This is a genomic window from Marinobacterium aestuarii (genome assembly GCF_001651805.1).
Taxonomy (GTDB): domain Bacteria; phylum Pseudomonadota; class Gammaproteobacteria; order Pseudomonadales; family Balneatricaceae; genus Marinobacterium_A; species Marinobacterium_A aestuarii.
The window spans coordinates 4363693-4421082 of the sequence record NZ_CP015839.1 but is presented as its reverse complement, the minus strand read 5'-3'; the positions used below and the strand labels follow the sequence as shown (position 1 = coordinate 4421082).

The following is a 57390-nucleotide window of genomic DNA, read 5'->3' as shown; positions in this document are numbered from 1 at the left end:
GGAGGAGATCACCAGACCGAGCGCCAGGTTACAGGTCCAGAACTTGCGGGACGCCATGCCTTCCTTAAAGCTCATGCCCTGCAGCGCCGGCAGTTTGTTGCCCCGGTGTTGCTGATTTGACATGTCGCTTCCCGGTACCTTGAACCAGAGCAGCGTCAACGGCAGTAACAGCAGCAGGTTGAGCAGGGCAAGAATGACGAAGGCTGCACGCCAGTCCCATTGCTCAATGCCCCAGGCCAGCAAGCGCGGAATAGTGGCTGCGGTGAGGCCGGTACCCGAGAGGCCGATTGCCAGCGCCAGGCCGCGATTGCGTTCATACCAGAGGCTGAGCAACTGGGTCCAGGTTACGGCCAGCGCTCCCATGCCGACGATCGGTAGCAATGCAAAGGCCAGGTAGAGGGACCAGATCGATGGGGTTAGCTGCGTGGTTAAAAGGTAACCCAGCGACAGCAATATTAGCGAGATCACGGTGACCCGCTTCATGCCGTGACGCAGATTGAACCATCCGACCAGTTGCAGGGAAATTACGGCGCCACCGAAGAGGAAGGTGATCGAGACCTGCAGCTCGCTCTTGCTCCAGCCGAAGGCCTGCTCCAGCGGGAGCACCAGGGTGCCAAAACCGTACAGTAGTGCAGCGTTGATGCTAACCGCCACCCCGGCGACCGCGAGAATAAGCATTCTCCAGCCTTGCCGAAACTCAGTGAAATCAATGGCAGCGTCGCTAGTTGGATGGGACATCGGGCAGGCACCTGTTATGGGTCTTATTTTTGCCGAGCAGCTGGGCATTATCTCTTGGTTGCGCAGCTGATAGATATTCTGATATAAGAATAAAATCTCGTATGCAGAATATATCAGTGTGAGTCGCCTGTCTAGTCATGCTGCTCCGGTCTGCTTCAGAGTAAAAAAACAACTATAAAGGGGATGCGCCTGTGCTCTGGCGCGTACTGCAGGAGCAGGTTGCGGAGGGCGGGTAGCTGTGACGCGTCGCGTTGCACGCCTATGGCTGTCGACGGCAATGGGGTTTTTGTATGATCATAATTTTAAAAAATGTTCATATTATGTTCTTTTGTGAGCCTTTTAGCCCTTTTCCTGGCGATTTAATGCCAGTCCAGGCTGCGTCAAGTAACCCAGGGCTCCAGCTTGGCGCTCTATACTAGCGGTATCAGCTAGAACTTCCTGGTTGGATCGAAATATTTACAAATGAGTTAAAAGTGTTCATTATCTTGTTTGGTGGTACCTGATAAGGAGAATAATATGAGTTCCGAGAAAGCGCGATTTCAAGTAGTGGCCGACCGCAGCCGGTGCTGTGGTTACGGCTTGTGTGCCGCCATCTGCCCCAGCATTTACAAGCTGGATGCTGATGGTTTGGTCTACCTGGACGACAATATAGTCCCGCCCGAGCTTGAGGAAGAGGCTCGAGAAGGTGCGGCAGCCTGTCCCGCCGAGGCGATCTGGCTCGAAGACATCACACCTGAGACTGGCAAAGCCTGAGTTTTTTGTGAAACAGCGGTCGCAATCACAGATGAATGATGGAGGGGCGGATGACAGGTCGTTTGGAAGGTAAGGTTGCCCTGATTACGGGTACAGGCGGTGGTCAGGGCAGGGTTGCCGCACTGCAGTTCGCCCGTGAAGGCGCCATTGTGGTGGGGTGTGATTTCAATGCGGATGGGCATGAGGAAACGTCCGCCTTGCTACAGGCCGAAGGCTTGCAGCTGCATGGCTATGCCCCTGTTGATCTCGGCGATCATGAACAGGCCCAGGCATGGGTCGAGTCAGCCGCGGCCGAGCATGGGCGCATCGATATTCTTTACAATAACGCTTCGGCGGCGCGCTTTGGCCCCGTCAGCGAGTTTAGCGTCGAGGATTGGCGCTACACCATGCGCAATGAAATCGATCTGCTGTTCTACACCACCAAATACGCATGGGATTACCTCGCCGAGCAACGCGGGGTGATTATCAATGTGTCATCGACGGCTGCCTGGGGTGGCTCCAAGGTCGCCGGTATCGCGGCCCATGCCGCTGCCAAAGGGGCGGTGGTTTCCTTTACTCGTCAGCTGGCGGTGGAGGGTGCGCCTGTGGGAATTCGCGCGGTCAGCCTGAGCCCGGGGTTCATCGCCACGCCAGGCACAGCGGCATTTCTCGAGAACCCCGCGGCCCGTGCAGCCTTGCTTGATGGCGTGCTTATGGATCGCCCCGGCGAGCCGGAGGAAGTGGTCGCCATGGCAGTGTTTGTGGCCTCCAGTGAAGCCTCGTTTATCACGGGCTCCGATTTCGTTATCGACGGTGGCCTGTTGGCCGTTTAATAGATCTGGGCAGTGCTGCTGTGCAGATGTGCCAAATTACTACCGTCCGCGCAGGCATCAGCCTAAGCCCGGTACGAAAAAAATCGAATAAGAACAGGTGAACCGTCATGGACATCATTGGCATTGGCTACATGGGTTTCGAAACTGCGGACATCGAAGCCTGGCGTGAGTATGGCCCGCAGGTGATGGGGTTCGGTATTGGCCGCTCGCCCCAGAGCGATCCTGATTCCCTCTACTTCCGCATCGACGACCGGCGTCATCGCTTCGCCTTCCATCCTGGCAAGATCGACCGTATCGCCTACATCGGCTGGGAGGCTGTCGGGCGCATGGCGTTCGAGGATGCCTTGAAGAAGTTCACCGCCGCCGGTGTCGAATTTACCCGTGGTGATGCCGAACTCTGTGAGAAACGCGGGGTGCGCGAGCTGATTCGCTTCCGTGATCCGGTGGGCTATCAGCATGAACTGTTCTATGCGCAGAAATGGACACCGCGCTCCTTTCAGCCAGGCCGCCCCCACGGCGGCTTCCTGGCGGACGAGCGCGGTGCCGGTCATGTGGTGTTGATCACGCCCGAATACACGCCTGAGCTGGAGCATTTTCTCCTGGAAGTGATGGGATTTCACTGGTACGGCGCCGGTGCGGGTAAAGGGCGTACCGGATTCTTCCGCTCCAAGCTCAACACTCACACCAGCCATGATATAGCCTATGGACACGGGCCCGGTCGCATGGGGGTTCAGCATGTGGGCATCGTTGTGAACAGTATCCGCGATGTTGGCGAGACCTACGACATCGTCAGGAAACGCGAATTGCCGATGATGATGACCCTGGGGCAGCATTGCCAGGATCCGCATGTGTCCTTCTATCATTTCAATCCGTCGGGCTTTGCGTTCGAGACCATTGCCGAGATCGAACCCTGGCAGGGCGACCCCTATGAACTCAATCCCGAAGTGCTGAGCGTCTGGGGGCACGAGATGGTCGGGCCCATCCTCGGTCCGAGTGTACGTACGCCCGAGGAAGTGCTGGATCCCGAGTACCTGGTCAGCAAGCGCTAAGCATGCGTCTGGCGCGCGTTGACATTAGTGGCGAGGCATTCTGGGCTCTGCTGGAGTCGCCATCCGGTCCGCTGAGACGCATTCGTGCGCCTTTTGCTGAGTGGCTGGGCGTGCTGGCGCAGCGGGGGATTGCAGCGCTGGATCTGGCCGAGGAGCCTATCGAGCTGGCTCGCTGCCGGCTCTTGCCTCCGCTGCAGCCCGGTGCCCGGGTTTTTGGCGTTGGCTTGAACTACCTGAGTCATCTGCAGCGCCTGGGCACTGAGGCTCCGGCGCACACCTTGGCCTATATGAAGCCGGAGTCGGCGTTGCTGGGTGCGCTGGATGATATCCAGTACCCGGTACTGACGGCCGAGCTGGATTACGAAGTCGAACTGGTGGCGATGCTTGCCCGGCCTTTGCTGGATGAGCCACAGGCGAGCAGTTGCCTGCTCGGTTATACGGTGGGCAATGATATTAGTGCCCGCGACGCCGGCCGCCAGATCGGTCGCCTTGACCTGCTCACCCAGAAGGCAATGGATCGCACCACACCCCTGGGCCCCTGGATCACCACCCTTGATGAACTGGGCGGCAGCGGGCAACCAGCGCTGGAGATGAGTCTGAGCGTCAACGGCGAGCGCCGCCAGCAGGACAATACCCGCAACATGATCTTTCCCGTCGATGAATTGCTCAATTACCTCGATGCACGCATCGAACTGCGCCCCGGCGACCTGCTGTTCACCGGCTCGACCCATGGCGTAGGCCTGGAAAACGGGCGCTTCCTGAAGCCTGGAGACAGGGTCGAGGCGCACATCCAGGGCATAGGTGCGCTACGCAACCGCGTCGGCGCGTCACGTCGCCTGCATCCGGCGCGGGAGGTCGGGCGGCTGGGGCGGCCCGCATGAGCCTGAACAGGCAAGGCGCTCCGGTGAGCGTAACGAGACCCGAGTATGCCCCGTTCTGGGCGCCGCTGCGCCACAAGTTGTTTGTGGGGCTGTGGCTTGCCTGTGCGGTGGCCAATATGGCGATCTGGATGCAGACGGTCGGCGCAGCCTGGATTATGACCCTGTTGTCGGCCTCACCCTTGATGGTCTCGCTGGTGCAGACCGCGATCACCCTGCCGGTGTTCCTGTTCGGCCTGCCGGGCGGGGTGCTCGCTGATCGCATGGACCCGCGCCGCCTGCTGTTGCTCACCCAGTCGGCGATTCTCGGTGCTGCCGCGGTGCTCTGTCTGCTGGCCTGGTTCGACCTGCTGCAGGCCTGGTCGCTGCTGCTGTTCACCTTCGTCCTTGGCAGCGGCAGTGCGCTGGGCATGACGGCCTGGATGACCACGCTGGTCGGCGTGATCCCGCGCGAGCAGGTTCCGGCGGCGGTATCCCTCAGCGGCATCTCGATCAATGCCACCCGCGCCCTGGGTCCGGCTCTGGCCGGCGCACTGATTGCCTGGTGGAACAGCGCCTCGGTGTTCCTGGTCATCGCCCTGTGCATGGCCGCGGTCATTGTTTTCATCATTTTCCAGCTACCAGCCAAAACCCGTGTAGATGATCTGCCGCCGGAGACCCTGGTCGGCGGCATGCGCAGCGGCCTGCGCTATATCCGCCACTCGGATGTGTTGTCCAGCGCGCTCAAACAGGTGTTCGTCTTCACCAGTTGTGCCAGTGCGCTCTGGGCGCTGATGCCGCTGGTGGCCAAGCACGAGCTGGGCATGGGCGCAGGTGGTTATGGCCTGCTGATGGCTTTCATGGGGGCAGGTGCAGTGCTGGCCGCTCTCAGCCTGACCAGTGTCTATCGTCGTTTTCCGCTGCGCCGGCTAATCGTCGCCGGCGCTTTCGCGTTCGCGGCGGCAACGTTCGCGGCGGCACTGTCGAACAGCAAGCTGGTGGTCTGTGCGATGCTGCTGCTCGCCGGCATGGGCTGGATGGCGGTAAACGCGACTATCTCCACTGTGGTGCAGACTTATGCGGCGAACTGGGTGCGTGCCCGCGTCGCCTCGGTGTACCTGCTGGTGCTGATGGGCTCAATGGCTGTGGGTGGCGTCCTGTGGGGGGCGCTGGCGCAGTATCTAGGGCTGGAAAACAGCCTGCTGCTGTCGGCCACGAGCATTCTGCTGGGGGTGCTGTTGACCCGCGGCGGGACCATTGCCATGGGTCGGGAAGCTGATTTCGCCGACGCGCAGCAGACCGACAAGCCGGTGCTGGTGCTGGCGGGCGACGTGTCCCATGACGATGGGCCGGTCTGCGTGGAAATCAGTTATCAGGTAGGCGCTGAGGAGCGTGACGACTTCCTGCGCATCGTCTATGCCGTCGGCCAGTCGCGGCGGCGCAACGGCGCGCAGAACTGGCGACTTTATCGTGACCTCGCGCAAACCGATCATTACGTCGAGCGCTTTATTGTCGAATCCTGGCTGGACTACCTGCGTCAGCAGGAGCGGGTGACCCTGGCCGATGAAGTGCTTGAACGTAGCTTGTCTCGGTTTCGTTTCGAGCCATTGGCACCCAGGCGATATATCTATCAATCGCCGGTGGATGTGGTTTGAGTCGCACGCGCGGCTGGATATAAGATTTCCGTATTAAATTCGTGTGACTATTTTATTCTCGATATAGAATGATGCTTTGTCTTCAAGCCACATTACCCGAGAAACTCCTATGGACAGCACAGATGTCGACGCTCCCAATGATAACAACAAGGCCGCATCCGTCGTCACGGTGAAGCCGGTCGTCAATGCGGTGCGCATTCTCCGTCACCTGAGCCAGGTTGGTTCGCCGGAGCGTTCGGTCGACATTGCCCGGCAGTTGTCGATCAATCCGAGTACCTGCTTCAATATTCTGCGCACACTGGTGGTGGAGGATGTCGTCGATTTCAATCCCATGTCCAAGCGTTATTCGGCGGGTGCAGGGCTTGCCCGTCTGGTCGAGCAGTTGGTGACCCAGGGCCAGCGCGTGCAACTGGCCAAGCCGCTGTTGCAAAACCTGGCGGCCCAGCAGCGGGTGACGGTTACGCTGTGGCGACGGGTGGGACCTGACCGAATTGTTATCGTCAGTTCTGCCGCCAGCCCTGCGGATGTGCGTATTGATATGGCTGAAGGCCAGCGCTTGCCGATGCTGATGGGCGCCAGTGGCAGATTGTTCGCGACCCAGGTAAATCTCGACGATCCGGATATTCAGGCGAACTTCGAGCGCATTCGCTGGGCGCGGCCGCTGAGCTTCACAGCCTATCGCGAGGAGGTTCGCCTGGCCGCCGAGCGTGGCTGGGCGATGGACGATGGGCATTTCTCGATCGGTATTCTGGCCGTGGCTGCCCCGGTTTACTCCGCCTCCGGTTCCATCGACTTCACGGTGTCGGCAGTCATGTTTCGCGGGCAGCGAGACCCCGAGGGAATTGAAGAGCTCGGGGCCGCGCTTATCGAGTTCTGCGCTGAAGTGGCGACAGTGCTGTCCTGAAGGCTCAGCTCAGTCCCTGACCAGCAGCAAGCTGCCCCCCAGTGGTCCACCGCCCGCGGCGACCGCTGCAACATGCTGATTGGCGGCCTGGCGGCCATCAGCCCGGCCCCACAGTTGTAAACAGGCTTCATGAACATAACCCAGGCCATGGGTGCGCCCGCCGGACAGTTGGCCGCCGTTGGTGTTGATGGGCAGTTCTCCGTCCAGCGCAATGCGCTTGCCACCGGCGACGAATTCACCACTGTGCCCGACCGGGCAGAGCCCGAGGGCTTCCAGCCAGATCATGGTGAGTATCGAGAAGCCATCGTACAACTGTGCCGAGTCGACATCTTTAGGACCATAGTCAGTGCGTGACCACATCATCTTGGCGACATCGAAGGCGGCCATTTCGGTCAGTGATATCTGATCCCAGGACCAGGGCTGGTTGAGTGCCGCGCCCATTGCCTCGATACGAATGGGGGGCTGGCGTGTGTCGCGCGCCGCATCACGGCGCGACAGCACAATGGCCGTGGAGGCATCGCAATGCACGTCGCAATCGAACATGCGCAGCGGTGTGGAGATCATCCGTGATTGCATGTAGTCATCCATCGTCATCGGTGAGCGATAGATGGCCTTGGGGTTGCGCTGGGCGTTCTGCCGGCAGGTCAGGGCGATCTGCGCGAGTTGTTCCGGCTGAGTGCCATATTCATGAAAATGGCGCTGTGCATACAGGGCCATCAGGTTGATGCCGGACATGACATTGAAGGGCGTAAACCATTGCCAGGAAAAGCTGCTGTCGCGCCCCTGGGTCTTGTTGCTGAGTGCCCCCGCCTGCTTGTTATGTACACGTGCCGACGCCTCGGTAATGGTGCGAAAGACCAGCACGTGCTTGCACATGCCCGCCGCAATGGCCATGGCGCCGTTGATCACCCCGGCCAGAGGCCCGGGGCCTTCGTAGCCACCGCCAAACCAGTTGACGTTTAGCCCCAGGGCGTTTTTCAGTGCGCCGGGGCCGACCGGCGAGAAGGGGTCACCATTGTTGTTGTCACCCGGCCAGCAGGCCACGCCGTCGATGTCACTGCGCTCGAGCCCGGCATCGCTTATGGCTTCCAGGCAGGCATCCACGGTCAGGCGCATGGCGGACTTCGATGACGGCCGACCCACTTCTGACTGGCCGATACCGGTGATAGCGACGTCTTTCTCGTAGCGATGATCGAACATTATTGATCCCTCTCGAACAGTGGTAGCCAAACATCCTCGACGTTAAGAAAGCGCACCTTCACCGGCATGCCAATGTGCACCTCCATTGGGTCCATGTTAACGACATTGCTGATGAAGCGAAGCGACGGTTGGTCGGCCAGCTCGATAATCGCAACCACATAGGGAACCTCGAGCTCGGGGATCCACGGCTGATAGTTCAGTGTATAGCTCAGCACCGTGCCCTTGCCGGATACGGCTCTGGCATCGACCTCCAGGCTGGCGCAATCGGGGCAGATCGGCCCCGGCGGATGAAAGAAGCGCGCACAGCCACTGCAATAGTGGATCAGTAATTCACCCCGCTCGCCGCCCTGCCAGAAGGCGCGATTGTCGTCATTGAGGGCGGGCAGTTTTCTTGTCATTGGAGAACCCCGGGGTCTGGTTTTGACTCAGGTTTAACATTATCATTTGTACATATTTTTGAAAAGTGTCATATTTCTAGCGTCTGACTGGCCATGCTTGGCTATGGTCGAACTGAAAACAACAAGAGGATCTGTACCTATGTCCCAGTCTCTGCAAGGCAAGAATGTCATCGTAACCGGCGGTTTCGGCGTATTGGGCCGCGCTCTTGGGCAATCGTTGCTGGAGCGCGGCGCGCGCGTGGCGTTGCTCGACCGTGCCGAAGCCCCGAAATCCTTGCTCGATATGCAGAACCTACTGTCATTGGGAGGCGTTGATCTGACCTCTGCCGAGTCGGCCAAGGCTGCACTGGCACAGGTTGCCGAGCACTTCGGTCGCATTGATGGGCTGGTGAACGTCGCCGGTGGCTTTGCCTGGGAAACCCTGGAAGCCGGTAGCCTGGAAACCTGGGACCGGATGTACCAGATGAACGTGAAGACGGCAGTGGTCAGCTGTCAGGCAGCACTGCCGCACCTGCTGGCCTCACCTGCAGGGCGCATTGTGAACATCGGTGCCCTGGCGTCACTGAAGGCGGGTCAGGGTATGGGCGCGTACGCGGCCTCCAAGGCCGGCGTGGCGCGTTTAACCGAAGCCTTGGCCGAAGAAGTCAAGGATCAGGGCGTGACGGTCAATGCAGTAATGCCCAGCATCATCGACACCCCTTCCAATCGCGCCGACATGCCGGAAGCCGATGCCAGCCGTTGGGTATCGCCGGCGGCTTTGGCCGGCGTTATTGCCTTCCTGCTGTCGGACGAGGCCGCGGTGATCACGGGGGCCTGCCTGCCTGTGAGTGGGCGCGTATGAAGCGCGTATCCAGGTCCTGCTCGCTCGTTTTTATGGGAGTCGATAGCTGATGCGACTCGTAACCTTTGCTGATGACACCGGTTTCGAGCGAGCCGGTGTACTGATCGACAGCGACCAGGCCGTGCTTGACCTGCAGCAGGCCTACCGTACTTTGAAAGGCGGCGATAGCCCCCAGCTCGCTAGCGTTCTGGCGTTGGTGGAGTCCGGTGATGCGGCGCTCGATCTGGCCCGCTCCCTGGTGGCCCGGGCGCCGGCTGATGCCGTGCTGGAGCGTTCGGCGGTCAAGCTGCGGGCGCCGATTCAGCCTCCGCCGCAGATGCGGGACTGTTCGTGCTTCGAGTTGCATTTGCGCCAGAGCTTCGCCGCTGCACGCCGCGCCCGTGCGCTGCAGACGCCCGACCCGGAAGCGACCCTGAGGGCGATGAATACCCGGGCCGACGATCGCGTTATCGATACCTTCAATCGCCAGCCAATTTATTACAAATGCAATCGCTTCGCCGTTATCGGCGCTGATGATGAATTCCAGTGGCCAAGTTTCAGCAAGGCGATGGATTTCGAGTTGGAGTTCGGTTGCTACATCGGCAAGCGTGGCAAGGATATCCGTCGGGAGGACGCGCGCTCGCATATTGTCGGCTACACCATTTTCAATGACATGAGTGCCCGGGATGCTCAAGCCAGGGAGATGCCAGGGATGCTCGGTCCTGCGAAAAGCAAGGATTTCGACACCGGCAATATCATGGGGCCCTGTCTGGTGACAGCGGATGAGCTGGGTGACCCCTACGACCTGAATATGGTGGCGCGGGTTAACGGTGAGGAGTGGGGGCGCGGCAACACCCGTGACATGCGCTGGCAGTTTGAGGATGTCATTGCCCATGTCTCGCGCTCCGAAACCCTCTATCCCGGTGAGTTCCTGGGGTCGGGTACGGTTGGTAATGGCTGTGGCCTGGAACAGCTGCGCTACCTGAGACCCGGTGATCTGGTGGAGCTGGAAATCGACGGTATCGGCGTGTTGCGTACCCGCGTCTGATGACCCGAGCGCTCCCTGCTCTGGAATGCCCGCCGGGGCAGGCAGAGCAGGGGCCCAGGTGTGAGATCGCAAAGGTTCTCGCAGATGAAAAGCTATAAAGATATACATTATTGGTAAAAGTGTCTTATATTTACCCTGGCTTCATACACTCTGTGCCATTAACAGGAGACAATTATGCTAACAAAAAGCCCTGTGTTGTCCGACGGAACCAAGGTTTCGGATTTGATTTACCCCTCGACCCGAGAAGTGCAGATGCGTGTGCTGTCCGATCGGGAAATCTATGAGCTGGAGATGGAAAAAATCTTCGGCAAGTCCTGGATTCTGCTCGGACATGAGTCGGAGATCCCCAATTCAGGGGACTTCATCGTGCGCGATCTGGGCTCGGACTCGGTCATCGTCGCCCGAGGCAAAGAGGGCGAAGTCTTCGTATCCCTCAACGTCTGCCCGCACCGCGGCATGCGTATTAGCACTGCCGATTGCGGCAACACTCAGATCCACAAGTGCATCTATCACGGCTGGGCCTTCCGTACCAATGGCGACTTCATCGGTTCGCCAATCGAGCGCGAGTGCATGCACGGCAAGATGACGCCCAAGGAAGAACTGGGTCTGCGAAAGGCGCGCACGACGCTCTACGGAGGTCTTATTTTCGCCACCTGGAATATCGAGGGGCCATCCTTCGAGGAGTTCCTCGGTGACGCCAAATGGTATTACGACATGCTGTTCTGTCGCAGCGACAAGGGCATGGAAGTGCTCGGTCCGCCGCAGCGCTTTATTGTCAATGCCAACTGGAAAACTGCCGGAGAGCAGTCGGCTGCCGACGGCTTCCACACACTGACCTTGCACCGCTGGCTCGGCGAAGTGGGCAACTATGCCAAGAAAGGCGAGGGCGAGGGCGAGGGGACTGACCTGAGTCCGGAAATGATCGGTGTGGAAATCAGCTCGCCCCATGGTCATGCGTTACGTTGCATCGACCTGGCCCGCAAGATCAAGCGTCTCACCGGGCTTGACCCGGCCGAACTGTCGGTCCAGGAAAAGCTCGATGCCCTGCCTCCGGCCGGCATGACCGGTGAAATGGTCGAGCAGCTGGCACGCAATCTTAGTGATGAGCAACTACAGGTATTGACCACCATGCCACCGCAGGTTGGCGGTATGTTCCCCAACATACTCTTTGGTTTTGTCTATATCCCGCAGCCCGATGGTTCGGTGGTCGGTTCCATGACGCTGCACGCCTATGTGCCGCATGGGCCGGACAAGCTGGAATTCGTTAACTGGATATTTGCCGAGAAGGATGCGCCGGCCGAACTGCGCGAGAAGATGCTCAAGCAGACCATCCAGTTGTTTGGCACCTCGGGTATGGTTGAGCAGGACGACTCCGATACCTGGCCGCACATGACTTTGTCCGCCAAGGGCGCTATGGGGCGTAAGAGCACCTTGAAATATCAAGCCTGCTTTGAAACCGGTGCACCTGAGGGTTGGCCGGGACCAGGTATTGTCAACGAAGGCTTCACCAAAGACGATACCCAGTGGCACTGGTGGTTGTACTGGCATGAGCTGATGATGGCGGAAGATTGATCGCTCATTCCCCCCTTGTTTCTCTGTCATAACAATTAGCTTCAGGGAGTTTTCTTATGGCTCAAGTTCAAGAACGAGATTCCACGCAGATCCAGCCGGGTTCACCGGTTGGCATCAAGCGTGTCCCCGTGGGTTCGGATATCTACAACCAGGTCGTGACTTTTCTGTATGAGGAAGCCACGCTGCTGGATCAGATTCGGCTACAGGAATGGAGCGAGCGTCTGGCCACTGATCTGGTTTATACAGTACCGCTGCGGCATACCCGTGTGCAGGCGGAGCAGTCGGCCAGTATCGTGCGTAGCGTGCAGCATTATCATGACGACTATCGCTCAATCATGGGGCGCATACTTCGCCTGTCTGGCAAGAGCGCCTGGGCCGAGGATCCGCCGTCGCGCACGCGTCGTCTTGTGACCAATGTCTTTGTCGAGGAAACCGCCAAGGCTGACGAGTTTGTGGTGACCAGCTATCTGCTGCTGACCCGCAACCGCTTCAAGGATCACCACGTCGACATCATCAGTGGCGAGCGCCGGGATCTGTTGCGGGTCTGCGAGGACGGCTTCAAGTTGGCGCGGCGGGAGGTCATCATCGACCAGGCCGTATTGGGCACACCTAACCTGGCGGTATTCCTTTAACAGGAACGGCCTGCGCGCACTGCCGGAGCCGCCTTCAGGCGGAACCGGCAGGGCTCAGGGTCAACTGGCTGAGCCAGAGCTGGTCGTCGGCACAGAGTGTTGGCTGCCGCTCACTGAAGTTCCAGGTTGACCCTATTATTCTTGCTGCGATGGCGGCCCGATCGGGCTGTTGGCTGTAGCAGAGTCCGGTGCTGGACGCGTGTACCTGGGCGTCGAGATTTTTCTCCAGACCCAGGGATATGAGCGTGCAGCGTCGCAGCAACAATGCGGCTTCCGCCTCTTCATGAGGCAGAGTGTCCAGTGCCCATCGCGCCATGCCCTGGCGCAAGTTGATGTTGCAATAGGGATCGGGGGCCTGGACGACTGAATCCTTCAGCTCCCAGGTGAGCAGCTCGCAGCCATCTCGCAGCAACCTGGCGCTGGTGTGTCCGTCGACCCGCTGAGGAATCTGGATGTCGTACCGGCGCCGGGTTGTCTGCCTGGCGGCATTTGCGATAGCCAGCCCCGCCAGATCGAGCAGGTGAGTGCATTGGTGTTGTGCATCGACCTGTCGTGTTACCGAATGGGCAATTGCATCAAGTGGCATGCCGACCAGCTGTTGCAGCTGATCGGTGGCCTCTGGGCAGGCGGAGTAGGGGTAGCGCAAGGCTTCGCCGCCGATGGCGGTGAGCACTCGATCATAGTGGCGTACCCAGACACGAAAATGGTGGAAGTTGTCTTCCAGCGCGGCGCGCACTGTACCTGCAGTCTGATGCTGTAACGAGGTGATGTCCACTCGGCGGTGAAAGGTGCTCATTTCTAGTTACCCTTACAGTTTTCTATGCATACCTGGAACCTTAGGCTAGAGTGTATTTAAACATAAAAACAGAAACTGTATACATAAAACAAGAGGAAGTTCCCTATGGGACTGCTGAACGAGCAGGTGGCGCTGATCACGGGCGCCGGTGGTGGTATTGGACGGGGCGTAGCACTTAGCTTCGCCAAGGCGGGGGCGGCCGTGGTCGTTGCCGAACTTGATGTGGAAAGTGGCAGGGCTGTGGCCGCAGAGCTACAGGCACTGGGTGCCCGGGCGCTGTTCATAAAAACCGACGTTTCCAGCAAGCGTGATATAGATGCGGCGATCCAGGCGGCGGTCGATCAGTTTGGTGGTTTGGATATTCTGGTTAACAATGCCTTCGCGCCGACACCGAACGTACTGCTGGAGGACAAGACCGATGCCATGCTCGAGAAAACCCTGAACTCCACTGTCTGGGCGGCCTGGTGGACGATGAAGGCAGCATTGCCGCACATGCGGGCGCGCGGTGGTGGCAAGATCATCAACTTCTATTCGATCGATACCGAGGTGGGGGCCTGGTTGCATGGCGACTATAACGCTGCCAAGTCGGCCGTGGTGGGTTTAACGCGCAGCGCCGCGTCAGAGTGGGGGCGCTTCAATATCCGGGTAAACGCTATAGCCCCGACAGCCATGGGCGCGACCTTTCACAAGCTGGCCGCGGAGAATCCCGGGTTCGCTGAGCACTCGGCGGCGTTGCGGCCCCTGGGGCGTTGTGGTGAGCCGGAAGAGGATATCGGGCCGGTGGTGGTGTTCCTTGCGTCCGAGATGTCGCGTTTCGTGACCGGAGAAACCATCCATGTGGACGGTGGCTTGCATCTGCCGGGTTATAACTCGCGTCCTGCAGACGTTCCTGCCAGGGAGTACTGATCCACAGTTGTAGTGCGCGGGTAGAACCAAGCAGAACAGAAAAGGGTTGCACGCTAGCGTGCAACCCTTTTTGCGTATCCAGCGTCCTTACGGATCCAGCATCACATTTGCCGCGAGCTGCGTGCTCGCGGCATGGATACTGTCTTAGGTCTTCGCCACCTTGATGTCAGTATCTTCCAGGTCCCAGGTGTCGGCGGTTTTTCCTTCATCGCGCAACTGGTATTTCAATATGCGGCCCTGGGGATTTTTTGGCAGGCTGGTACGGAACTCGATGTATCGGGGCAGGGCATAGTAAGGCACCGAGTCGGTCGCCCAATGGAACAGCTCGTCCGGCGCGAGCTCTGCTCCATCGTGCAGTATGGCTGTGACCTTGACATCGTCTTCGCCTTTGTCCGAGGGCACTGCATGCACCGCAACTTCGGCCAGGGCGGGGTGCACAGCGAAGGCTGCTTCCATCTCGAAGCTGGAAATATTTTCGCCGCGTCTGCGCAGGTAGTCCTTCTTGCGGTCGACAAAGTAGAAGAAGCCCTCATCATCGAACTTGCCGATATCGCCGGTGTGGAACCACATGTTGCGCATCAGTTTCATTGTGTCTTGCGGGCGCTTCCAGTAGCCCTGGAACATGATGTCAGGGCGCAGCGGGCGAACTACGATTTCCCCGGGCGTGTTAGCCGGCAGCTCATGGTCGTTGTCATCGATGATGCGCACGTCGAAGTCAGGAATGCGCTTGCCTGACGAGCCTGGCGCGGCGTACTCACCCGCTGCCAGGGATGTTATGACACAGGCTTCGGTGAGGCCGTAGCCATTTCCGCCAACCAGCGGCGTACCGAAACGCTCGCGCCAGATCTTCTTGGTTTCCTCGGTATAGGGGTTGCCTCGGGCGGTGTGGATCTGGCCGACGCAGCGTTTCATGGCATCGTTGTCCGGCGCCTGGGCCAGAAGGCCACCCATGCCGCCGAGAATAGAGGCAATGGTGGCGCCGGATCGTTCGACCTCCGGCCAGAAGCCGGACACCGAGAAGCGCGGCAGTATCGCTGCTCGAGCGCCCACCATAATGCTGGCGATGATGCTGACGCACAGGGCATTCATGTGAAACAGGGGCAGCGGCGTGATGGTTACGTCGTCTTCGGTGGCCGGGCCAGCACGAAGCTGCAGGCGAGCCAGATTACACATGAAGTTGTAGCTAATCATGCAGCCTTTTGAAGGCCCGGTCGTTCCGGATGTGTAGATCAGGCAGGCGAGGTCCGACGGCTGCGGCTTGCTGGAGAGAGGCGTTGCATCGGTGCCGCGGTAGGCATCGAGGGCGGCGATCGGAATGCTGCAAGCAGCGGGCTGCTCCAGTGCGCCGCGGTGAAGTATCTGAGTCACTTCACTGAGCTGATCGGCGAGGGGGGTCATGCGTGTCAGGTAGCCTGCCTCGCATATGACTAGGTGCGTCCCTGTATCGGCGATCTGGTGGCGCAGGAACTCGCCTTTGAGCGCAGTGTTTATCGGCACGCTGACGGCGCATAGCTTGTTGATTGCCAGCCAGCAGATGACAGCATCGATGTTGTTGTCCAGCATGGTTAGCACAGTATGGTTCGGCTTAACCCCGAGGCTGGCCAGGGAGTGCGCCATTTTGGTCGATAGTGAGTCAACATCTGAATATGTGTACAGTTTTCCGCTAAAGTCCAGCAGGACTCTCTCTGGATGCCGCGCTACTGCACGATCTAATGCTGCGATAACCGTGTCATTTTCACCGACTGCCCATGTCTCCGGATTCCCGATACCATTCATGACTTGCCTCCTTTGGTGGCTCTCCCATCAATGGGATGCGAATATTATTTTGATGTTGGAATGCAATTCTAAATAGAAATTAGTCGAATGTCTTTAGGAAAAAGTTGAACAGAAAGTGAAAGATAGCCTCAAGTCATGTGATAGTCTGTTTTTTATTTAACTCTAGGGATTGCAATCGATGCCAAAATCCGCCGCCAGACCTGAAGAAACCGGGGCTGCTGCGCCTGTCAGCAAAAAGTCATCCAGGGCCGTAAAGGCGCTGCCAGCCGGCAAGAAAGTCGCGAAAAAAAATGCTGTGACATCGAGGAACGGCGGTCAGGTGAAACCGAATCGGCGCTCGGAAGAGACCATTGCCAATATTCTGGCGGCCACTGAAGAGGTGGTGCTGCGCTCCGGAGCTGACCGCATTTCGATCCTTGACCTTTGCCAGGTGGCCGGGGTTTCACGCGGAACTTTTTACCGTTATTTCTCTTCTCAGGACGACTTGCTGGATACCTTTTCCCGGCACAAGCGCGACAGCTTCCACAGCGCTCTGACAGAGGTTCTCGGTGATATCACCGATCCTGAGGCGCGACTGAACGCATTGATCGCCTATCTGGACACTTATCTTGAGCAAAGCCGAGCCCGGCGCCTTCTGGTGGTGGCGCCCGATTATGCACTGAGCTTCTTTAGACGCATCTTTCACGATTCAATTGTGCGCTTTCAGGATCAGCTCGACATCGTTTTCGACGAGTGGGATGCCCGTCTTGGCGCCAAGCTCGATCGTGAATTGATTTGTGAAATGATTATCCGCTATGTGTTGAGCGAATTGCTCGTGCCGGAAGGCGGTAGCCGGCGCCTTTTGCCGGTGAGGGTCAAAAAGTTGATCGTTGCTCTGACTGCAGGTTCCTCCTCCCGCTCGCGTCGCTGACGCTTTCTCCCGAGTGCGCAGGGCCTTCAGACACTGAGGGCCTCAAGTGCATTCCCGCTACACCTTTCCAGTCCTAAGCACGTTTTGATGGCAAAAAGCATCCCGGCCCCGCTGTGCCTGCGAGAAGGCTCAGGCATGTGATTTTGAGCATTCCACGAAATAAAATGAACAGAATTTTGATTTCTGATCAAATTGATTTTATGCTCTGGGTTAGATGCGGGTTTGGCAGGCGCATATTCAGTTGCTCTGGCCGTGTCTGCCGGGCCACAAAACCAGCATCCCATAATCACAAAAAGTGCCACTTTCCGAGGTTCTGAACATGCTTATCGACCTGCACGCCCATGCTCCCCATCCTGATTACTATGACCAGCATCCCTATTGGGGGCCGGCCTTTGAAGCCCAGCCCGATGGCGACATCAAGCTGCGTGTGGGTGACTGGATTTTGTCGCTTGGTGCCCCGGAGCGAAAAAAGGCGCTGCGCGAGGCGCATGCGCGCGGTGAGACACTGAACGTTGAAGAATACATGGCCAAGTGGCGTGACCCGAGCAACCGTCTGGCAGCGATGGATGCCGCGGGCCAGGATGCCCAGGTGCTGTCGGTCCCGAGCCACTGCTACATGTACTGGGCCGAGGCTGAATTTGCCGTTCCCTTTGCCCGCACGGTCAATGATGTACTGGCCGACTATTGCTCCAAGGCGCCCAATCGCCTGATGTTCTGGGCCCATGCGCCGTTGAACGTACCGCATGAAGCGGCCAAGGAAATTCGTCGCGCCGTTACGGAACTTGGCGCCAAAGGTCTGGTTGCCGGTGGCTCCAATTTCGGTGGCATGGAATACGACTCGCCTGAGCTGGATCCTGTATGGCAGGCGCTCTGCGATCTTGATGTGCCCATCTTCGTACATGGTTATAACCAGTCGGTGACCTGGGGCAAGGAGGCCAATACCGATCGTTACGAGACCACTGCTATAGTCGGCATGAACTACGATGAGACCAAGTGCTTCTGGTACCTGATCAATGGTGGTGTGCTGGATCGTTTCCCGAATCTGAAGGTGTACATTACCCACGGGGGCGGTTTCGTGCCTTACCAGCTGGGGCGCATGGCTCAGACCAACCCGAATCTGGACCTGTACAACAACAAGAAGCCATTCTTGGAGTATATGTCCAACTTCTACTTTGACGTGGAGCTGCACGAGCTGCCGATGCGCCAGGCAATGGTTGATGTAATCGGCGCCGACCGGGTGCTTTACGGGTCCAACTTTGGCGGCAGCGATGCCGTTCGCCATGACCTTACCGACGGCCTGCACCTGTCGGATGAAGATCTGCAGAAGATCCGCTGGAAAAATGCCTGCGAGCTGCTGCATCTGGATCCGGCAAAAGTAGGCAAGGTGGATGTCTGATGAAGCTTGCGCGTTGCTCATACAATCAGACCGACCCGTTCTGGGCGGTGGTCGATCCAGACAGAGATGAAGTGCACCCTATAGAGGGTGAGTTCTCTAGCTGGGCGCCCGCGGTTGCCGGCGGTGCTGGAATAAGCGCGTTATGCCTTTCCGATGTAACCCTGGCGCTGTCCAAGGTGCGGCTGTTGCCACCCATAGCGCCGGTGAACAGGGTGGTCGTGGCGGGCGCGAACTATGCCAAGCATCTGGCGGAAGATTTTGGCCTGTCTGCGCCGTCGCAACCGGTGGCCTTTCTCAAGGCCTACGGTGCCTTGATTGGCGCGAATGATCCGATTCGCTATCCACCGCTGACCGCAGAGCTTGATCATGAGGTTGAGCTGGTGGCGGTGATCGGTAATTCCGATGTGGATCTGGAAGATCCCCTTGCCTGCGTGCTGGGCTATACCGTGGGCAACGACGTCAGCGCCCGCGATTTGCAGCGCAGCGGCCCTGCGGGTATCGGCATGGATCTGTTCGCCGCCAAGAGCCAGGACAGAACTACCGGTGTGGGCCCCTGGGTTGTTACCAAGGACGAATTTCCGGCGGGTTCACCCGGCTTGCGCCTGACCCTCAAGGTGAATGGCGACATCCGTCAGGATGGTTCAACCACTGAGATGACCTGGGATGTGGGTCAACTGGTCAGCTTTGTCCAGCAGCGCTCCAGTTTCGCCTGCGGCGACATCCTCTTCACCGGCTCACCTGCGGGTGTGGGAATGGGCACAGGTCTGTTCCTCAACCCAGGGGATGTCGTCGAAGCCACAATCGAGGGCATCGGAACCTTGCGTAATGTCGTGAGCGAAAAGTCCAGCAGCCAACAGGGGGCGAAACATGACCACTAACAAACAAGAAAAAATTGTAGTCGTCGGTGCCGGTTTGATGGGCACCGGTATCGCACATGGCTTTGCCAGTGCAGGGTTTGATACGGTGCTGGTCGATACCAACGTCGAGTCCCTGGCGCGCGCCAGGGACGGCATTGAAAAAATTCTCAATGATGGCGTCAGGCTTGGCAAGATGAGCGCCGAGTCAGCCGGGGCTGCTCTGGCGCGCCTGGCCACCTGCAGCTACCTCGGCGAAGCGGCAACCGGCGCCAACTGCCTGGTCGAAACCGTGTCCGAACAGCTTGCCGTGAAAAAGGCGGTTGTGGTTCAGGCCGAGCCGCTGCTTGCGCCAGACGCAATCATCGCCACCAACACCTCGGCATTGAGCGTGACCGAGATTGCTGCGGCATTGAAGTGCCCCGAGCGGGTGATTGGCATGCACTTCTTTAACCCCGTGCACAAGATGAAGCTGATAGAAATGGTTCGCGGATTGGCCACCAGCGATGAGACCGTGGTGCGCACGCGAGCCTTGTGCGATGCCATGGGCAAGACATCTATTGTGGTCAATGAATCCCCCGGCCTGACCACCAGTCGCATGTCTGCGCTGCTGGGCAACGAAGCCATGTACATGCTGCAGGAAGGAACCGCCAGCGCCGAGGATATCGACACTGCTTTGCGCCTGGGCTTTAACCACCCTATGGGGCCGCTGGAGCTGGGCGATCTGACGGGCTGGGACACGCGTCTGTCAGTGCTGAAATATCTGCATCAGTCGCTGGGTGAAAAATTTCGCCCCTGTCCGCTGATCATCAAAATGGTCGCCGCCGGTCGCCTGGGTCGCAAATCCGGACACGGGGTTTACCGTTACGAGGACGGAAAGCAGGTGCCTGATTCCGGCCTCAAGGCGAGTGCGCTATGACGGGCGTCGTTATTGTTGATGCCGTCCGCACGCCTGTCGGCCGTTTTCGAGGCAGTCTCGCCGGGGTGCGTGCCGATCACTTGGGTGCCCTGGTGCTCCAGGCGCTGGTCGAACGCGTTGGCCTGGCGCCTGAAAAGGTTGACGATGTGATCTTTGGCTGCGTGACACAGATCGGTGAGCAGTCTGCCAACATCGCTCGCACGGCGTTGCTGGGCGCCGGTTGGCCGGTCACGGTTCCGGGGCTGACGCTGGACCGCAAGTGCGGCTCCGGTGAAGTGGCGGTACATGTGGCGGCCGGGGTCATCGCTGCGGGTGCGGCAGATATTGTCGTGGCCGGCGGTGCCGAGAACATGAGCCGGGTGCCCATGGGCAGCAATCGCGAAATCCATGGCGACGCTTTTGGCTGGATGGCCGCGGATAGGTACGAGCTTACCAGCCAGGGTGAGGCTGCCGAGCGCATTGCCGACAAGTGGTCCATCAGCCGCGATGAGCTGGACGATTACGCCTTCACCAGTCACCAGCGCGCGGCCCGGGCGGCAGACGCCGGCTACTTCGCCAATGAACTGGTACCCGTTCCCGTCGAGGCACTGCGGGAGAAAGCGCTGACTGAACCTGTGGCCGACTTGCTGGCGGACGAGACGATTCGCCGCGACAGTTCGCGGGAAAAGCTGTCGACCCTGAAGACCAGTTTTCGCCCTGAAACGGGGCGGATCACGGCGGGCAACTCGTCGCAGATATCCGACGGTGCCGCGGCCTTGCTGTTGATGTCGGCCGAGACGGCGCAGCGTCTGGGGTTCAAGGCCCGGGCGCGTATCCGTGCCTTTACCACTGTAGGCGCCGATCCGACGCTGATGCTTACCGGGCCCATCGCGGCGACCCACAAGGTGTTGGCCCGCGCCGGGCTTCGGCTGGATGACATTGATCTGTTCGAGGTCAACGAGGCCTTCGCATCCGTGCCCCTGGCCTGGATGCGCGAGACCGGCGTTTCGCACGAGCGGCTGAACGTGAACGGCGGGGCCATTGCCCTTGGTCACCCGCTCGGCGCCAGCGGCGCCCGCCTGCTGACGAGCCTGTTGAACGAGATGGAGCGCCGGGGTGCCCGCTATGGTCTGCAGGCAATCTGCTGTGCCGGCGGCATGGGCACGGCGACCATTATTGAACGGATCGACTGATAATGTCGGCGGGAGAGTATTGAGCATGGCCCGGGTTCCCCTGATACCGCTGGATGCAATACCACCGGAACTGCGTGGGGCAATCGAGCGTGGCCTTGGAAGCCAGATGCTGAGTTCACCCAGGCCGGTTCAGGCCTGGGCGAATCGCCCGCCCATCGCCTTGGCATGGCTGGAGCTGCTGGAGCGCTTCTATCAGGACAGCTTGTTGAGCGAGCGCCTGCGGGAACTGCTGCGGCTGAAGGTTGCCAGCATCACTACATGCCAGGCGTGTCAGCTGGCCCGCAAGTCTGACACTGTCAGTGAAGAGGACATCGCCTGCCTGTCGCTGGATAGCGATCGCTTCACGCCGGCAGAACAGGCGGCGCTGGTTTTCGCCGAACTTTTTGCCGGTAATTACCAGGCGATCGATGACCAGCACTATGCCCGTCTGGCGGAGTGTTTTACCCCCGCAGAGGTCGCTGAGATCAGCATGTTCTGTGGGCTGATGCTGGCTGGTGGGCGCCTGACCTATGTCCTGCAGGCCTATTGAGGCCGTGGCTTCTAAGCACTAGTTCCTTGGTTTTTCAGTTAAATGAGCATAGTTCTACAAAGTGTTCATAATCTTAAGGCCGGTGCTATGCCTTCTAGCACAGCGCAGGGCTCCGTGGGGCCGAGAGTGCGACCCCGTATAACAATAAGGAGACGACTATGTCCGCCCCAACTGATGATAATTTGGAGCAGGTGTTCGCCAACGTGGCGAGTAACTACCGTGGCAGCGATATTGATCTGCATGCCGTGTATCGCGAGATGCGAGAGAAGAGTCCGGTGCTTGAAGGTAATTTCATGGCGAGCATGGGGGTGCCGTCAATCGCGGGGCTTGATCCCAATAGGCCGACCTTCACGCTGTTCAAGTACGACGACGTCATGGCTGTTATGCGTGACGCCACCAATTTCACCAGCGGCTTTATTGCTGAGGGGTTGGGCTCGTTCTTTGACGGGCTGATTCTCACTGCGATGGACGGTGAAGCGCACAAGAGTATCCGTAACCTGTTGCAGCCCGTCTTCATGCCCGAGACCGTCAACCGCTGGAAGGAAACCAAGATTGACCGGGTTATTCGCGAGGAATACCTGACACCCATGGTCGAGAGTAAGGCTGCGGACCTTATGGAATTTGCCCTGCATTTTCCGATTCGGGTGATTTATTCGCTGATCGGCTTCCCGGAAGATCGACCGGAGGAAATTGAGAAGTATGCCGCCTGGGCTCTGGCGATTCTGGCGGGCCCGCAGGTGGATCCGCAGAAGGCCGCCGCCGCGCGTGGTGCGGCGATGGAGGCTGCCCAGGCGCTTTATGATGTGGTCAAGGTGGTGGTTGAGGAACGTCGCGCTGAGGGCGCTACGGGTGATGACCTGATCTGCCGGTTAATTCGGGCGGAACACGAGGGGCGATCACTCGATGATCATGAGATTGCCACTTTCGTAAGGTCCTTGCTGCCCGCCGCCAGTGAAACCACAACCCGAACCTTTGGCACCCTGATGACGCTGCTGCTGCAGAATCCAGCGGTGCTCGAGCGTGTGCGCAACGATCGTAGCCTGGTGTCCAAGGCCATCGACGAAGCGGTGCGCTACGAGCCGGTAGCGACCTTCAAGGTACGCCAGGCGGCCAGGGACACCGAGATTCGCGGGGTGGCCATACCCAAGGGGGCCATGGTTTCGTGCATCGTCACCTCGGCCAATAGGGACGAAGATGCGTTTGATAAGGCCGATGTATTCGATATCGACCGACGCGCTCGGCCCTCCTTCGGTTTTGGCTTCGGTCCGCACATGTGTATTGGCCAGTTCGTGGCCAAGACGGAAATTCAGTGCGCGCTTAACGCCATTTTGGATCTGATGCCCAATATCCGTCTCGACCCAGCCAAGCCTGCGCCTGAGATTGTAGGCGCGCAACTGCGCGGCCCACACCAGGTACATGTGATCTGGGACTGAGCCAGCGTCCGGGGCCTGTGGGGCTTTCTCAGTCTGCACGCGGGCTTGGTGCCGCCCGTCAGGGGCGGTTTGGGCTGGTGATATCCAAGCTCTCCGGATGCTTATTGAACATAAATTAAAAATGTGTTTATATTAAGTCTGATCGTGCTCTATGATCGAAGCACTTAAAGAAAACCCGTTAGCGGAGCGAATAATAATGAAGGTTGAAGATCTGATCCTGGTCAGCGTTGATGATCACGCGATTGAGCCACCAAATGCTTTTGCTCGTCATATGCCTGAGCGTTTCAAGGGGCGGGAGCCCCATGTCGTTAAGAGCGGCGAACGTGATGTGTGGGTTTTCGAGGAGCAGGCCACCGGTTACATGGGCCTGAACTCGGTCGTGGGTCGGCCCAAGGAAGAGTACGGCATGGAGCCGCTGGGCTATGACCAGATGCGCCGTGGTACCTGGAGCATCAAGGACCGCGTTGACGACATGAATGCCAACGGTGTGCTCGGCTCCATGTGCTTCCCGACTTTTCCCGGCTTTGCCGGTCAGCGCTTCCAGGTACACAGTGATCGTGATGTTTCGCTGGCTGCCATCCGTGCCTATAACGACTGGCACCTGTATGACTGGTGCAATGCAGCCCCTGGTCGATTCATTCCTCTGATGCTGGTGCCCTGGTGGGACATGCAGGCCGCCGCCGCTGAAGTCAATCGCCTCGCGAAGCTGGGCGTGCATGCTGTGTCCTTGTCGGACAATCCGGCTGTGCATGGCTATCCGTCGATCCACAGCGACTACTGGGATCCTTTGTGGAAAGCCTGCTCGGACAACAATGTTGTGATTTGCTGCCACATCGGCACCGGGGTTAAGGCAACTCATGCCTCAGACCTGTCGCCGATCGACGCCTGGATCACTACCATGCCGATCTCTATCGCTAACTCTGCGGCTGACTGGATCTGGGCGCCGATGTGGAAGAAATTCCCCAATCTGCGCATGGCCCTGTCCGAGGGCAGCATTGGCTGGATTCCTTACCTGCTTGAGCGTGCCGACTTCACTCACCGTCACCACAATGCCTGGACCAACTCCAACTTCGATGGGCAGATGCCCAGCGATATTTTCAAGAAGCACTTCGTCACCTGCTTCATCGAAGATAAGTTTGGCCTGCAAAACCTGAGCTTTATGAACGAAGACATGGTTACCTGGGAGAGCGACTACCCGCATTCCGACTGCACCTGGCCACACTCGCCTGAAACGGCCTGGGAAGGGCTGCAGCACCTGTCGAAGGAAACCGTCGACAAGGTGACCCACCTCAATGCGATGCGAGAGTTCTCCTTCGATCCGTTCGCCATTCATGGTCGCGAGAATTGCACCGTAGGTGCCCTGAGAGCACAGGCTGCCCACGTCAAGACCGAGCCTGCGCTGGGTCTGGGCGGTGCCGATCACGGACGCAATGACGGCAAGGCGGTCACCTCGGGCGACATCAATGCGATGTTCGAACAGGCAGACGCCGGTACTGCGCTTTAAGGCCTAATCCCCCCCGCTGTTTTGTGGCGGGAGAGCAGGTAGCCGCGTGCCCGGTCGCCCATGGTGACCGGGCTTCGTGCCCAGTTTAGAGAGCACTCATGTCTATCACTCAATTTACTTACAGCACAATTCCCGTCGAGGCAGAGTCACTTCGCCACGAGGTGCGGGCGTTCCTTCAGGACCATCTCGGCGAATACCCGGCCACCTCCAGGGCACAGTCCTGGATGGGCTTTGATGCAGCCTTCAGCCGCCAGCTCGGTGCACGCGGCTGGGTCGGCATGGCGTTGCCTCGGCAGTACGGTGGCGCGGCCGCCGGGCCCTTTGCCCGCTATGTGATCATAGAGGAGCTGCTGGCGGCGGGTGCACCGGTATCGGCGCACTGGATCGCGGACCGTCAGAGTGGTCCTTTGATTAACCGTTTTGGCACTGAAGCTCAGCGCGAGCGCTATTTGCCGCCGATCTGTCGTGGCGAAAGCTACTTCTGTATCGGCATGAGCGAACCCAATTCCGGTTCCGACCTCGCCTCGATCAAGACGTCGGCTAGCCGTAATTACGGCGGCTGGCTGCTTAACGGGCAGAAGGTATGGACCACCAATGCCCAGCATGCGCAGTTCATGATTGCCCTGGTGCGTACCGGCGAAAAACAGGCCGCACGCCACGAGGGCATGTCGCAGTTTATCGTCGATCTGAGCCTGCCGGGAATCACCATCCGGCCGATCCGGGATCTGGCGGGCGGTGAGCATTTCAATGAAGTGTTCTTTGACAATGTCCAGCTTGATGCCGATGCCTTGGTTGGCACTGAAGGCAAGGGCTGGGATCAGGTAACGGCGGAACTGGCCTTTGAACGCAGCGGTCCTGAGCGCTTCCTCAGTTGTATCGAGCTGCTCAAGACCCTGATCAGTGCCATTGGGCGCCATCCCGACGCTTTGCAGGGCCGTGAAATCGGCCGTCTCAGCGCCAAATTGCTGACCCTGCGTAATATGTCGCTGTCGGTGACGGCACAGTTGGCGGCGGGTGAACATCCGGCCTGGGCTGCCTCCTGCGTTAAGGACCTGGGTAACCTGTTTGAACAGGAAATTCCCGAGGTTGCGCAGCTGTTGCTGGAGGCCGAGCCTCGTCAGCAGGGCGGTACTGAGCATGCTCAGGTGCTGGCTTATCTGACCCAGATGGCACCGTCTTTTTCATTGCGCGGAGGCACCCGCGAAATCCTGCGCGGCATCATCGCGCGCGGAATGGGGTTGCGATAATTATGCGAGAAATATTCGAATCGACCATTGAACGTCTGTTGACCGACCTTGCCACGCCGGAAACCGTGCTCAGCTGTGAAGGCGGCGACTGGCCGGCCGAACTTTGGGCAGCTATTGAAGAATCCGGCTTCACGCTGGCTGCAGCGCCGGAATCCCTGGGAGGGGCCGAGATTGGCTGGGCTGATCTCTACGTGCTGGCCCGTGCGTTGGGCCGTTTTGCCGCACCTGTCCCGCTGGGCGAGGCCATGCTGGGAAACTGGCTGCTTGGCAAGGCTGGGATTGAGGCCCAGACCGGTATTCTTAGTTTCGCAGCTGAGGCCAACCTGAGCCTGCGTGATGGCGCCGTGGATGGGAGTCTGCATGACGTGCCCTGGGGCCGGCATGCAGCAACTCTGGTGACCATTGCCGATCGCAACAGCGCGACGCCGACCGTGGTGCTGCTTGCGACTGAAACTGCTGCCAGCCAGACATTGAGCCTCAATGTGGCCGGTGAGCCGCGCGACAGTCTGCACTTTAGTGGTGCCAAGGTTCTGGCCTGTGCGCCTCTGCCCGGGTCACTCTCGGTGGAGGTGTTGCAGTTGGGCGGTGCACTGCTGCGTTCGGCGCAGATCGCGGGTGCTCTGCATGCCCTGTTGGACATGACCTCCGGATACGCCAGTGAGCGCACCCAGTTCGGTCGCCCGATCGGGGCCTTCCAGGCGATTCAGCAGCAGCTGGCGGTGTTTGCCGAACAAGCGGCAGCGGCCAGTATCGCTGCAGAAGCCGCCTTTGCAGAATCGGATACGGACTTTGCTAGCTTCACCATCGCCGCCGCCAAGGTCAGCACGGCGGAAGCCGCCAGTGCTGGCGCGGCTATAGCCCACTCGGTGCACGGTGCCATCGGTTTTACCCAGGAATACCCGCTGCATCTGCTGTCCCGGCGCCTTTGGGCCTGGCGCAGTGAATATGGCTCGGCGAGCCTGTGGAGTCAGCGCATTGGTCAGATGGTCTGTGACGGCGGTGGCGAAGGCTACTGGGCGCTGCTGACCGGTCATGCGTGTCAGCAGCTGTCTGCTCCAGAGAGGAAATCAGCATGAGTTCCTTCCTGCAGATAGAGCGCGATGGCGGCATCGTCACCGTGCGCATGAACCACCCGCATACGCGTAACGCACTGACTTCTCCTGAGCAGATTCAAGAGTTCGTAGATCTCTGTGCCGAGCTGCGCCGTGATCACTCGGTGCGGGTGATGGTGCTCACGGGCAATGGCAGTGCCTTTTGTGCCGGTGGCAACGTCAAGGATATGCGCGAGCGCGGCGGTATCTTCGAAGGCTCCCCCTATGAACTGCGCAATAACTACCGCGACGGCATCCAGCGCATTCCACTGGCGCTGTACGAGCTGGATATCCCGGTCATTGCAGCGGTCAATGGTCCGGCAATGGGTGCAGGTCTTGACCTGGCTTGCATGTGTGATATCCGTCTGGCATCCAGCTCGGCGTTGTTCGCAGAAAGTTTCGTTCGCCTGGGTATCGTGCCTGGCGACGGTGGTGCCTGGCTGTTGCCGCGCATCATAGGTATTCCCAAGGCCAGCCTCATGGCCTTCACCGGTGACACCATTGATGCCACCAAGGCCCTGGACTGGGGACTGGTGGAGCAGGTTTGTAGTCAAGAAACCCTGCTGGACGAGGCACAGACTCTGGCCCAGCGTATCGCCAGCAACCCCGGCCACGCCCTGCGCCTGTGCAAGCGCCTGTTGCGCGAAGGCCAGCACATGCGTCTGGATTCGCTGCTGGAGCTGTCAGCCGCCTATCAGTCGCTGGCCCATCATGCGGAAGACCACCATGAGGCCGTCGTCGCCTTCATGGACAAGCGTAAGCCTGACTACCAGGACCGTTGAGTTAACCAACCGAATTTGGAGTGATAGCTATGCGTGCTGTTTTCCGAGAAGACCACAATATGTTCCGCGACATGGCGCGGCGTTTCGTAGATCGCGAAATTGTTCCGCATCTGGAAGAGTGGGAAAAAAATGGCATAGTGCCCAAAGACGTCTGGCTCAAGGCCGGCGAACTTGGGCTCCTGTGTTCGAGTGTGCCAGAGGAGTACGGTGGTTCAGGTGGTGACTTCGGCCACTCGGCGGTGATGATTGAGGAACTGGCCAGGGCTAACGCTACCGCTGTGGGTTTCACCACCCATTCGGAGATAGTCGCGCCCTACCTTGTGGCCTACGGCAGCGAAGAGCAAAAACTCAAGTGGTTGCCGCGCATGGTCAGTGGCGAGCTGATCGGGGTGATTGCGATGAGCGAACCAGGCATTGGCAGCGATTTGCGCTCGATGCGTACCCTGGCCCGCCGTGACGGTGATGATTACATTGTCTCAGGACAAAAGACCTTTATCACCAACGGTGGCAACGCCGGGCTTATGGTGACCGCGACCAAGATTGATCCGGCGGCGAAGGAACTGACCCTGATCTGCATCGAGGAGGAACGCGAAGGCTTTTCCAAGGGGCGTCTGCTGGAAAAGATCGGCTTGAAGGGCCAGGACACCGCCGAGCTGTTCTTCGACGAAGTGCGGGTGCCGGCGAGCAATCGTCTGGGAGAGGAGGGGAAGGGCTTCAAGTACCTTACACACCAGTTGGCCTGGGAGCGCCTGATCATTGCCATTCGTGCGGCGCAGTCGATCCATACCCTGCTGGACGAAACCATCGAGTACACCCGTGAACGCAAGGTATTCGGCAAGCCGGTGCTGGACTTCCAGAACACCCGGTTCAAGCTCGCCGAGGCCAAGGCACAAGCGACCATGTTGCGCGTGTTTGTCGACGACTGTCTGGACAAGGTAATGCGCGGCGAGCTGCCGGCAGATACCGCGGCCATGGCCAAACTGCTAGGCTCGGAAATGCAGGGCAAGTTGCTTGACGAGTTTCTCCAGTTGCATGGCGGCTATGGTTTCATGAGCGAGTACAAGATCAGCCGTGCCTGGGTGGACGCGCGGGTCGCCCGCATCTACGGCGGGACCTCGGAAATCATGAAGGAAATCATCGGTCGTAACCTTTAAAACACTATTCGCCGGCCCTGAACACAACGCCACAGGCAAGGTGAGCACTTGAGGACATATTATGTCGCTTGTTTTTCGCAATGCTTTACTACTGCTTGTGGGGCTGTTTTTTCTGCCGTCAGTTTTTGCCCAGGATGCGCCTGCAGAGGGCTACGCGGTTGAGGCTGAGCGGGCCAATCAGCTGTTGCACAAGGCCGTTGAGTTTTATAAGCAAAATGGCGATGCGGCTTTGGCTGCATTCAGTCGCCAGGGCGAGTTCATTGACGGCGAGCTGTACGTCTATGTTGTGGATACCGCGGGGGTGATGCTGGCCAGCGGTGGGCCCTCAGTTAATCTGGTCGGGCGCAATATCAGCAGCGCACTCAACGATGAGCTGAATACGGCTTTTCAGGAGGCGTTGAACCTGCCGGACAGCGATGCGGTGCACAGCGCCGAATACCGCTGGATGAACTGGCAGGACGGTAAGGTCGAACGCAAGCATGTGTTCTTTCGGCGCCTGGGAGAACGCGTCTTTGCCGTTGGTTATTACCTGCCGCGCGCCAGTCCGCAAGAGGCACAGCTTCTGCTGGATCGGGCTGCCGCTGCCGTGGCCGAGAATCCTAAGCAAGCCTTCAAACGTATCAACAGCCTGGATGCGCAGTTCGTTCGTGATGATCTGTATGTATTCGTCGCCGACCTGCGAACAGAACGCTATGTTGCGCATGGTTATAATTTGAGAATGGTTGGCACGGATTTTCGAGCTGTGCAGTCGGTCGACCATGCGCCTATAGGCGAACAGATGCTCGAGATCGTCAACGGCAAAGGCGAAGGTGAACTCACCTACCTGTGGGGGAACCCGATGACTGGGCGTAGCGAGACAAAGAACACCCTGATACGCAAGGTCGGTGATTATGCGGTTGCGGTGGGCTATTACCAAAAGCCGCGCTGAGCTGCGGCTGTCGTCCATCCGCTTACCCGTGCAGGCGCAACGCCTGCCGGATAAGGATTCAGTTTTCCAGTGAGCCATATCTCTCTGTGTTGACCTCGCTTGTTCGGGCTGACAGCAGCGTACTTAATCCCCTGGCGGTCGGCGGTTATGGTGCCTTGGCTATTTTCTCTGGCGCTGCTCGTTATTTTTCTGATTATCCCACTGTTGTTCTCATGCCCTCGCGTTTTTGACGCCGCGAAAATTCCCGTTACCGTCTGGTTATATCCTCCCTAAATGCCGCTGTTTTGCCTGTTTCTGTCTCATTGAGCCACTACTGCATATGCTTTCAGTAACCGCCTGATGGTAAAAGTTGCTATCGGCTGAGCAGAGGGCTTTGACTGCCAAGAGGCGCTTTTATTAACCCGGCGGGTTAATAACATGAAGCAGGGATGCTTCATCATTGGCCGCAGGCCAATGCGAACGCCAGAAAAACCAGCAAGTCCATGCACTTGCGCCCGTTTTCCTGGCGTGACGGACAAATAAGGAGGGAACCTATTTGTCCACCGAGTTAATAGTTGTGCCAGGTCGTCTCGCGCCTGAGGTGTTTAGCCGTGGGCGGTACTGTAGAGGTTTTCCCCTAGGAAGAGTGCATAACTGACGCTGATATCTGCGATTGTTAAGGGGTTTGCGCATAGACCATTGTGCTTGTCCTGACGGCTATCAAGCTTGCGAAGATAGGCCAGATATTGGCGATAGTCTTCAACGGCCTCAGGCTGCTCGGCGCTCCTCGGGGTTGCCTGCAGTGCAGCAGCAGTGTCCGGGGAAAGGTCAGGGTGGCCTCGCAGTGATCGAGCCCGTTGAAGTATTCACCCTGCTCGGTATCAGTGGATCGCAGGCCCCGGCCGGAGTCTTGATATTGGTCGAACCGCTAATGCGGGATCGCACCGGATGGGGTGAGAGTCGGTCGCCGTCGCGAAAGCAAAGCGGGATGCAGCAGAGGCTCAGCCGTAAAAAAGGGAAAAAAAAGCAGACTCTGGGGATCCATACAGTCTGCGCAAAGGGGTGTTTCAAGTAACCGAACCAAATGGTGCGACTGCCAAGGGGTCGGTCAGCGCCGCACTGTTTTCACGCGCTGCTTTATTGCAGCTGACGCGCGGGGATTTTTGTCGCTTGCAGCAGTGCTTTCAGCCGTTTCTGTTCCTGTCTGGCTGTAACAATGGCTTTTTCCTTGACGTGTCCAAAGCCGCGGATCTGTTCTGGCAGGCGGGCGAGGGTTACGGCGATATCGTGATTGTCACTGCTGTTGCGGCTGATCAGTTCAGTCATCAGCTGCTCGTAGTCGCTCACCAGTGCGCGTTCTGCACGGCGCTCGTCGGTATAGCCAAAGATGTCGAAAGGCGTACCGCGCAGGGCCTTGAGTTTGGCCAGCAGGCCGAAGGCCTTGAGCATCCAGGGACCGAACTGGCGCTTGCGAGGAACGCCTGTATGGGGATCCCGCTTGCTCAGGATCGGCGGCGCCAGATGGAATTCCAGCTGGTAGTTGCCCTCGAACTGGCTTTCGAGCTGGGCCAGGAAGGCGCCGTCGGTATAGAGTCGGGCCACTTCATACTCATCCTTGCAGGCCAGCAGCTTGAAGTAGTTTTCGGCCACGGCGCGCGTCAGCGGGAGCTCGGCATCGACGAAACTCAGGCTTTCTTCGTGGCGACGCACCCGCTGTACGGCCTGGCGGTAGCGGTTGGCATAGGCGCGATCCTGATAATTCACCAGGAAATCGGCCCGCCAGTCGATCAGTTCATCCAGGGTGCGGCTTTTGGGGGCGGGGGCCTGGCGCCGATTGACCAGATCCTCGACACTGGCCTGTTTCCAGGCGGCACGCCGGCCCCAGAGAAAGGCGGCCTTGTTCATCTGGATGGCGACGCCGTTGGTCTCGATAGCCTGCTCGATGGCGCTGGCCGACAGTGGCACCAGACCGCGCTGATAGGCAAAGCCGAGCATAAAGAGGTTGGTGGCCAGGCTGTCGCCCAGCAGGCTGCTGGCCAGATGCGTAGCATCGACAAAATTGCACTTGTCGCTGCCCGTGGCTATTTGCACGGCGTCGCGCATGGATTCACCGGGGAAGCTGAAGTCCCGGTTGCGGGTAAACTCGGCGGTGGGCGATTCGTGGCTGTTGATCACTGCATGGCTTAGATCGGTGCTGAGTTTGCCCAGCACCTCGTCACTGGCCGAGACCACCAGGTCGAAGCCCAGCAGCAAATTGGCCTCGCCGGCGGCGATGCGCACGGCATGGATGTCATCCTGGCGTGCGGCGATCCGCACGTGGGTGGTCACAGGGCCGAACTTCTGGGCCAGGCCCGCCTGATCCAGCACAGTGGCGCCCTTGCCATCAAGGAAGGCCGCCGTGCCCAGCAGGGCGCCCACGGTGGTCACGCCTGTGCCGCCAATGCCGGGCAGCAGTATATTGAAGGGGCGTGTGAGACCTGGCTGTACAGGCTCTGGCAGGCCGGCAAAGGCGCTGCCTTCTAAGGCCTGGGGGCCGGGTTTTCGCAGGGAGCCGCCCTTTACGGTCACAAAACTTGGGCAGAAGCCCTCGACGCAGCTGAAATCCTTGTTACAGGCGTTCTGGTCGATCTGGCGCTTGCGCCCCAGTTCCGTTTCCAGCGGCAGTATGGATAGGCAGTTGGACTGCACACCGCAGTCGCCGCAGCCTTCGCAGACCGCGTCGTTGATCATCACCCGTTTGGCCGGGTCGACCAGCTTGCCACGTTTGCGCCGGCGGCGTTTTTCGGTGGCGCAGGTCTGATCGTAGATGATTGCCGATACGCCCTTGTATTCGCGCAGCTCCCGCTGCAGGCCGTCGAGTTCGCGGCGGTGATGGAAGCGCGTGCCGGGGGCAAAGTCGGCCCGGGTCGGGTACTTGTCAGGCTCATCGGACACCAGCAGGATACAGCGAATGCCTTCGCCATATAATTGTTGGCTTAACTGCTGCACCGTCAGGGTGCCGTCGATAGGCTGGCCGCCGGTCATGGCCACCGCATCGTTGTACAGCAGTTTGTAGGTGATATTGACGTCGGCGGCGACGGCCGCACGAATCGCCAGTATGCCGGAATGAAAATAGGTGCCATCGCCCAGGTTCTGGAACACATGGGGCGTATCGGTGAACGGCGCCTGGCCGATCCAGGTGGCGCCTTCGCCGCCCATCTGGGTAAAGGTCTCGGTGCTGCGGTCCATCCACATGGCCATGTAGTGACAGCCGATACCGGCCAGGGCACGGCTGCCTTCAGGTACCTTGGTGGAGGTATTGTGCGGGCAGCCCGAGCAGAAGTGCGGCGGGCGCTGTATCACTTCGCCACGGTGGCTGAGGTAGTCTTCCTTGTCGGCGAGGAACTTGAGACGCTGCTCTACCTTGGGGCCTGAATACAAAGGGGCTATGCGCTTGGCGATGACCCTGGCAATCATGGCGGGGGTCAACTCACTGAGGTTGGGCAGCAAGGAGGTGCCGGCTTCATCGAATTCGCCCACCACCCGTGGGCGTTCATCCACCGGCCAGTTGTACAGCTGGCCAGTAACCTGGTCTTCGATAATGCTGCGCTTTTCCTCGACCACCAGGATTTCATCAAGGCCCTTGGCGAATTCGTGTACCGCACCGGGCTCCAGCGGCCAGCTCATACCGATCTTGAGTACCCGCAGGCCGATGCTGGCGCAGGTGCTTTCGTCCAGACCCAGATATTCCAGTGCCTGAAGCACATCGAGGTAGGACTTGCCGGTGGTGATGATGCCGATGCGCGGGTTGGGGCTGTCGAGCACAACGCGGTTCAGATTGTTGGCGCGAGCAAAGGCGAGGGCCGCGTAGATTTTGTAGGTGTTAAGGCGCTTTTCCTGTACCAGGGGCGGATCGGGCCAGCGAATATGAACGCCATCTGCGGGCAACTCGAAATCGGTTGGATAGCGCACCTGCACCCGCAGCGGGTTGACCTCCACCACGGCGGAGGAGTCCACGGTTTCGGCGATAGTTTTAAGCGCGACCCAGCAGCCGCTGTAGCGGGAAAGTGACCAGCCGAGTACGCCGTAATCGAGGATTTCCTGCACGTTACAGGGGTTCAGTACCGGCACCATGGCACCGATAAAGGCATGTTCGCTCTGGTGGGCAATGCTGGAGGATTTGCAGGCATGGTCGTCACCGGCCAGCAGCAGCACACCGCCATGGGGCGACACGCCGGCGGAGTTGCCGTGCTTGATCACATCACCGCTGCGATCCACCCCGGGGCCCTTGCCGTACCAGAGCCCGAAAACACCGTCGTAGCGGGCGCCTTCGAACATATTAACCTGCTGACTACCCCAGACGGCGGTGGCGGCAAGGTCTTCGTTTACACCGGGCTGAAAGTGAATGTGGTTGTCCTTCAACTGTGCGCGCTGTTGCCACAGTATCTTGTCCAGATTGCCCAGTGGCGAGCCACGATAGCCGGAAATAAAGCCCGCGGTATTGAGGCCGGCGGCTTGGTCGCGTTGGTGCTGCAGTAGTGGCAGCTGCGCCAGCGCCTGGGTACCTGTGAGGTATTGCTGCCGTGTATCGGCCTTGGCTACCTGGTTTGCGTAGTCGATAGACACCTTGTCACCTCTTTTATTCTTGCTTGTATGCCATTGGCATGCGTAGTCAGGCGGGTATTGGTTAACTATGGTACTGAGTTGGGGTCGCATTTTTTTGTCTATTCATGCAACATCTTGTGTGTTTAGTGCATGATATTTTCAATATATTGTTATTTTTTGAATAAATAATCTTATCCGTGTCTTTCTCTGCTTATGGTCAGTCCACTGGAGTCCATTGCAATGAGTGCTACCCTGAGTTCCCTGGATCGCCAGATACTGGCGTTGTTGCAAAGCAATGCGGACCTTTCGGCCGCCGAGATTGCGGAGCGGGTGGGGCTGTCGCAGTCACCCTGCTGGCGCCGTATCAATCGCATGCAGGAAGAGGGCGTGATCAAGGGCAAGTTCGCGGTGCTGGATCGCAAACAGCTGAATCTGGGGGTAGTGGTGTTTGCCGATGTGCGTTTGTCGAGCCACGGCTGGGAAAATCTCGCCGAGTTCGAGCAGGCCATGGAAACCTATCCCCAGGTGGTGGAGTGCTACACCATGGCCGGCGCCACCGATTATTTGCTGAAGATAGTGATGCCGGATATCCAGCAGTACGAAGTCTTTGTGCGGGAGAACATACTGCGCCTGCCCCATATCAAGGAGCTGCATTCCAATATCAGCATGTCGGAGATCAAGTGCACCACCGAACTGCCGCTGGAGTACTCGGTGTGAGGCTGGGGCATCTGAGTTAGCGCGACGAATAGGTATAAAAGCAACATGAGAGAAGCTCTTTTCAGCTGACCTGATTTCGCGGTGTGCGGCGTTTTACCGTATTCTTGCAGTATCTACCATGTGTCAATAAAACTCACATAGCCCTTCAGATTTTGCGGCTTTTAGCCTGTATTGCACAGCTTTGTGTACTTGACTACCTGTTCGACGATGGTGTCCGCAAACTGATGGTCGTTGATGTGGAAGTCGAACTCGCGCAGATCAAGGTTGGAAGGGCGGAGGGATTGCAAGTGTGCCGCGAATACAGGTGGTAGCGATGGGTCGTGCAAATGGCCGCGGGGGCTATCGTGCTCTGAGAAGCCCCGCAGCGGGATGAAGAAGGACACGGGGCCCGTTGCGTCGGGGATCAAGCGAGTCATGTGCTCTGCCAACGCCAGGAGTTCGCGGCGTTCGGTACGTACCGCCGTGAGCGCCGTGTTGTGCATGTGGCAGCGTTTGCCGGGAAAGAGGTGGCGGGCTTCAGCAATGGGGCCTGTGGAAATGAAGTCAGCGTTGCCTGTTCCCGGCCCGTATCGGCATCGTCCACTTCTTGGCGATAAGATGTAAGGCAGGCTAGAGCACCTTCATCACGGATGTCTCGGTCGGGAACGAGCGGCGGGGCTTGGTGGCCTCGCAGTCGCGATGATCTTGAGCCGGAAAAGACTACCTGGCTGCAACTACAAGGTTGCGGAGTCGTCGGGGGGCGCTGATTCGCAGTCGCTGTCCGTGGTGAGCTCCTCTTTGATATAACGCTGAACGTGACCCTGAATCTTGCGGCTGGTTATATATGCCCACAGACCCACCATAGTACCGGCTGCGCCGAAAATAATACGCCCTTCGGGTATGAGCAGCATCAACAGTAATGTCAGCGGAATAATAATCATTAAACCGTACTTGCCGCGTTTGCCTACGGTCTCTATCAGCTGCTCGGCATCGGCCCGGGTGGTGACGCCTGCGCCTGGCAGTTTCTGCCGTAGCGAGGCGTATTCGCGCTCGCTTCTTTTCGCCTGGCGTCCGAATGGGTCTCTGAAGTTCATCGGCTAGTCTCTGTGTTTGGTCATTGTGAGAGAGCCCGTTTTCAACTCGGCTTGCAAATAGCTTCTCGCTGCGCAAGCAAGGTGCGGGTGTATGCAGCACTTCTTCACTCACCCAGGCGTCTGTTGCCGCATCCCATTGTGCTGGCCCGTGATTGATTGGGAGCTTCTTGCCTGGCATCAGGACGTTTTCATGGGCCAGATACGAAAAAAGCCTGCATTGCTGCAAGCCTCTTCTGAGATGGTACCAGTGGCCGGACTCGAACCGGCACGCTTTTAAGGGCGGGGGATTTTGAATCCCCTGTGTCTACCAATTTCACCACACTGGCGTAGCGAGCACGTATTATAGGTACCTTTGCTGGCGGGTCAATCGCTGGCGGCCAAAACCGCTGAAAAAAACCTGTGCTTCCGGTACAATCCGCTCCCTTTCCACAAATATCTGTTCGAGCTGTGATGCAGGTTAAAGACTTTAGTTTTGAATTGCCCGATGAGCTGATCGCGCGCTTCCCGCTGGAGCGGCGCTCGGCCAGCCGCTTGCTGTGCCTGGAAGGTAACAGTGGTGCCATTGAACACCGTGCCTTCAGCGACATCCTTGAGTTGCTCAATCCCGGTGATCTGCTGGTATTTAATGATACCCGCGTGATCCCTGCGCGGCTGTTTGGCGAGAAGGCCAGCGGCGGCAAGGTTGAGGTGCTGATCGAGCGGGTGCTGGATGCCGGCCAGGCACTGGCCCATGTGCGGGCCAGCCGGGCGCCCAAGCCCGGTACCGGGTTGCTGCTTGAAGGTGCGGTGCGCGCCACAGTCACGGGTCGCCGGGGCAATCTGTTCGAGCTGAGCTTCGATATCGACCGCCATCTGGTGGAGGTGCTGGAAGAGTTCGGTCATATGCCGCTGCCGCCCTATATGAAACGGGATGACCAGCAGTCGGACCGCGAGCGCTATCAGACGGTGTATAACCGCAAGCCGGGTGCGGTGGCGGCACCCACGGCGGGACTGCATTTTGACAATGAACTGCTGGCGCAACTGGAGGCCCGCGGCGTACAGCAGGCGTTTGTGACCCTGCACGTTGGCGCCGGTACTTTTCAGCCGGTGAAGGTCGAGCAGGTGCAGGATCACCAGATGCACGCCGAGTTTATCGAGGTGAGCGAAGCGGTGTGCCAGGCGGTGCGTGACACCCGTGCCCGGGGCGGTCGCGTGGTGGCGGTGGGGACCACCAGTGTGCGCTGCCTGGAAACGGCGAGTCGCAGCGGCGAGATTGCGCCCTACAGCGGCGATACTGATATTTTCATCTACCCGGGGTATGAGTACCGCACGGTGGATGTCCTGATTACCAATTTTCACCTGCCTGAATCAACGTTGCTGATGCTGGTAAGCGCCTTTGCGGGCTACGACGGCATCATGCAGGCGTATCGCGAGGCGGTGGCCGAGCGCTACCGTTTTTTCAGTTACGGGGATGCGATGTTTCTGACGCGCCGTGGCGCGGCTTTGGAGGATAAGTGAGCAGAAGCTGTTTTATGAATTACGAGCGCCTGGCCGTTGATGGCAAGGCGCGCCGTGGTCGTTTGACCTTTCCCCGTGGTGCGGTGGAAACACCGGCCTTCATGCCCGTGGGCACCTATGGCACGGTCAAGGGCATGTTGCCGCGGGATATCGAGGCCACCGGGGCGCAGATGATCCTGGGCAATACCTTCCATCTGATGCTGCGCCCGGGTACCGAGATTATTCGTCAGCACGGCGATCTGCATGATTTTATGCAGTGGAAAGGCCCGATCCTCACCGATTCCGGCGGTTTCCAGGTCTTCAGTCTCGGCGCCATGCGCAAGATCACCGAAGAAGGCGTGGCCTTCCAGTCGCCGGTGGACGGCTCCAAGGTGTTTATCGATCCTGAACGCTCCATGCAGGTGCAGCGGGAGTTGGGCTCCGATGTCGTGATGATCTTCGATGAATGCACGCCTCATCCCGCTACCGAGGACGAAGCGGCCAAGTCCATGCGTCTGTCGCTGCGCTGGGCCGAGCGTTCCAAGCGTGCCCACGGCGACAGCCCGTCGGCGCTCTTTGGCATAGTGCAGGGTGGCATGTACGAGTCGCTGCGCGATGAATCCCTGGCGGGCTTGACCGAAATCGGTTTCGATGGCTATGCCATTGGCGGCCTGTCGGTGGGCGAGCCCAAGGAAGACATGATGCGGGTGCTGGATCATCTGGCGTGGAAAATGCCGGAAGACAAGCCGCGCTATCTCATGGGTGTGGGCAAGCCGGAAGATCTGGTGGAAGGCGTGCGCCGTGGTGTGGATATGTTCGACTGCGTCATGCCGACCCGCAATGCCCGCAACGGCTTTCTGTTTGGCAGCAAGGGCGTGGTGAAGATTCGCAATTCGGCCAACAAGACGGATATGCGTCCGGTGGACGACAAGTGCGACTGCTATACCTGCCAGAACTTCAGTCGTGCTTACCTGCATCATCTGGACAAGTGCAAGGAAATCCTTGGCGCGCAGCTCAATACCATCCATAACCTGCATTACTATCAGGTGTTGATGGCCAGTTTGCGTGCCGCTATCGAACAGGGTAAATTGAGCGCCTTTGTCGATGAGTTTTATGCTGAGCGAGGCCTTGAAACGCCGCCGCTTGCCTCCATATAAGTCACAGCATTTCAACGTTCTAAGGAGTAAAGCTAGATGAGCTTTCTGATTTCTTCAGCCCAGGCGGCAGAGACCGGCGTCGGCGGTTTGGATCCAGGCATTTTCAACATTCTGTTTCTGGTCGGCTTTGGTCTGATCTTCTACTTCTTCATGTGGCGCCCGCAGGCCAAACGTGCAAAAGACCACAAAGCCCTGATCGGCAATCTGGCCAAGGGTGATGAAGTGCTCACCGCTGGCGGCATTATCGGCAAGGTCGCCAAGGTCAGCGATGACTATGTGGTACTGGAAGTCTGCGAAGGCACCCAGCTGAGCTTCCAGAAAGCTCATGTGGCGGCGGCACTGCCCAAGGGCACGATCAAAAATATCTGATGCCCGCCTGACGGAAAACGCCACTGTTACAGTGGCGTTTTTATTTAACCACCGGATGTATTGCATGCCGCGTGCGCAGCTGGCGCAGGCGCGGTGCTGAACGAACAGGGCGACCTATGCTCAATCGCTACCCTCTGTGGAAAAACCTGCTGATTCTGCTGCTGCTGGCACTGGGCCTGTTGTATGCGGCGCCCAACCTGTACCCCGATGACTATGCCATCCAGCTGTCGGGCACGCGCGAAGTTTATCAAGTGGATGAGCCGTTGCTGCAGCGCATCTCCACTGAGCTGGAGCGTGAAGGCATCAGCGCTAAAGACGTTGAGCTGCAAGATGGCAGTGGTCTGGTGCGTTTCGCCGATGGTGAAAGCCAGCTGCGGGCCAAGGCTGTTATTGCCAAAGTGGTGGGCGAGCAGTATGTGGTGGCGATGAACCTGGCCCCCACTACGCCGGACTGGCTGCGCGCTTTGGGTGCAGGCCCGATGAAGCTGGGCCTGGATTTGCGTGGCGGCGTGCACTTCCTGCTGGAAGTCGACACTGTGCAGGCCGTGGCGCAGCGTCTTGATGTTTATGTCTCCGAGATCAAGACCAAGCTGCGACAGGAAAAGCTGCGTTACCGGCTGGTGGATCACCGTGCCGACGGCAGCCTTGAGGTCAAGTTTGCCGATGAGGCGATGCGGGATGAAGCCCGCAGTCTGCTGCGCAAGGACTACCCCGAATTTCTGTTGTCCGATGAAACCGTGGATGGCGCCTTTTTTGTCGTTATCAACCTGACCGAGCAGACGGTGCGCGATATCGAGGACTATGCCGTCAAGCAGAACCTCACCACCCTGCGCAACCGTGTCAACGAGCTGGGCGTAGCCGAGCCGCTGGTGCAGCGTCAGGGCCGCAACCGCATCGTGGTGCAGTTGCCGGGTGTGCAGGATGCCGCTGCGGCCAAGCGCATTATCGGCAAGACGGCGAATCTTGAGTTCCGCCTCGAAGCTTCGCCCCAGGCGACCGGCGTCACCACCGAAACCTACGAGTTCCGCAGCCAGCCGGGCCGGGATGCCACCATCGAGCGTGACATCATCATTACCGGCTCCAGCGTTGCCAATGCCCAGGCGGCCTTCGACGAGAACGGTCAGCCGCAGGTGTCCATTACGCTGGATGCCAAGGGCGGCCAGATGATGGGGCGTGTCACGCGCAACGCCATTCAGCGTCGCATGGCGGTACTCTTCGTCGAGTACAAGAGCCGCACCCTGACCGAAACTGTAGATGGTGTGCTGGAAGAGCGGCGTATTCCCTACGTCGAGAAGAAGATTATTTCGCTGGCGACCATCCAGTCGGTGCTGGGCTCGCAGTTCCGCATTACCGGCCTGGACAGTGCCACAGAATCGTCTGAGCTGGCGCTGCTGTTACGCGCCGGTGCCCTGGCGGCGCCGATCTACTTCGTTGAAGAGCGCAGCATAGGCCCGAGTCTGGGCGCCGAGAATATAGCGCTGGGTGTGATGTCGGTGAAGATCGGCCTGGCGCTGGTGCTGGTCTTCATGGTGCTTTACTACCGTGTGTTCGGCATTCTGGCCAACATCGCCCTGTCGCTGAACCTGGTGCTGCTAGTGGCGGTCATGTCGCTGATGTCGGCCACACTGACGTTGCCGGGTATTGCCGGTATCGTGCTGACGGTGGGTATGGCGGTGGATGCCAACGTGCTTATTTTCTCCCGTATACGGGAGGAGCTGAATAACGGTGTGCCGGGGCAGTCGGCCATCAATGCCGGTTTCAGCCGCGCCTTCACCACTATTCTGGATGCCAACGTCACTACGCTGATCGCCGCGCTGATTCTGTTCGCGATGGGTACAGGCCCCGTCAAGGGCTTTGCAGTGACGCTGTCGGTGGGGATTGTGACCTCGATGTTCACGGCGATTGTGGTCACACGGGCGCTGGTGAATCTGACTTACGGCGGGCGCAAGCTCAACCGCTTGGCGCTCTGAGGAACAGGTTATGGCAAAGCAGAACAAAATCATCAACTTTATGGGGCTTGGCAAGATCGCATTCGCGATCTCGGCCCTGCTGCTGCTGATCTCGCTGGGATCCCTGGCGACCAAGGGGCTGCAATTCGGCCTCGATTTCACCGGTGGTAGCCTGGTGGAAGTGGGGTATGAGCAGGATGCGGATCTTGGCAAGATCCGTCAGCTAATGAATGAAGCCGGTTATCAGGATGTGACCGTACAGAACTTCGGTGCCGCCACCGATGTACTGATCCGCATGGGTGAAACTCATGATCCCAAGCTCGGAGACGCCGTACTGGCTGCGCTGCAGGCGGGCGAAACCCAGAAGCTGGAACTGCGCCGTAACGAATACGTCGGTGCTCAGGTCGGCGAAGAACTGCGTGAACAGGGCGGTCTGGGCATGCTCATGGCGCTGTTCATGATCATGCTGTACATCGCCTTTCGCTTTCAGTTCAAGTTCTCGGTGGGCTCGGTGCTGGCGCTGGCCCACGACGTCATCATCACCCTGGGTTTCTTCTCGGTGATGGGGATAGAGTTTGATCTGACGGTGCTGGCGGCGGTGCTGGCGGTGATCGGTTATTCGCTCAACGATACCATCGTGGTATTCGACCGTATCCGCGAGAACTTCCGTCTGCTGCGCAAGGAAGACGCGGTCGAGGTGATCAACATCTCGCTGACGCAAACCCTCAGCCGTACCCTGATGACATCCTTTACCACCTTGCTGGTGGTACTGGCGCTGGCGATATTCGGTGGCGAGACCATCCACGGCTTTGCACTGGCGTTGCTGGTGGGCATAGGGGTGGGTACCTACTCGTCTATCTATGTGGCTGCCAATGTCATGCTGTTGATGGGGGTGAGTCGGGATGACCTGATACCGCCGCCCAAAGAAGACGACGTGGTCGACGAGTTGCCGTGATAGACTCCCCGAGCCGGCCTGAGAGTCGGCTCAATTTTTTGCTTGACCGGTCGGGCAGTTCAATAAGCTGCACGGGAGATGTGACAGGGCTCTGACGGAGCCTCCTCCTGTTGCCTGCGGGCACCGATCGCGCCGACACACTGTGTTGTCGGGTACAACCGGGTATTCAAGCGGACCGGGTACGTTCGTTCAGATCCATGCCTTTGCGCAGGGCTGTGGGCGCGGGCGCAACGTCGCAGGCGTCCCACTGCATTCGCATCTATCATGTTTCTGGGATCAAGGACCTAACTGGATTATTAATGACAAACGACTGGCTAAAACGTGACCCCCAGGCTCAGGCCGAAGCAGAAAAATATGGCAAGCCGGCACCGAGCCGCGACTTCCTGCTGGAATTCCTGCAGGAGTGGGGCGCGCCGATCAGCCACGGCCGCCTGTGCCGTGAGCTGGGTATCGATGATGAAGACTGTGTTGAAGCGGTGTCCCGCCGCCTGAAGGCCATGTGCCGTGACGGCCAGCTGATGAGCAACCGTCGCAGCGAATTCGGCATCATCAAGAAAATGGATCTTATCGCCGGCCGTGTTATCGGCCACCGCGATGGCTTTGGTTTTGTATCGCCGGACGCCAAAGGCGATGACCTGTTCATCAGCCCGCGTCAGATGCGTCAGGTATTCGACGGTGACCGTGTGCTGGTGCAGGAAGTCAGCATTGACTACCGCGGCCGCCGCGAAGGCAAGATTATCGAAGTGCTCGAGCGCGGTACCCGCACTCTGGTGGGGCGCTATAAGGTGCAGGGCGACCTGGGCTACCTGATTCCGGAAAACCAGCGCATCACCCAGCAGATCATGATCGCGGCGGACCGCACGGGCAGCCCACCGTTCCGTGATGGCCAGCTGGTGGTGGCCGAGCTGTTGCAGCAGCCGGGCAAGCACGAGATCCCTGAGGCCCGCGTGGTCGAAGTGCTGGGCGATCACATGGCGCCGGGCATGGAAATCAAGGTGGCCATCCACAACTACGAAATTCCCGATGAATGGCCCGATGCCGTGCGTCAGGAAGTGGCCAGTCTGTCGGCTGAGGTGGAGGAATCCGCCAAGCTGAACCGTGTCGACCTGCGCCATCTGCCGCTGGTCACCATCGACGGTGAAGACGCCAAGGATTTCGACGATGCTGTCTATGCCGAGCGCAAGCGCACCGGCGGCTGGCGTCTGTGGGTGGCGATTGCCGATGTGTCCTGGTATGTCCGCCCCGGCACTGAGCTCGACAAGGAAGGTATCAGCCGCGGCAACTCGGTGTACTTCCCCGAGTTTGTCGTGCCCATGCTGCCTGAAGTGCTGTCCAACGGCCTCTGCTCGCTGAACCCCCATGTGGATCGTCTGGCGATGGTGTGCGAGATGACCATCAGCGCCAGCGGCAAGCTGTCGGGTTACCAGTTCTATGAAGCGGTGATTCAGTCCCATGCGCGCCTGACCTACAACAAGGTCTCCACCATGCTGACAGAGCCGAAAAGCGCCCAGGGCAAGCAGCTGCGGGGTGAATATGCCGCCGTTGTGCCGCACCTTGAAGACCTGTACAGCCTGTACTTTGGGCTGCGCAAGGCGCGGGATGTGCGCGGTGCCATCGATTTCGAGACCACCGAGACCCGTATCCTGTTCTCCGCAGCGCGCAAGATCGAAGAGATAGTACCGGTCGTGCGCAACGACGCCCACAAGGTGATCGAAGAGTGCATGCTGTGCGCCAACGTGGCGACGGCGCGTTTCCTGGCCAAGCTCAAGGTGCCGGCACTCTACCGCATCCATGAAGGCCCGAAAGAGCAGAAGCTGGTGAGCTTGCGGGCTTATCTGGGTGAGCTGGGTCTGTCACTCGGTGGTGGCGATAAGCCGGAGCCGTCCGAGTACCAGAAACTGGCGGCGCAGATCGAAAAGCGTCCGGATCGTCTGGTCGTACAGACCATGATGCTGCGCTCCATGCGCCAGGCCGTGTACAGCCCTGAAAATCTGGGGCACTTTGGTCTGGCCTATGCGGCCTATACTCACTTCACCTCGCCGATCCGTCGTTATCCGGATCTGCTGGTGCACAGGGCGATTCGTGCCGCCATTCATGCCGAGGGTGATCGCTCACTGATGGATCGCCTCAAGTCGGCCTTCAGCAGCGGCTCGTCCAAGACCATGCGCCGGCCGGATGGCTTCAAGTCCAATCCGCAGTTTCGTTACCGCTACACAGAAGAGCAGATGGTGCAGCTGGGCGAGCACTGCTCCATGACCGAGCGTCGCGCCGATGATGCCACCCGGGATGTCATGTCCTGGCTCAAGTGCGAGTACATGCTGGATCAGGTGGGCGAGGAGCACGAAGGCGTGATTACCGCCGTGACCGGCTTTGGCTGCTTTGTCGAGCTCAAGCAGGTGTACGTCGAAGGTCTGGTGCATATTACTGCGCTGCCGTCGGACTACTATCACTTCGATGCCGCCAAGCAGCGTCTGGTGGGTGAGCGCATGCGCAAGACCTACAAGCTCGGCGATGCCGTGCGGGTGAAGGTGCTGCGGGTGGACCTGGATGAGCGCAAGATCGATTTCGAGCTGCTCGACAAACCTGGCTCCGGCAAGACCAAGAGCACGCGTGAGCGTTTGGCTGAAGGCAAGCTGGACGACCGCTCGAGTGCCAAGTCTGAAGGCGGCAATGCCGGTAACGGCGCCAAGCCCGCCGGCAAGAAGCCTGCAGGCAAGAGCCGTCGGCCGCGCTCGCGCAACCGCCGTCCGTCCTAGATCTTTACGACAGCCGTGACGCAATAACAGCTTCCTCTAATGGAAGCTGATCAACAAAACCGGGCTCCTGAGCCCGGTTTTGTTGTTTCTGGCCGGCGCGTTTTCTCCGCCCCTTTACTGTTGTTACCCTAGGCGCGGGCTGTTTTTCTGGTTCTGACCCGCTGTCGCTATGAGGTCAGGGCCTGGTAGTGCAGCAGCTGGGCGTCGAAGCTCCAGAACGCCAGTGCGCTCAGCAGAATCAGCAAGCCTGCAAGCAGCAGGCAGACGTCTCTGCCCGGTACCGGATGCAGTGCCCGTTGTGGGCGCAGCAGCCAGAGTCGCAGTGCCGCGGCGGCCATCAGGCCTTCACACCAGGCCGCCATGACATCCAGCGGCCAGTGTGCCCCGACCATAATGCGCGAGATGCCGATCAGGACCGCAGGCACCAGGGCGCTCAGATAGCCCAGACGGCGCCAGGCCAGGCGATGGCCGGTGCCGAGCAGAATAGCGAGCATGGCGAAGAAGGCCGCGCTGGTGCTGCTGTGGCCGCTGGGGAAGCTGAATCCCGCGATGACCGGTCCCATCTCTGGGCGCAGCGCCTGGAAGAGCCATTTCAGGGCGCTGTTGAGGGCTACGCAGAGCAACAGCAGGACGACAAAGCGCCAGCCATCGCGGGAGCGCCTGAGCCCGTGCAGGCTGATGGCCAGCAGCAATGCCGCCGGAATCAGGCTGCTGCTGTCGCCCAGCGCCGTGACAAAGACCCACAAAGGCCGGGCATGCTCCGCGCTCTGCCAGAGCAGTTGCTGGATATGCTGATTCCAGCCCTGGGCCAGCCCCAGATACTGCAGCAGGCAGAGTAGCAGCAGTCCGCTGGCGGCGGCGGCGAACAGCAGCAGTGCCGCCAGGCGCTCCGGCTTTAGACCCAGGCGCCTTGAGCCCCAGCGCGCCAGAGGCTGGTCGGGCTGCAGGTGCTGATGCAGTATGGTTGCCACCAGTACCAGAATCACCAGCCCAAGCGCCGGATAGAACAATGCCTGCCAGTGTCCGAGCAGAGCCTCGGCGGACTGGCCGACCCAGTAGCCCGGCAGTATGTTGGCCGGTGCCCAGAGCGCGGCCGAGAGGATATTAACGCCGAAAAAGCGCGCAGCGGGCATTTCAAAGGTGCCGGCCACAAAGGGGATAACGGGGCGGATAGGGCCGATAAAGCGCCCTGCGAGTATGCTGAGGGGGCCGTAACGGTTGAAGAAGCTGGCGCCGCGCTGGTGCCAGGCTGGGTAGGCATTGAAGGGCCAGCGGTGTTGTAGCCAGGGATTGGCGTAGCGCCCCAGGTAATAGCTCAGACCGTCGCCGGCCACGGCGCCGGCAAAGGCGCTGAACAGCAGGGGCTGCAGGGCAAACTGCTGTTCGCCGGCGACCAGCGCCAGGGCGAACAGCAGCGCGATACCGGGGATCAGTATGCCGATAAAGGCGAGGGATTCGCACAGGGCTATGGCGCCGATGAGCAGCATAAGGGAGGGCTGCGAGAGTTGTGCGAAGTCCATGGTCGTGATTCCTGAGTGGCGGGTACAGGCCTGCCGGCAAGCGAAAGCGGTGTCGCTGATGGGTAATTCGGGGGCGCCTTGTTATAATCCGCCGATAGTATCCTGTGGCTGATGCGTCTGTGAAGGCGTACTAGATGGAATCATTCGTGAAAGAGATTATCCTGCTAACCGTTTCCGGTACCGACAAGCCGGGCGTGACCTCCGCAATCAGCGCCATTCTGGCGCAGTACAACATCAGCATTCTCGATATCGGTCAGGCGGTGATTCACAATACCCTGTCGCTCGGTATTCTGGTGGAAGTGCCCGCTGCGGCCGAGTCCTCCGGTGTGCTGCGGGACCTGCTGTTCAAGGCCCACGAGCTGCAGATGACCGTGCGCTTTGAGCCGGTGGACGAGAGTGCCTATGAATCCTGGGTCGGCGTGCAGGGCAAGTCGCGGCATATCATTACGCTGCTGGCCCGGCGCATCACCGCAGGCCATATCGCCAAGGTGACCGAAATTGCCGCGCGGCACGACCTGAACATCGACAATATCAGCCGTCTGTCCGGGCGGGTGTCGCTGAATGCACCGCCGGGGGCGGGGGATCGCACCAAGGCCTGTGTCGAGTTCTCGGTACGCGGTGTGCCGGCGGATAACGCTGCGCTGCGTGAAGAGTTCCTCAAGACCGCCAGTGATCTGGATGTGGATATTGCCTTTCAGGAAGATAATATCTACCGTCGCAACCGTCGTCTGGTGGTGTTCGATATGGACTCCACCCTGATCGAGGCTGAGGTGATCGACGAGCTGGCCAAGGAAGCCGGCGTGGGTGATCAGGTGATCGCCATTACCGAGGCGGCCATGCGCGGCGAGCTGGATTTTGACGAGAGTTTCCGTCGTCGCGTGGCCCTGCTCAAGGGGCTTGATGCGTCGGTGCTGCAGCGTATCGCCGAGAACCTGCCGCTGACCGAAGGCGTGGAAGAGCTGGTATCCAACCTGCGGGCGCTGGGCTTCAAGACGGCGATTTTGTCCGGCGGTTTCAATTACTTCGGCCGCTACCTGCAGCAGAAACTGGGTTTTGACTACGTGTACGCCAACGAGCTGGATATCGTCGATGGCAAGGTCACCGGTGAGGTGAAGGGCGATATCGTCAACGGTCAGCGCAAGGCAGAGTTGCTGCGTGAGATTGCGGCCCGTGAGGGCGTGCGTCTGGAACAGACGATTGCAGTGGGGGATGGCGCCAACGATCTGCCGATGCTGTCCATTGCCGGGCTCGGCATTGCGTTTCGCGCCAAGCCGCTGGTGCGTCAAAGTGCAAAACAGGCGATCTCCACTCTGGGGCTGGATGGCATCCTGTACCTGATCGGTTTCCGCGATCGCGACACCCTGATGGCTGACAAGAAAGACTGACTAGCAAGACTAAGAAGCAGGGATACTTCATCATTGGCCTTTCGTTGAAACGAATGCGAACGCCATCTATTCCCTGAAAAGAGTCCAGCACGTCCGCGAAGCTGTGCCCATTCTTTCAGGTTAAAAAACAGAGCCCGCTGCAATGGCGGGCTCTGGGTATGCCGGGTAGGGGAGCCTCTACTGATCGAAGAAATCGTAGTCCATGCGCTCGCGTGGTGGCTGCAGATAATAGCCCTGAATCAGGTTGACTCCGGATTTCCACAGCTTGCTCATCACCTTGGTGCTCTCGACCAGCGGCGCTATGGTGATGCGGCGGTTGCCGTTGAGCTGCTCCACCATGCGGTTAAAGCTTTTATCCAGCGCATTGCTGTTGGCCAGATCCTGCACGTAGGAGCCGTCGATCTTGATGTAGTCGGCGGCGATGGCCTTGGCGACTTCGCGGTAACTGGTCGAGGTGCCGAAATGCTTGATGCAGATACGGCAGTGCAGTTCCTTGACGGCGCGGGTGAACTCAATTGCGGTTGGCAGCTGTGACGAGATATCGGTTTCGCTGAGCTGGAACACGATGCGATCCGCCGGCAGGCGGAATTCGCGCAATATATCCGACAGCCAGGGCACCAGGTCCTTGTCCTTCAGGGTGCCGCCGGTAATGGTGATAAAGAGTCGGTTGCGGTGGCCCTTCTCAAGCTCGGTACGCAGCTGCTGCAGACTTTCCCGGATGACCCAGCGGTCCATGGCGATGCTGAGGTCGGCATGATCCACCGTGGCCAGAAAGATATTGGGGGATATTTCCCGGTTCTCCGGGTCCAGCAGGCGCAGCAGTACCTCGTAGTGGTTGGCATCGGTTTCCTGGTGCAATGCCACAACCGGCTGATACAGCAGGCGGAAACGCTGTTCCTTGACGGCCTCGCGCAACATGCGCACGGTCTTGGAGTCACTCGCCTTGACGTGGGCTTCAACCGTGTAGAGCTTGACGCCATTGCCGCCGCTCTGGCGGTTGCGCAGGCTTTCCGATGCCATGCGGGCGCGGGCCACGACTTCGTCGGGCCGGGGTGAGTTGTCGTTGATGGTGGTGACACCAATGGAGCAGGTCACGTGCAACAGGGTGCCGTTGACGCTGGTGGTGCTGTCGGCGATGGCGCCACACAGCTTGCGCGCCAGGCGCACCGACTTGTCGGGGCTGGGATCACGAAAGATGACCACGAAGATGTCATCACTGGGGCGTGCAATCAGGTGGGCCTGGTTGACGTGCAGGCGCAGGATGTCGGCAATGTCCCGTGCGACCTGGTCACAGCCCTCAAAGCCAATCTCCGAACGTATGACGCTGTACTGGTCCACGCTGAGATACAACAGGTTGCAGTCGTAGCCGCCATCCAGGGCGCTCTGTATGGCGTCCTCCAGGCTTTGTTCCAGAAACTGGCGATTGTACAGACCCGTGACCAGTTCCTGCTGCGCCGCCTGCTGCAGTTCGCGAAACTGGCGGTCCGGACGGATGGTCAGCTGCACGCAGGGGCGGTCGTTATAGCGTGCCTCCTGCATTTCGAGATTGGCAACGAAGTTGCTGCCATCGGCGCGCTCCGCCGACAGCTGCATCAGCATGTCCTTGCGCCTGGCATCCTTGAAGGCACGCAGCTGCTCGGTCAGTTCAGCGCGGTCCTCCGCGATCATCAGATTCTCGAAAGGCTGGTTGATCAGCGGGCGTTCATCGTTATAGCCAAACAGGTGGCAGAAGCAGGGGTTGGCGTACATGATGCGCTCGCCATCGAGACAGACGATACCGTTGCTGGAGACGTCCATCAGCTGCTGGCAACGTCGTTCGGCATCGCTGAGCCTGGCTTCAGCCATATGCAGGCTGCGGCGTTGCTCAAGGCTGATGAGTTCCTGCTGCAGGGTCAGCAGTAGCAATTCGGTATCCTGCTTGCTTACAACGGCGCGCATGCCGTCCTTGAGTCCCTTGGCCATGCGGGCGCAGTCCAGCTCGTCCATCAGCTGTACCACCGGAATGTCCTTGTCCAGGCGCAGCAGGTGGTGCAGTACGCGGTTGTTTTTCAGTTCGCCTTCGTTGGGTGAGCAGATAATCAGATCCCAGGAGCGTTCGCTCAGGGCGCCGAGAAAGTCCTTTTCGTTTTCAATCTGGCGTCCGCGCGGGGCTATGCGTGCGGCGCGCAGCAGGTTGATGACGGGGTCGGTTTCACTGGGCCCCAGACCCAGAAAAAGTATGTGCACATTTTTGCGCAACCGGTGCGGGTCGCGGGCGACCTGGGAAGGGTCGGCAGGGGTGTTGGTGGTATTTGTAGCGGTTGAGTCTGACATGGGGCACCAATTGCCATGGATCCGTATGGGCGCACTGTGCAGCAAGTGTAGCTGCTTTGCCCGGGGCTGTCAGGAACGGGGCTGTTTGAGCGCTGAGCTATCGGAAGTCGCTGATCTATCAAGTTTGCAGGGTCTTGGGTGCCGTGCCTGGTGATACTGTGGATGCAAAGACAGGGTGCAAATGCAAAACGAGTGGTGGACGTGATTTACAGCCTGGGTGATCAGGTTGGGCTTTTTGAAACGCAGAGGAGGTGAATCGTGTGGGAGTAGCTTGAAGAGAGTGGCTGGGGTAGGAGGATTCGAACCTCCGCATACTGGAATCAGAATCCAGTGCCTTACCGCTTGGCGATACCCCAATACCGGAAGAGTGAGCCCGAGGGCGACTCCTGATACGCATCTTGCATGCGCAGTCTTGCAAATGAAACAACTGGCCATGACAGCCGGGACTTTTGATCCCTTATAACAATGGTGGCCATGACAGCCGGGACTTTTAATCCCTTAAAACAATGGTGGCCATGACAGCCGGGACTTTCGATCCCTTAAAACAATGGTGGCCATGACAGCCGGGACTTTTGATCCCTTAAAACAACGGTGGCCATGACAGCCGGGACTTTCGATCCCTTAAAACAATGGTGGCCATGACAGCCGGGACTTTCGATCCCTTAAAACAACGGTGGCCATTACAGCCGGGACTTTTAATCCCTTAAAATAATGGTGGCAATGGCGGGACTCGAACCTGCGACCCACGCATTATGAATGCGTTGCTCTAACCAACTGAGCTACATTGCCATATGGCAGGGGTAGGAGGATTCGAACCTCCGCGTGACAGGATCAAAACCTGTTGCCTTACCGCTTGGCTATACCCCTACAGCCTTCGACCTTTAATCTGCGATCTCCCCTGGGGGAGATCTCCATTTGCCAATACCGAAGTATCGAAAATGGTAGCCACGCCAACCGGGATTTTTGATCCCTTTATTCTCTGATCGATTTTTCAGTCGATCCGAAAATGGTGGCCACGACAGCCGGGACTTTTCCCCTTACATTTTTTGATCAATCCTTCTGGTCGATCAAAAAATGGTGGCAATGGCGGGACTCGAACCTGCGACCCACGCATTATGAATGCGTTGCTCTAACCAGCTGAGCTACATTGCCTTATCTGTCGAGGCGCGAATTATTCTCTGATTCTGCTTAGTTGTCAACAGCTTGGCCGAGGAAAAATCTATTTTCCCGGGTTGTCGTCAGACATTGAAACGGAAGTGCACCACATCGCCATCCTTGACGATGTATTCCTTGCCTTCCAGGCGCCATTTGCCGGCTTCCTTGGCTCCCTGTTCGCCGTTGAAGGCAACGAAGTCCTCGTAGCCAACGACTTCGGCGCGGATGAAACCCTTCTCGAAGTCGGTATGGATCACACCGGCGGCCTGAGGGGCCGTAGCGCCGATTTTGACGGTCCAGGCGCGAACTTCCTTCACCCCGGCGGTGAAGTAGGTCTGCAGGCCCAGCAGGCCGTAACCGGCGCGGATGACGCGGTCCAGCCCCGGTTCTTCCATGCCCAGATCCTGCAGGAACTCGAGGCGCTCTTCGTCGTCGAGTTCGGCGATCTCGGATTCCAGCTTGTTGCAGATGGCCACAACCACGGCGCCTTCGGTGGCGGCCTGCTCACGTACCTGTTCCAGGTGCGGATTGTCTTCGAAGCCGTCTTCGGACACGTTGGCAATGTACATGGTCGGCTTGGTGGTCAGCAGGTGCAGGCTTGGCAGCAGCTTGTGATCATCTTCGGTCAGGCTCATGGAGCGTACCGGCTGGCCTTCGCTCAGGTGCGGCAGCAGCTTTTCCAGCAGAGCCTTGGCGCGCAGGGCGTCCTTGTCGCCGCCCTTGGCGTTGCGGGTTACGCGCTGCAGCTGCTTCTCGACGGAGTCGAGGTCGGCCAGCGCCAGTTCCATATTGATGATTTCAATATCTTCCAGCGGGTGGATGCGGTTGGCGACGTGAATGACATTGTCGTCGTCAAAGCAGCGCACTACGTGGGCGATGGCATCGGTTTCACGGATGTTGGCCAGAAACTTGTTGCCCAGGCCTTCGCCCTTGGACGCGCCGGCTACCAGACCTGCAATATCGACAAATTCCATGGTGGTCGGCAGCACGCGCTGTGGCTTGACGATGTCGGCCAGCTTGTTGAGGCGCGGATCCGGCATGGGAACAATGCCTGAATTGGGCTCGATGGTGCAGAACGGGAAGTTCTCGGCGTCGATACCGGCCTTGGTCAGTGCATTAAACAGGGTGGACTTGCCTACGTTGGGCAGGCCGACGATACCGCATTTGAAACCCATGGTGCTTGTCCTGTCAGTTAACCTTGGAAGCTGTGGAGCCCATTCATGGCGCGACCCCATTCCCCGGAAGTGGCTTCGGGCAGGTAGCGCAGGGCTTCATCGGAGGCGGCGAGGGTTTTGTCCCGTTCGCTGCCGGGGGCCTTCTTCAACACGAAGGCGGCGACCTGGCTACTGTGGCCGGGGTGGCCAATACCTAAGCGCAGGCGATAGAAATTCTTGTCATTGCCCAGACGGGTAATGATATCGCGCAGACCATTGTGACCACCGTGTCCGCCGCCGTGCTTGAAACGGGCGACACCGGGGGGCAGGTCAAGCTCATCGTGAGCGACCAGAATGGACTGAGCTGGAATCTTGTAGAACGTTGCCAGAGCCGCGACGGCCTGACCGCTCAAATTCATGAAGGTGTGGGGGATCAGCAGGTGGACTGGCTGGCCGTTGAGAACGATCTTGCCGTAGCGTCCGTGAAACTTGCGATCCGGTACCAGCGTGCAGTTATGCCAGGCAGCAAGCTGCCCGACAAAGTCGGCACCGGCATTGTGACGGGTCTGATTATAGTTATCGCCCGGGTTTCCGAGGCCTACGATCAGTTGGATCCTGTCATTCATGCCGGTGCCCTAGCAGCCTGTCGGACTTGGCCGATCGTTGCGAGGGAAAGGCCGAGTTGAGTTAGTTTTTGGGCGCTTTTGAGGCGAATAGTGGGTCTATTTAACAAAAAAGAGCGCATAAAATAACCAGCTTCGGCTTTTCCGCAGTAGATCAGTGTTAAGTCCGACTGGCTGCTACAGTCTTACTTGGCAGCTTTGGCGCCACGCGGAGCGTAGACGTAACCGATACCCTGGTCGTGGTCACCGCCGCGACGCAGAGCAATGATTTCAACGCCTTCTGGCAGGCTGATGTCGGACAGGTGAAGAACCTTGCCGCCTTCAACAGTGCTCAGATCGATCAGCAGTGATTCCGGCAGCTGGCCGGCGTTGCACAGGATTTCAGCGGTGTTTTTCTCAACAGCGAACTTGGCAGACGCTTTGGAAGCGGCTGATTTTTCGAAGTTGACGAACTCCAGCGGAACCGTGATGCGGATGCGGCTTTCGTCCGTTACGCGCTGGAAGTCAGCGTGCAGTACCTGCGGGCGAGCCGGGTGGCGCTGCAGATCCTTGATGATGACTTTCTGCTCTTCGCCATTCAGCTTGATGGTCAGAATGCTGGAGAAGAAAGACTGATCAGTCAGCTGCTTGTTCAGTTCGTTGCCGTTAACGGAGATAGCAACAGGGTTCTTGTCGTTCTCGCCACCGTACAGGATGCCAGGCACGAATCCCTGAGTGCGCAGGCGGCGGCTCGCACCTTTGCCCTGATCCGCACGGGATACTGCTTCGATTACAAAGTTAGTCATGTGATTATCCTTCAATAAATAAAAGCTGCAGACCTCGCGACCAAGGTTCTGCAGCATCGCTATTGCCCTTGTGGGCATTAACACAGACGCATGTGGCGCCGGTGCGGTTCAGGCAGGGTCCGCTTAGCGGAACATTGCGCTGATAGATTCTTCGTTGCAGACGCGGCGTACCGCTTCTGCCAGCATCGGTGCCAGGGTGAGCTGACGTACCTTCGGGCAGTCGCGCGCAGCGGCGGACAGCGGGATAGTATCGGTTACCACCAGTTCGTCCAGGACGCTGTTGTTCAGGTTCTCGACCGCAGGGCCTGACAGTACCGGATGCGTTATATAGGCGTAGACTTTGGCGGCGCCGTTGTCTTTCAGCGCCTTGGCTGCCTTGCACAGGGTGCCGGCGGTATCGCACATGTCATCGACCAGGATGCAGGTGCGGCCTTCGACGTCACCGATGATGTTCATCACCTGGGATTCGTTGGCGCGTTCGCGACGCTTGTCAATGATGGCCAGATCGCAATCCAGCTGTTTGGCGATGGCGCGGGCACGTACCACGCCGCCGACGTCCGGGGACACGACCATGATGTTCTCGAATTGCTGATCGAGGATGTCGTCCAGCAGGACCGGTGAGCCGTAGACGTTATCCACAGGGCTGTCGAAGAAACCCTGGATCTGGTCGGCGTGCAGGTCAACAGTCAGAACGCGGTCGATGCCGACTGCAGAGATCATGTCCGCCACAACCCTGGCGCTGATCGCCACACGGGCAGAGCGCGGGCGGCGATCCTGGCGGGCGTAACCGAAGTAGGGGATTACTGCGGTCACACGGCTGGCGGATGCGCGACGCAGTGCATCGGCCAGCACTATGAGTTCCATCAGGTTGTCGTTGGTAGGCGCGCAGGTCGGCTGGATAATGAACACATCCTTGCCGCGGACGTTTTCCTGGATCTCTACGTTCACTTCACCGTCGCTAAAGCGACCGACGATGGCTTTGCCCATGGGGATATCAAGGCGCTCGACCACTCTCTGGGCGAGTTCCGGATTGGCATTGCCGGTGAAGACCATCATTCTAGACACGGCGAGCACCTTCTCGGTTGGTTCGGAGTTGGAATTCGAAGCTGACAGGGAGTATTTCATGAGTAAATGGCTGGGGTAGGAGGATTCGAACCTCCGCATGCTGGAATCAGAATCCAGTGCCTTACCGCTTGGCGATACCCCAGTATCTCTCCTTTGGAGTTGGCCTCCCGAAAGAAGGCGCATATTCTGCTAAAACCGGCTCGATAGGTCAAGCCCGAAGTGCAGTCAAAGGGAAACGAACAGCAAAATAACTGTCGTTGCCAGCTCAGGACGCGATCCACTCCTTGATGATCACCGTAATGGTCAGGTCTGCGCGCCTCAGCGTTACGCGCTGTGGCAGCACGTACCCATTGTCCGTCGAGTAGGCGGAATAATGGATCAACCACCCGCCCTGTTCAAGGGTCTCTAAGCGATTCTCGCGAAAGCTTGGGGTGTAGGCAAGGCCGGGTGCAGGCAAGCCGCGAATCCAGTAGGTCACCTGCTCAACCGGAAAGCTCCAGCCCAGCAGGGACTGCAGCAGGGCTTCCGGGCTGTCTGAGGCGTAACGGCCTTCGCCGGCGATATCGATGCTCACGCCGCGGGGATCACCTTCGATCAGGGCGCCGCCCTGGCCGAGGGGGCCGCTGATGGCGATGCGATAGCGCGGGGTCTGCTGCTGCCACTGCATGCGGGCGCTCTGGCTATCATCCGGAGTGCGAATGCCGACCTTGCTGTCCAGAGTCCAGTTTTGCAGCGCCAGCGCCTGTTGCTGGTACTGATCCCAGCTGCCGCTGGCGGGCGCCTGGGTCTGATCGGTTTTGAAACTGCTGCAGCCGGCCAGCAGGGTCAGCAGCAGGGTCAGTCCAAGCGCGCGCATCAGTGAGCCTCGAGTGCCTTGGCGGCTTCGCGCAGGTGTTCATTCTGCGGGTCTTCGCCCAGGTGCTGTTCCAGCAGTTCGCGGGCGCGGTTCTGGCGCCCATCGGCCCAGTAAGCCCGGATCAGGTGGCCGGTGACTTCTGGGTCCGGGAAGCTGTCGTAGGCCCGTTGCAGGAATTCGATGGCTTCGGGGTAACGCTCAAGGTTGAACAGCACCCAGCCCATGGAGTCCAGCACGGCGGGGTCATCGGGTTTTTGTTGCAGCGCCTGCTCGATCAGTCGATAGGCTTCATCGTAACGGTCGGTGTAGAGCGTCAGGGTGTACCCCAGGGCGTTCAGCGCACTGGCGTTGTCGGGCTCCATTTCGAGCACCTTGCGCAGATCCTGCTCGATCTGCGGGAAGTTGTTCGGGTCTATCAGCATGGCGCGGGTGTACAGCAGGGTCACTTCATTGCCGAGCTCCGCCAGGCCCTGGTCCAGAATGGCCAGGGCGGCATCCCGCTGCTGGTGCTGATTGAGCCATTCGGCCTGGAGTCCATAGAAACGCGGCGCAAGTTCCGGGTAGCGGGCGCGGGCATTTTCCAGGATCAGTTCGACGCGGGCCTGGTCGGCCGGCTGGTCCAGCAGGTTGAGGGTGCGGGCGTAAGACTGAAACAGGTTGGAGCCATCGGTGACGCGGCTGTAGTGTTCGATCGCCTCTTCATTGCGGCCCTCGGTCTGGGCGATATAGCCCAGATAAAAGTGGGGCTCGCTGTTGTCCGGGTTCTGTTCCAGCAGCTGTTCCAGCACGCTTCGACTCTGGCTCAGCTGGTCATTTTCCAGCATCAGCAATGCCAGGTAGTAATGCAGCTGGCTGTCGTCGGGGAAGCGCCTGATCAGCTCGCGGGAGGCGTTGGCGGCCTGCTTTTGCTGGTCGTTGAGAAACAGCAGCTGCAGATGGAGCACCTGAATCTGGCGGTTGTCGCTCTGGCTTTTCAGATAGGGGCGCAGCAGTTGCAGCGCTTCGGCCGAGCGGTCGTTAAGGCGCAGCAGTTCCGCCTTGAGCATCAGCGCATCGAGATCGTCCGGGTTCTGTTGCAGTACCCGGTCAAAGTCTGCCAGAGCGGCGTCGGTTCTATCGAGCTGCTTGAGCAGCTGGCCGTGGGCCAGCAGCAGATAGCTGTCGTTCGGGGCTTTTTCCAGCTGGCGGTCCAGCATGGCGATATAGCCCTCGAGCTGACGGGGGCTGATGTTGCTGGCCTGGCCCACGAGCAGCGCCAGCGCCTGGCGGCTGTCTTCGGCCAGGGCGCGCTCCATCAGAGGCAGCGCCGCCTCGTAGTCACCTTCGTGCAGCAGCAGGCCTGCGGCGAGCTGGTAAGGCTCGGGGTTATCGGGCTGCGCCTCTATCCAGAGTTGTGCCGCCTGCAGCATGTCGTCGGGGCGTTGCAGGTACTGGGCTATGCGGGTGGCGCGCTCGGCCACGGCCGGGTCGCGGGTCAGCTTGGCCTGCTGCAGATAGATGACGAGGGCGACATCGAACTGACGTCGCTGGCCGGCAATCTCGGCCTGCAGCAGCTGCAACAGGGATTCGCGGTTGAATTCGCCCGGCTGGTACTGCACCGGTTCCAGTACCACGGGGGTCAGAGATTCGGTCGCAACAGGCTGAAAACTGCAGCCAGCTACAGCGAGCGTGCTGATCAAAATGC

General features: G+C 59.1%; 48 protein-coding genes and 6 tRNA genes (2 of these 54 cut by a window edge). 32 read left to right on the top strand and 22 right to left on the bottom strand.

All coding sequences use genetic code 11. The features are described from left to right. Positions 1 to 738, bottom strand: the 5' portion of a protein-coding gene (locus A8C75_RS19365; protein WP_067386003.1) for an MFS transporter. It extends 531 nt beyond the left edge of the window; 738 of the gene's 1269 nt are visible here — the first part of the coding sequence; it begins with the start codon at positions 736 to 738; its stop codon lies off the left edge, out of view. Between the two features lie 516 nt (positions 739 to 1254). Between A8C75_RS19365 and A8C75_RS19360 the strand changes: the two genes are divergently transcribed. The 6 genes from A8C75_RS19360 to A8C75_RS19335 all read left to right on the top strand — a co-directional run bounded on the left by A8C75_RS19360 (position 1255) and on the right by A8C75_RS19335 (position 6768). Continuing rightward, on the top strand, positions 1255 to 1491 hold the full coding sequence (locus A8C75_RS19360) for a ferredoxin (protein ID WP_067386002.1): 237 nt from the start codon (positions 1255 to 1257) through the stop codon (positions 1489 to 1491). Positions 1492 to 1541: 50 nt separating this feature from the next. After that, the gene (locus tag A8C75_RS19355) at positions 1542 to 2303 is read left to right on the top strand and encodes an SDR family NAD(P)-dependent oxidoreductase (RefSeq protein ID WP_067386000.1); all 762 of its coding nucleotides are present in this window, start codon (positions 1542 to 1544) and stop codon (positions 2301 to 2303) included. 107 nt (positions 2304 to 2410) lie between these two features. Next, on the top strand, positions 2411 to 3352 hold the full coding sequence (locus tag A8C75_RS19350; protein ID WP_067385998.1) for a VOC family protein: 942 nt from the start codon (positions 2411 to 2413) through the stop codon (positions 3350 to 3352). A gap of 2 nt (positions 3353 to 3354) precedes the next feature. Next, entirely contained in the window at positions 3355 to 4233 is an 879-nt protein-coding gene (locus A8C75_RS19345; protein ID WP_067385996.1) for a fumarylacetoacetate hydrolase family protein, read from the top strand. Then, positions 4230 to 5864, top strand: a complete 1635-nt coding sequence (locus tag A8C75_RS19340) for an MFS transporter (RefSeq protein ID WP_067385994.1) — start codon at positions 4230 to 4232, stop codon at positions 5862 to 5864. The genes A8C75_RS19345 and A8C75_RS19340 overlap by 4 nt, the downstream gene beginning before the upstream one ends. Before the next feature lie 109 nt (positions 5865 to 5973). Further along, positions 5974 to 6768, top strand: a complete 795-nt coding sequence (locus A8C75_RS19335; protein WP_067385993.1) for an IclR family transcriptional regulator — start codon at positions 5974 to 5976, stop codon at positions 6766 to 6768. A 9-nt stretch (positions 6769 to 6777) separates the two neighbouring features. Here A8C75_RS19335 and A8C75_RS19330 read toward each other — a convergent pair whose 3' ends face one another. Both A8C75_RS19330 and A8C75_RS19325 read right to left on the bottom strand, forming a co-directional pair. Beyond that, a complete protein-coding gene (locus A8C75_RS19330) occupies positions 6778 to 7968 on the bottom strand; it encodes a thiolase family protein (protein WP_067385991.1) in 1191 nt (396 codons plus the stop codon). Continuing rightward, a complete protein-coding gene (locus A8C75_RS19325; RefSeq protein ID WP_067385989.1) occupies positions 7968 to 8366 on the bottom strand; it encodes a Zn-ribbon domain-containing OB-fold protein in 399 nt (132 codons plus the stop codon). Before A8C75_RS19325 ends, A8C75_RS19330 begins: the two co-directional genes overlap by 1 nt. Before the next feature lie 139 nt (positions 8367 to 8505). On the opposite strand from A8C75_RS19325, the gene A8C75_RS19320 reads away from it, so the two are divergent. The 4 genes from A8C75_RS19320 (at position 8506) to A8C75_RS19305 (ending at position 12438) form a co-directional block, all read left to right on the top strand. Continuing rightward, a complete protein-coding gene (locus tag A8C75_RS19320; protein WP_067385986.1) occupies positions 8506 to 9207 on the top strand; it encodes an SDR family NAD(P)-dependent oxidoreductase in 702 nt (233 codons plus the stop codon). Between the two features lie 49 nt (positions 9208 to 9256). Further along, entirely contained in the window at positions 9257 to 10234 is a 978-nt protein-coding gene (locus tag A8C75_RS19315; RefSeq protein ID WP_067385983.1) for a fumarylacetoacetate hydrolase family protein, read from the top strand. Positions 10235 to 10408: 174 nt separating this feature from the next. Further along, positions 10409 to 11806 carry an aromatic ring-hydroxylating dioxygenase subunit alpha gene (locus tag A8C75_RS19310; protein WP_067385981.1) on the top strand — a complete coding sequence of 466 codons (1398 nt, stop codon included), beginning with the start codon at positions 10409 to 10411 and terminating at the stop codon, positions 11804 to 11806. 56 nt (positions 11807 to 11862) lie between these two features. Continuing rightward, positions 11863 to 12438 carry an aromatic-ring-hydroxylating dioxygenase subunit beta gene (locus A8C75_RS19305; protein ID WP_067385979.1) on the top strand — a complete coding sequence of 192 codons (576 nt, stop codon included), beginning with the start codon at positions 11863 to 11865 and terminating at the stop codon, positions 12436 to 12438. 34 nt (positions 12439 to 12472) lie between these two features. Here A8C75_RS19305 and A8C75_RS19300 read toward each other — a convergent pair whose 3' ends face one another. Next, positions 12473 to 13234, bottom strand: coding sequence for a DUF2889 domain-containing protein (locus tag A8C75_RS19300; RefSeq protein ID WP_067385977.1), 762 nt, complete (start codon positions 13232 to 13234; stop codon positions 12473 to 12475). 105 nt (positions 13235 to 13339) lie between these two features. On the opposite strand from A8C75_RS19300, the gene A8C75_RS19295 reads away from it, so the two are divergent. Further along, on the top strand, positions 13340 to 14140 hold the full coding sequence (locus A8C75_RS19295) for an SDR family NAD(P)-dependent oxidoreductase (protein WP_067385975.1): 801 nt from the start codon (positions 13340 to 13342) through the stop codon (positions 14138 to 14140). Positions 14141 to 14284: 144 nt separating this feature from the next. Here the strand turns inward: A8C75_RS19295 and A8C75_RS19290 are convergent, their stop codons facing one another. Beyond that, positions 14285 to 15916, bottom strand: a complete 1632-nt coding sequence (locus A8C75_RS19290) for an ATP-dependent acyl-CoA ligase (RefSeq protein ID WP_067385973.1) — start codon at positions 15914 to 15916, stop codon at positions 14285 to 14287. A gap of 178 nt (positions 15917 to 16094) precedes the next feature. On the opposite strand from A8C75_RS19290, the gene A8C75_RS19285 reads away from it, so the two are divergent. The 13 genes from A8C75_RS19285 (at position 16095) to A8C75_RS19225 (ending at position 29835) form a co-directional block, all read left to right on the top strand. Then, entirely contained in the window at positions 16095 to 16826 is a 732-nt protein-coding gene (locus tag A8C75_RS19285; protein ID WP_067385971.1) for a TetR/AcrR family transcriptional regulator, read from the top strand. Between the two features lie 319 nt (positions 16827 to 17145). After that, the gene (locus A8C75_RS19280; RefSeq protein ID WP_067385969.1) at positions 17146 to 18222 is read left to right on the top strand and encodes an amidohydrolase family protein; all 1077 of its coding nucleotides are present in this window, start codon (positions 17146 to 17148) and stop codon (positions 18220 to 18222) included. Then, on the top strand, positions 18222 to 19100 hold the full coding sequence (locus A8C75_RS19275; protein ID WP_067385966.1) for a fumarylacetoacetate hydrolase family protein: 879 nt from the start codon (positions 18222 to 18224) through the stop codon (positions 19098 to 19100). Before A8C75_RS19280 ends, A8C75_RS19275 begins: the two co-directional genes overlap by 1 nt. Beyond that, complete coding sequence (locus A8C75_RS19270) at positions 19090 to 19995, top strand: 3-hydroxyacyl-CoA dehydrogenase (protein ID WP_067385964.1); 906 nt, start codon at positions 19090 to 19092, stop codon at positions 19993 to 19995. The genes A8C75_RS19275 and A8C75_RS19270 overlap by 11 nt, the downstream gene beginning before the upstream one ends. Next, positions 19992 to 21167, top strand: a complete 1176-nt coding sequence (locus A8C75_RS19265) for a thiolase family protein (protein WP_067385962.1) — start codon at positions 19992 to 19994, stop codon at positions 21165 to 21167. Before A8C75_RS19270 ends, A8C75_RS19265 begins: the two co-directional genes overlap by 4 nt. A 25-nt stretch (positions 21168 to 21192) precedes the next feature. Continuing rightward, complete coding sequence (locus A8C75_RS19260) at positions 21193 to 21696, top strand: carboxymuconolactone decarboxylase family protein (protein ID WP_193788204.1); 504 nt, start codon at positions 21193 to 21195, stop codon at positions 21694 to 21696. 158 nt (positions 21697 to 21854) lie between these two features. Beyond that, complete coding sequence (locus A8C75_RS19255; RefSeq protein ID WP_067385960.1) at positions 21855 to 23129, top strand: cytochrome P450; 1275 nt, start codon at positions 21855 to 21857, stop codon at positions 23127 to 23129. Between the two features lie 196 nt (positions 23130 to 23325). Continuing rightward, positions 23326 to 24633: an amidohydrolase family protein gene (locus A8C75_RS19250; protein ID WP_067385959.1), complete on the top strand. Its 1308-nt coding sequence runs from the start codon at positions 23326 to 23328 to the stop codon at positions 24631 to 24633. 98 nt (positions 24634 to 24731) lie between these two features. Next, on the top strand, positions 24732 to 25880 hold the full coding sequence (locus A8C75_RS19245) for an acyl-CoA dehydrogenase family protein (protein WP_067385957.1): 1149 nt from the start codon (positions 24732 to 24734) through the stop codon (positions 25878 to 25880). A gap of 2 nt (positions 25881 to 25882) precedes the next feature. Beyond that, a complete protein-coding gene (locus tag A8C75_RS19240; protein WP_067385955.1) occupies positions 25883 to 26956 on the top strand; it encodes an acyl-CoA dehydrogenase family protein in 1074 nt (357 codons plus the stop codon). Then, complete coding sequence (locus tag A8C75_RS19235) at positions 26953 to 27753, top strand: crotonase/enoyl-CoA hydratase family protein (protein WP_067385952.1); 801 nt, start codon at positions 26953 to 26955, stop codon at positions 27751 to 27753. The genes A8C75_RS19240 and A8C75_RS19235 overlap by 4 nt, the downstream gene beginning before the upstream one ends. 29 nt (positions 27754 to 27782) lie before the next feature. Further along, positions 27783 to 28907 (top strand): acyl-CoA dehydrogenase family protein, encoded by a 1125-nt coding sequence (locus A8C75_RS19230; protein ID WP_067385950.1) that lies wholly within the window; start codon positions 27783 to 27785, stop codon positions 28905 to 28907. 61 nt (positions 28908 to 28968) lie between these two features. Continuing rightward, positions 28969 to 29835, top strand: coding sequence for a cache domain-containing protein (locus A8C75_RS19225; protein ID WP_067385948.1), 867 nt, complete (start codon positions 28969 to 28971; stop codon positions 29833 to 29835). 1116 nt (positions 29836 to 30951) lie between these two features. Here the strand turns inward: A8C75_RS19225 and A8C75_RS19215 are convergent. Further along, positions 30952 to 34419, bottom strand: a complete 3468-nt coding sequence (locus A8C75_RS19215; RefSeq protein ID WP_067385940.1) for an indolepyruvate ferredoxin oxidoreductase family protein — start codon at positions 34417 to 34419, stop codon at positions 30952 to 30954. A 219-nt stretch (positions 34420 to 34638) separates the two neighbouring features. Here A8C75_RS19215 and A8C75_RS19210 point away from each other — a divergent pair, with 219 nt between their 5' ends. Further along, the gene (locus tag A8C75_RS19210) at positions 34639 to 35115 is read left to right on the top strand and encodes an Lrp/AsnC family transcriptional regulator (RefSeq protein WP_067385938.1); all 477 of its coding nucleotides are present in this window, start codon (positions 34639 to 34641) and stop codon (positions 35113 to 35115) included. A 161-nt stretch (positions 35116 to 35276) separates the two neighbouring features. Here A8C75_RS19210 and A8C75_RS19205 read toward each other — a convergent pair whose 3' ends face one another. The 3 genes from A8C75_RS19205 to A8C75_RS19195 form a co-directional block, all read right to left on the bottom strand. Then, positions 35277 to 35714, bottom strand: coding sequence for a Tm-1-like ATP-binding domain-containing protein (locus A8C75_RS19205; RefSeq protein ID WP_227820031.1), 438 nt, complete (start codon positions 35712 to 35714; stop codon positions 35277 to 35279). A gap of 114 nt (positions 35715 to 35828) precedes the next feature. Then, positions 35829 to 36188 (bottom strand): hypothetical protein, encoded by a 360-nt coding sequence (locus A8C75_RS19200; RefSeq protein WP_067385934.1) that lies wholly within the window; start codon positions 36186 to 36188, stop codon positions 35829 to 35831. Positions 36189 to 36427: 239 nt separating this feature from the next. Further along, positions 36428 to 36514 (bottom strand) — tRNA-Leu (locus A8C75_RS19195). A 124-nt stretch (positions 36515 to 36638) separates the two neighbouring features. Between A8C75_RS19195 and queA the strand changes: the two genes are divergently transcribed. The 6 genes from queA (at position 36639) to rnr (ending at position 44850) form a co-directional block, all read left to right on the top strand. Further along, entirely contained in the window at positions 36639 to 37685 is a 1047-nt protein-coding gene (gene queA / locus A8C75_RS19190) for a tRNA preQ1(34) S-adenosylmethionine ribosyltransferase-isomerase QueA (protein WP_067385932.1), read from the top strand. A gap of 14 nt (positions 37686 to 37699) precedes the next feature. Then, positions 37700 to 38821, top strand: a complete 1122-nt coding sequence (gene tgt / locus A8C75_RS19185) for a tRNA guanosine(34) transglycosylase Tgt (RefSeq protein ID WP_193788203.1) — start codon at positions 37700 to 37702, stop codon at positions 38819 to 38821. A 36-nt stretch (positions 38822 to 38857) separates the two neighbouring features. Continuing rightward, a complete protein-coding gene (gene yajC / locus A8C75_RS19180) occupies positions 38858 to 39190 on the top strand; it encodes a preprotein translocase subunit YajC (protein ID WP_067385928.1) in 333 nt (110 codons plus the stop codon). Positions 39191 to 39306: 116 nt separating this feature from the next. Next, on the top strand, positions 39307 to 41160 hold the full coding sequence (gene secD / locus A8C75_RS19175; protein ID WP_067385926.1) for a protein translocase subunit SecD: 1854 nt from the start codon (positions 39307 to 39309) through the stop codon (positions 41158 to 41160). Positions 41161 to 41170: 10 nt separating this feature from the next. Beyond that, entirely contained in the window at positions 41171 to 42094 is a 924-nt protein-coding gene (secF, locus tag A8C75_RS19170; protein WP_067385924.1) for a protein translocase subunit SecF, read from the top strand. A gap of 299 nt (positions 42095 to 42393) precedes the next feature. Continuing rightward, positions 42394 to 44850: a ribonuclease R gene (gene rnr, locus A8C75_RS19165; protein WP_067385922.1), complete on the top strand. Its 2457-nt coding sequence runs from the start codon at positions 42394 to 42396 to the stop codon at positions 44848 to 44850. Between the two features lie 167 nt (positions 44851 to 45017). On the opposite strand, the gene A8C75_RS19160 is transcribed toward rnr, so the two are convergent. Then, positions 45018 to 46370 (bottom strand): bifunctional DedA family/phosphatase PAP2 family protein, encoded by a 1353-nt coding sequence (locus A8C75_RS19160; RefSeq protein WP_067385921.1) that lies wholly within the window; start codon positions 46368 to 46370, stop codon positions 45018 to 45020. A gap of 146 nt (positions 46371 to 46516) precedes the next feature. Between A8C75_RS19160 and serB the strand changes: the two genes are divergently transcribed. Beyond that, entirely contained in the window at positions 46517 to 47755 is a 1239-nt protein-coding gene (serB, locus tag A8C75_RS19155; RefSeq protein WP_227819968.1) for a phosphoserine phosphatase SerB, read from the top strand. 177 nt (positions 47756 to 47932) lie between these two features. On the opposite strand, the gene A8C75_RS19150 is transcribed toward serB, so the two are convergent. The 12 genes from A8C75_RS19150 to A8C75_RS19095 all read right to left on the bottom strand — a co-directional run. Continuing rightward, positions 47933 to 50068 carry an EAL domain-containing protein gene (locus tag A8C75_RS19150; RefSeq protein ID WP_067385917.1) on the bottom strand — a complete coding sequence of 712 codons (2136 nt, stop codon included), beginning with the start codon at positions 50066 to 50068 and terminating at the stop codon, positions 47933 to 47935. A 281-nt stretch (positions 50069 to 50349) separates the two neighbouring features. Further along, a tRNA-Gln gene (locus A8C75_RS19145) sits at positions 50350 to 50424 on the bottom strand. Between the two features lie 356 nt (positions 50425 to 50780). After that, a tRNA-Met gene (locus tag A8C75_RS19140) sits at positions 50781 to 50857 on the bottom strand. Between the two features lie 3 nt (positions 50858 to 50860). Then, positions 50861 to 50935: transfer RNA gene (locus tag A8C75_RS19135), tRNA-Gln, on the bottom strand. 208 nt (positions 50936 to 51143) lie between these two features. Beyond that, a tRNA-Met gene (locus A8C75_RS19130) sits at positions 51144 to 51220 on the bottom strand. Between the two features lie 86 nt (positions 51221 to 51306). Then, positions 51307 to 52398, bottom strand: coding sequence for a redox-regulated ATPase YchF (gene ychF / locus A8C75_RS19125; protein ID WP_067385915.1), 1092 nt, complete (start codon positions 52396 to 52398; stop codon positions 51307 to 51309). A 17-nt stretch (positions 52399 to 52415) separates the two neighbouring features. Next, a complete protein-coding gene (gene pth, locus A8C75_RS19120) occupies positions 52416 to 53003 on the bottom strand; it encodes an aminoacyl-tRNA hydrolase (protein ID WP_067385913.1) in 588 nt (195 codons plus the stop codon). 182 nt (positions 53004 to 53185) lie between these two features. Further along, on the bottom strand, positions 53186 to 53785 hold the full coding sequence (locus A8C75_RS19115) for a 50S ribosomal protein L25/general stress protein Ctc (protein WP_067387528.1): 600 nt from the start codon (positions 53783 to 53785) through the stop codon (positions 53186 to 53188). A 123-nt stretch (positions 53786 to 53908) separates the two neighbouring features. Continuing rightward, the gene (locus A8C75_RS19110; protein ID WP_067387526.1) at positions 53909 to 54850 is read right to left on the bottom strand and encodes a ribose-phosphate pyrophosphokinase; all 942 of its coding nucleotides are present in this window, start codon (positions 54848 to 54850) and stop codon (positions 53909 to 53911) included. Positions 54851 to 54917: 67 nt separating this feature from the next. Next, positions 54918 to 54992 (bottom strand) — tRNA-Gln (locus tag A8C75_RS19105). 123 nt (positions 54993 to 55115) lie between these two features. Beyond that, on the bottom strand, positions 55116 to 55706 hold the full coding sequence (gene lolB, locus A8C75_RS19100; protein ID WP_067385912.1) for a lipoprotein insertase outer membrane protein LolB: 591 nt from the start codon (positions 55704 to 55706) through the stop codon (positions 55116 to 55118). After that, positions 55706 to 57390, bottom strand: partial view of a tetratricopeptide repeat protein gene (locus A8C75_RS19095; RefSeq protein WP_067385910.1) — the 3' portion only. 19 nt of this gene lie beyond the right edge of the window; the window shows 1685 of its 1704 coding nt (coding positions 20-1704); the start codon falls outside the window, past its right edge; it ends in the stop codon at positions 55706 to 55708. The genes lolB and A8C75_RS19095 overlap by 1 nt, the downstream gene beginning before the upstream one ends.

Bases quoted from the DNA above. Each gene is read 5' to 3' on its own strand.
- A8C75_RS19360 (WP_067386002.1), top strand. From the start codon at position 1,255: ATGAGTTCCGAGAAAGCGCGATTTCAAGTAGTGGCCGACCGCAGCCGG.
- A8C75_RS19355 (WP_067386000.1), top strand. From the start codon at position 1,542: ATGACAGGTCGTTTGGAAGGTAAGGTTGCCCTGATTACGGGTACAGGC.
- A8C75_RS19350 (WP_067385998.1), top strand. From the start codon at position 2,411: ATGGACATCATTGGCATTGGCTACATGGGTTTCGAAACTGCGGACATC.
- A8C75_RS19345 (WP_067385996.1), top strand. From the start codon at position 3,355: ATGCGTCTGGCGCGCGTTGACATTAGTGGCGAGGCATTCTGGGCTCTG.
- A8C75_RS19340 (WP_067385994.1), top strand. From the start codon at position 4,230: ATGAGCCTGAACAGGCAAGGCGCTCCGGTGAGCGTAACGAGACCCGAG.
- A8C75_RS19335 (WP_067385993.1), top strand. From the start codon at position 5,974: ATGGACAGCACAGATGTCGACGCTCCCAATGATAACAACAAGGCCGCA.
- A8C75_RS19330 (WP_067385991.1), bottom strand. From the start codon at position 7,968: ATGTTCGATCATCGCTACGAGAAAGACGTCGCTATCACCGGTATCGGC.
- A8C75_RS19325 (WP_067385989.1), bottom strand. From the start codon at position 8,366: ATGACAAGAAAACTGCCCGCCCTCAATGACGACAATCGCGCCTTCTGG.
- A8C75_RS19320 (WP_067385986.1), top strand. From the start codon at position 8,506: ATGTCCCAGTCTCTGCAAGGCAAGAATGTCATCGTAACCGGCGGTTTC.
- A8C75_RS19315 (WP_067385983.1), top strand. From the start codon at position 9,257: ATGCGACTCGTAACCTTTGCTGATGACACCGGTTTCGAGCGAGCCGGT.
- A8C75_RS19310 (WP_067385981.1), top strand. From the start codon at position 10,409: ATGCTAACAAAAAGCCCTGTGTTGTCCGACGGAACCAAGGTTTCGGAT.
- A8C75_RS19305 (WP_067385979.1), top strand. From the start codon at position 11,863: ATGGCTCAAGTTCAAGAACGAGATTCCACGCAGATCCAGCCGGGTTCA.
- A8C75_RS19300 (WP_067385977.1), bottom strand. From the start codon at position 13,234: ATGAGCACCTTTCACCGCCGAGTGGACATCACCTCGTTACAGCATCAG.
- A8C75_RS19295 (WP_067385975.1), top strand. From the start codon at position 13,340: ATGGGACTGCTGAACGAGCAGGTGGCGCTGATCACGGGCGCCGGTGGT.
- A8C75_RS19290 (WP_067385973.1), bottom strand. From the start codon at position 15,916: ATGAATGGTATCGGGAATCCGGAGACATGGGCAGTCGGTGAAAATGAC.
- A8C75_RS19285 (WP_067385971.1), top strand. From the start codon at position 16,095: ATGCCAAAATCCGCCGCCAGACCTGAAGAAACCGGGGCTGCTGCGCCT.
- A8C75_RS19280 (WP_067385969.1), top strand. From the start codon at position 17,146: ATGCTTATCGACCTGCACGCCCATGCTCCCCATCCTGATTACTATGAC.
- A8C75_RS19275 (WP_067385966.1), top strand. From the start codon at position 18,222: ATGAAGCTTGCGCGTTGCTCATACAATCAGACCGACCCGTTCTGGGCG.
- A8C75_RS19270 (WP_067385964.1), top strand. From the start codon at position 19,090: ATGACCACTAACAAACAAGAAAAAATTGTAGTCGTCGGTGCCGGTTTG.
- A8C75_RS19265 (WP_067385962.1), top strand. From the start codon at position 19,992: ATGACGGGCGTCGTTATTGTTGATGCCGTCCGCACGCCTGTCGGCCGT.
- A8C75_RS19260 (WP_193788204.1), top strand. From the start codon at position 21,193: ATGGCCCGGGTTCCCCTGATACCGCTGGATGCAATACCACCGGAACTG.
- A8C75_RS19255 (WP_067385960.1), top strand. From the start codon at position 21,855: ATGTCCGCCCCAACTGATGATAATTTGGAGCAGGTGTTCGCCAACGTG.
- A8C75_RS19250 (WP_067385959.1), top strand. From the start codon at position 23,326: ATGAAGGTTGAAGATCTGATCCTGGTCAGCGTTGATGATCACGCGATT.
- A8C75_RS19245 (WP_067385957.1), top strand. From the start codon at position 24,732: ATGTCTATCACTCAATTTACTTACAGCACAATTCCCGTCGAGGCAGAG.
- A8C75_RS19240 (WP_067385955.1), top strand. From the start codon at position 25,883: ATGCGAGAAATATTCGAATCGACCATTGAACGTCTGTTGACCGACCTT.
- A8C75_RS19235 (WP_067385952.1), top strand. From the start codon at position 26,953: ATGAGTTCCTTCCTGCAGATAGAGCGCGATGGCGGCATCGTCACCGTG.
- A8C75_RS19230 (WP_067385950.1), top strand. From the start codon at position 27,783: ATGCGTGCTGTTTTCCGAGAAGACCACAATATGTTCCGCGACATGGCG.
- A8C75_RS19225 (WP_067385948.1), top strand. From the start codon at position 28,969: ATGTCGCTTGTTTTTCGCAATGCTTTACTACTGCTTGTGGGGCTGTTT.
- A8C75_RS19210 (WP_067385938.1), top strand. From the start codon at position 34,639: ATGAGTGCTACCCTGAGTTCCCTGGATCGCCAGATACTGGCGTTGTTG.
- A8C75_RS19200 (WP_067385934.1), bottom strand. From the start codon at position 36,188: ATGAACTTCAGAGACCCATTCGGACGCCAGGCGAAAAGAAGCGAGCGC.
- queA (WP_067385932.1), top strand. From the start codon at position 36,639: ATGCAGGTTAAAGACTTTAGTTTTGAATTGCCCGATGAGCTGATCGCG.
- tgt (WP_193788203.1), top strand. From the start codon at position 37,700: ATGAATTACGAGCGCCTGGCCGTTGATGGCAAGGCGCGCCGTGGTCGT.
- yajC (WP_067385928.1), top strand. From the start codon at position 38,858: ATGAGCTTTCTGATTTCTTCAGCCCAGGCGGCAGAGACCGGCGTCGGC.
- secD (WP_067385926.1), top strand. From the start codon at position 39,307: ATGCTCAATCGCTACCCTCTGTGGAAAAACCTGCTGATTCTGCTGCTG.
- secF (WP_067385924.1), top strand. From the start codon at position 41,171: ATGGCAAAGCAGAACAAAATCATCAACTTTATGGGGCTTGGCAAGATC.
- rnr (WP_067385922.1), top strand. From the start codon at position 42,394: ATGACAAACGACTGGCTAAAACGTGACCCCCAGGCTCAGGCCGAAGCA.
- A8C75_RS19160 (WP_067385921.1), bottom strand. From the start codon at position 46,370: ATGGACTTCGCACAACTCTCGCAGCCCTCCCTTATGCTGCTCATCGGC.
- A8C75_RS19150 (WP_067385917.1), bottom strand. From the start codon at position 50,068: ATGTCAGACTCAACCGCTACAAATACCACCAACACCCCTGCCGACCCT.
- ychF (WP_067385915.1), bottom strand. From the start codon at position 52,398: ATGGGTTTCAAATGCGGTATCGTCGGCCTGCCCAACGTAGGCAAGTCC.
- pth (WP_067385913.1), bottom strand. From the start codon at position 53,003: ATGAATGACAGGATCCAACTGATCGTAGGCCTCGGAAACCCGGGCGAT.
- A8C75_RS19115 (WP_067387528.1), bottom strand. From the start codon at position 53,785: ATGACTAACTTTGTAATCGAAGCAGTATCCCGTGCGGATCAGGGCAAA.
- lolB (WP_067385912.1), bottom strand. From the start codon at position 55,706: ATGCGCGCGCTTGGACTGACCCTGCTGCTGACCCTGCTGGCCGGCTGC.